General features: G+C 53.9%; 47 protein-coding genes and 1 pseudogene (2 of these 48 cut by a window edge). 43 read left to right on the top strand and 5 right to left on the bottom strand.

Annotation, left to right across the window (positions count from 1 at the left end; all coding sequences use genetic code 11):
• Positions 1-2,627: the 5' portion of an efflux RND transporter permease subunit gene (locus FHJ80_RS09850; protein ID WP_139526998.1), read on the bottom strand. 442 nt of this gene lie to the left of the window's left edge; the window shows 2,627 of its 3,069 coding nt (coding positions 1-2,627); its start codon is at positions 2,625-2,627; its stop codon lies beyond the left edge, outside the window.
• The gene (locus tag FHJ80_RS09855) at positions 2,611-3,702 is read right to left on the bottom strand and encodes an efflux RND transporter periplasmic adaptor subunit (RefSeq protein ID WP_139526999.1); all 1,092 of its coding nucleotides are present in this window, start codon (positions 3,700-3,702) and stop codon (positions 2,611-2,613) included. Before FHJ80_RS09855 ends, FHJ80_RS09850 begins: the two co-directional genes overlap by 17 nt.
• Positions 3,703-3,927: 225 nt before the next feature.
• On the opposite strand from FHJ80_RS09855, the gene FHJ80_RS09860 reads away from it, so the two are divergent.
• A complete protein-coding gene (locus FHJ80_RS09860; RefSeq protein ID WP_016913321.1) occupies positions 3,928-4,902 on the top strand; it encodes a malate dehydrogenase in 975 nt (324 codons plus the stop codon).
• A 404-nt stretch (positions 4,903-5,306) separates the two neighbouring features.
• Here FHJ80_RS09860 and FHJ80_RS09865 read toward each other — a convergent pair whose 3' ends face one another.
• Entirely contained in the window at positions 5,307-6,446 is a 1,140-nt protein-coding gene (locus FHJ80_RS09865; RefSeq protein ID WP_139527000.1) for a GGDEF domain-containing protein, read from the bottom strand.
• On the bottom strand, positions 6,446-7,102 hold the full coding sequence (locus tag FHJ80_RS09870; RefSeq protein ID WP_139527001.1) for an HAD family phosphatase: 657 nt from the start codon (positions 7,100-7,102) through the stop codon (positions 6,446-6,448). Before FHJ80_RS09870 ends, FHJ80_RS09865 begins: the two co-directional genes overlap by 1 nt.
• Positions 7,103-7,265: 163 nt before the next feature.
• On the opposite strand from FHJ80_RS09870, the gene FHJ80_RS09875 reads away from it, so the two are divergent.
• The gene (locus tag FHJ80_RS09875) at positions 7,266-7,760 is read left to right on the top strand and encodes an RNA pyrophosphohydrolase (protein ID WP_139527002.1); all 495 of its coding nucleotides are present in this window, start codon (positions 7,266-7,268) and stop codon (positions 7,758-7,760) included.
• An 86-nt stretch (positions 7,761-7,846) separates the two neighbouring features.
• On the top strand, positions 7,847-10,108 hold the full coding sequence (gene ptsP, locus FHJ80_RS09880; RefSeq protein WP_139527245.1) for a phosphoenolpyruvate--protein phosphotransferase: 2,262 nt from the start codon (positions 7,847-7,849) through the stop codon (positions 10,106-10,108).
• 6 nt (positions 10,109-10,114) lie between these two features.
• Here the strand turns inward: ptsP and FHJ80_RS09885 are convergent, their stop codons facing one another.
• A complete protein-coding gene (locus FHJ80_RS09885) occupies positions 10,115-10,885 on the bottom strand; it encodes an NRDE family protein (RefSeq protein WP_139527003.1) in 771 nt (256 codons plus the stop codon).
• A 177-nt stretch (positions 10,886-11,062) separates the two neighbouring features.
• Here FHJ80_RS09885 and FHJ80_RS09890 point away from each other — a divergent pair, with 177 nt between their 5' ends.
• The 40 genes and pseudogenes from FHJ80_RS09890 to pgm form a co-directional block, all read left to right on the top strand.
• Positions 11,063-12,226 carry a response regulator gene (locus tag FHJ80_RS09890; RefSeq protein WP_340162662.1) on the top strand — a complete coding sequence of 388 codons (1,164 nt, stop codon included), beginning with the start codon at positions 11,063-11,065 and terminating at the stop codon, positions 12,224-12,226.
• Positions 12,223-13,020, top strand: a complete 798-nt coding sequence (locus tag FHJ80_RS09895; RefSeq protein WP_139527004.1) for a sulfite exporter TauE/SafE family protein — start codon at positions 12,223-12,225, stop codon at positions 13,018-13,020. Before FHJ80_RS09890 ends, FHJ80_RS09895 begins: the two co-directional genes overlap by 4 nt.
• Positions 13,021-13,070: 50 nt before the next feature.
• Positions 13,071-13,859 (top strand): prolipoprotein diacylglyceryl transferase, encoded by a 789-nt coding sequence (gene lgt / locus FHJ80_RS09900; RefSeq protein WP_139527005.1) that lies wholly within the window; start codon positions 13,071-13,073, stop codon positions 13,857-13,859.
• A 184-nt stretch (positions 13,860-14,043) separates the two neighbouring features.
• Positions 14,044-14,862, top strand: a complete 819-nt coding sequence (locus tag FHJ80_RS09905) for a thymidylate synthase (protein WP_139527006.1) — start codon at positions 14,044-14,046, stop codon at positions 14,860-14,862.
• The gene (locus FHJ80_RS09910; protein ID WP_054641804.1) at positions 14,859-15,398 is read left to right on the top strand and encodes a dihydrofolate reductase; all 540 of its coding nucleotides are present in this window, start codon (positions 14,859-14,861) and stop codon (positions 15,396-15,398) included. The genes FHJ80_RS09905 and FHJ80_RS09910 overlap by 4 nt, the downstream gene beginning before the upstream one ends.
• A 21-nt stretch (positions 15,399-15,419) precedes the next feature.
• Positions 15,420-16,175, top strand: a complete 756-nt coding sequence (locus tag FHJ80_RS09915; protein WP_139527007.1) for a ProQ/FINO family protein — start codon at positions 15,420-15,422, stop codon at positions 16,173-16,175.
• A 263-nt stretch (positions 16,176-16,438) separates the two neighbouring features.
• The gene (locus FHJ80_RS09920; protein ID WP_139527008.1) at positions 16,439-17,515 is read left to right on the top strand and encodes a porin; all 1,077 of its coding nucleotides are present in this window, start codon (positions 16,439-16,441) and stop codon (positions 17,513-17,515) included.
• A gap of 277 nt (positions 17,516-17,792) precedes the next feature.
• Positions 17,793-19,112, top strand: a complete 1,320-nt coding sequence (locus FHJ80_RS09925) for a UDP-glucose/GDP-mannose dehydrogenase family protein (protein ID WP_139527009.1) — start codon at positions 17,793-17,795, stop codon at positions 19,110-19,112.
• Between the two features lie 116 nt (positions 19,113-19,228).
• Positions 19,229-20,005 carry a lipopolysaccharide biosynthesis protein gene (locus FHJ80_RS09930; protein ID WP_255303919.1) on the top strand — a complete coding sequence of 259 codons (777 nt, stop codon included), beginning with the start codon at positions 19,229-19,231 and terminating at the stop codon, positions 20,003-20,005.
• A gap of 41 nt (positions 20,006-20,046) precedes the next feature.
• Entirely contained in the window at positions 20,047-21,282 is a 1,236-nt protein-coding gene (locus FHJ80_RS09935) for an O-antigen ligase family protein (protein ID WP_139527010.1), read from the top strand.
• The gene (locus FHJ80_RS09940; protein ID WP_139527011.1) at positions 21,279-21,740 is read left to right on the top strand and encodes an oligosaccharide biosynthesis protein Alg14; all 462 of its coding nucleotides are present in this window, start codon (positions 21,279-21,281) and stop codon (positions 21,738-21,740) included. The genes FHJ80_RS09935 and FHJ80_RS09940 overlap by 4 nt, the downstream gene beginning before the upstream one ends.
• Positions 21,737-22,243 carry a glycosyltransferase gene (locus FHJ80_RS09945; protein ID WP_139527012.1) on the top strand — a complete coding sequence of 169 codons (507 nt, stop codon included), beginning with the start codon at positions 21,737-21,739 and terminating at the stop codon, positions 22,241-22,243. Before FHJ80_RS09940 ends, FHJ80_RS09945 begins: the two co-directional genes overlap by 4 nt.
• Positions 22,240-23,328 (top strand): glycosyltransferase family 4 protein, encoded by a 1,089-nt coding sequence (locus FHJ80_RS09950; protein ID WP_139527013.1) that lies wholly within the window; start codon positions 22,240-22,242, stop codon positions 23,326-23,328. Before FHJ80_RS09945 ends, FHJ80_RS09950 begins: the two co-directional genes overlap by 4 nt.
• Before the next feature lie 36 nt (positions 23,329-23,364).
• Complete coding sequence (locus FHJ80_RS09955; RefSeq protein WP_139527014.1) at positions 23,365-24,750, top strand: undecaprenyl-phosphate glucose phosphotransferase; 1,386 nt, start codon at positions 23,365-23,367, stop codon at positions 24,748-24,750.
• Positions 24,751-24,845: 95 nt separating this feature from the next.
• On the top strand, positions 24,846-26,099 hold the full coding sequence (locus tag FHJ80_RS09960; RefSeq protein ID WP_139527015.1) for an O-antigen ligase: 1,254 nt from the start codon (positions 24,846-24,848) through the stop codon (positions 26,097-26,099).
• A gap of 259 nt (positions 26,100-26,358) precedes the next feature.
• Positions 26,359-26,814, top strand: coding sequence for a DVU3141 family protein (locus tag FHJ80_RS09965; protein ID WP_139527016.1), 456 nt, complete (start codon positions 26,359-26,361; stop codon positions 26,812-26,814).
• Positions 26,814-28,547: a polysaccharide biosynthesis/export family protein gene (locus FHJ80_RS09970; RefSeq protein WP_139527017.1), complete on the top strand. Its 1,734-nt coding sequence runs from the start codon at positions 26,814-26,816 to the stop codon at positions 28,545-28,547. Before FHJ80_RS09965 ends, FHJ80_RS09970 begins: the two co-directional genes overlap by 1 nt.
• A 230-nt stretch (positions 28,548-28,777) precedes the next feature.
• Entirely contained in the window at positions 28,778-29,587 is an 810-nt protein-coding gene (locus FHJ80_RS09975) for an ABC transporter permease (RefSeq protein WP_139527018.1), read from the top strand.
• 3 nt (positions 29,588-29,590) lie between these two features.
• Entirely contained in the window at positions 29,591-30,688 is a 1,098-nt protein-coding gene (locus FHJ80_RS09980) for a chain-length determining protein (protein ID WP_139527019.1), read from the top strand.
• 217 nt (positions 30,689-30,905) lie between these two features.
• The gene (locus tag FHJ80_RS09985; RefSeq protein WP_139527020.1) at positions 30,906-32,330 is read left to right on the top strand and encodes an MBL fold metallo-hydrolase RNA specificity domain-containing protein; all 1,425 of its coding nucleotides are present in this window, start codon (positions 30,906-30,908) and stop codon (positions 32,328-32,330) included.
• A gap of 162 nt (positions 32,331-32,492) precedes the next feature.
• Positions 32,493-32,729 (top strand): annotated as a pseudogene (locus FHJ80_RS17510) (four helix bundle protein).
• Positions 32,730-32,790: 61 nt separating this feature from the next.
• Entirely contained in the window at positions 32,791-33,459 is a 669-nt protein-coding gene (locus FHJ80_RS09995) for an ABC transporter ATP-binding protein (protein ID WP_074210387.1), read from the top strand.
• Between the two features lie 54 nt (positions 33,460-33,513).
• Positions 33,514-34,923 (top strand): hypothetical protein, encoded by a 1,410-nt coding sequence (locus FHJ80_RS10000; protein WP_139527021.1) that lies wholly within the window; start codon positions 33,514-33,516, stop codon positions 34,921-34,923.
• Between the two features lie 48 nt (positions 34,924-34,971).
• Positions 34,972-36,042: a hypothetical protein gene (locus FHJ80_RS10005; RefSeq protein ID WP_139527022.1), complete on the top strand. Its 1,071-nt coding sequence runs from the start codon at positions 34,972-34,974 to the stop codon at positions 36,040-36,042.
• The gene (locus FHJ80_RS10010; RefSeq protein WP_139527023.1) at positions 36,039-36,338 is read left to right on the top strand and encodes a hypothetical protein; all 300 of its coding nucleotides are present in this window, start codon (positions 36,039-36,041) and stop codon (positions 36,336-36,338) included. The genes FHJ80_RS10005 and FHJ80_RS10010 overlap by 4 nt, the downstream gene beginning before the upstream one ends.
• Before the next feature lie 20 nt (positions 36,339-36,358).
• The gene (wecB, locus tag FHJ80_RS10015) at positions 36,359-37,486 is read left to right on the top strand and encodes a non-hydrolyzing UDP-N-acetylglucosamine 2-epimerase (RefSeq protein ID WP_139527024.1); all 1,128 of its coding nucleotides are present in this window, start codon (positions 36,359-36,361) and stop codon (positions 37,484-37,486) included.
• Between the two features lie 78 nt (positions 37,487-37,564).
• Positions 37,565-38,845, top strand: a complete 1,281-nt coding sequence (gene wecC / locus FHJ80_RS10020; RefSeq protein ID WP_139527025.1) for a UDP-N-acetyl-D-mannosamine dehydrogenase — start codon at positions 37,565-37,567, stop codon at positions 38,843-38,845.
• 111 nt (positions 38,846-38,956) lie between these two features.
• The gene (locus tag FHJ80_RS10025; protein WP_139527026.1) at positions 38,957-42,232 is read left to right on the top strand and encodes a glycosyltransferase; all 3,276 of its coding nucleotides are present in this window, start codon (positions 38,957-38,959) and stop codon (positions 42,230-42,232) included.
• 9 nt (positions 42,233-42,241) lie between these two features.
• Positions 42,242-44,383 carry a glycosyltransferase gene (locus tag FHJ80_RS10030; RefSeq protein ID WP_139527027.1) on the top strand — a complete coding sequence of 714 codons (2,142 nt, stop codon included), beginning with the start codon at positions 42,242-42,244 and terminating at the stop codon, positions 44,381-44,383.
• Between the two features lie 239 nt (positions 44,384-44,622).
• Entirely contained in the window at positions 44,623-46,122 is a 1,500-nt protein-coding gene (locus tag FHJ80_RS10035; RefSeq protein WP_139527028.1) for a heparinase II/III family protein, read from the top strand.
• Between the two features lie 10 nt (positions 46,123-46,132).
• Entirely contained in the window at positions 46,133-46,888 is a 756-nt protein-coding gene (locus tag FHJ80_RS10040; RefSeq protein ID WP_139527029.1) for a hypothetical protein, read from the top strand.
• A 478-nt stretch (positions 46,889-47,366) separates the two neighbouring features.
• On the top strand, positions 47,367-48,512 hold the full coding sequence (locus tag FHJ80_RS10045) for a glycosyltransferase family 4 protein (RefSeq protein ID WP_139527030.1): 1,146 nt from the start codon (positions 47,367-47,369) through the stop codon (positions 48,510-48,512).
• A gap of 15 nt (positions 48,513-48,527) precedes the next feature.
• Positions 48,528-49,265 carry a class I SAM-dependent methyltransferase gene (locus FHJ80_RS10050; protein WP_139527031.1) on the top strand — a complete coding sequence of 246 codons (738 nt, stop codon included), beginning with the start codon at positions 48,528-48,530 and terminating at the stop codon, positions 49,263-49,265.
• 87 nt (positions 49,266-49,352) lie between these two features.
• Positions 49,353-51,194 carry a glutamine--fructose-6-phosphate transaminase (isomerizing) gene (glmS, locus tag FHJ80_RS10055; protein ID WP_139527032.1) on the top strand — a complete coding sequence of 614 codons (1,842 nt, stop codon included), beginning with the start codon at positions 49,353-49,355 and terminating at the stop codon, positions 51,192-51,194.
• Positions 51,195-51,668: 474 nt separating this feature from the next.
• The gene (locus FHJ80_RS10060; protein ID WP_139527033.1) at positions 51,669-51,914 is read left to right on the top strand and encodes a DUF3450 domain-containing protein; all 246 of its coding nucleotides are present in this window, start codon (positions 51,669-51,671) and stop codon (positions 51,912-51,914) included.
• 28 nt (positions 51,915-51,942) lie between these two features.
• Complete coding sequence (locus FHJ80_RS10065) at positions 51,943-53,409, top strand: glycosyltransferase family A protein (RefSeq protein WP_139527034.1); 1,467 nt, start codon at positions 51,943-51,945, stop codon at positions 53,407-53,409.
• Positions 53,410-53,454: 45 nt separating this feature from the next.
• Positions 53,455-54,792, top strand: coding sequence for a phosphoglucosamine mutase (glmM, locus tag FHJ80_RS10070; protein WP_139527035.1), 1,338 nt, complete (start codon positions 53,455-53,457; stop codon positions 54,790-54,792).
• A gap of 80 nt (positions 54,793-54,872) precedes the next feature.
• On the top strand, positions 54,873-55,856 hold the full coding sequence (locus FHJ80_RS10075) for a hypothetical protein (RefSeq protein WP_139527036.1): 984 nt from the start codon (positions 54,873-54,875) through the stop codon (positions 55,854-55,856).
• Positions 55,856-56,371, top strand: coding sequence for an NUDIX hydrolase (locus FHJ80_RS10080; protein ID WP_218013979.1), 516 nt, complete (start codon positions 55,856-55,858; stop codon positions 56,369-56,371). Before FHJ80_RS10075 ends, FHJ80_RS10080 begins: the two co-directional genes overlap by 1 nt.
• A gap of 104 nt (positions 56,372-56,475) precedes the next feature.
• Positions 56,476-57,671 carry the 5' portion of a phosphoglucomutase (alpha-D-glucose-1,6-bisphosphate-dependent) gene (pgm, locus tag FHJ80_RS10085; RefSeq protein ID WP_139527037.1) on the top strand. It continues 397 nt past the right edge of the window, so the window shows 1,196 of its 1,593 coding nt (coding positions 1-1,196); the start codon lies at positions 56,476-56,478; the stop codon falls past the right edge of the window.

Below are 57,671 nucleotides of genomic sequence, written 5' to 3' on the forward strand. Positions count from 1 at the left end.
AGCACCAGCGCGGCTTGGTAGTAGCTATTGAACTGCGTCACCAGAATCAGTGCCATCAAGCCAATCGCAACCAAGAAAGCGCTGACCAGAAACTGCATCGACTCCTGCTGATCCTCTTGCTCACCGGCGACGTTGACCATCAAACCATCGGGCAGTTGGCCTTGGCCAGCGTCCAATAGCGCGCGCAGCCGCTCATCGGCCAAGAATCCTGGCGCTAAGTCGGCTTCGACCGTAATGGCGCGACGGCCATCGATGCGGTTGAGCGTGCCCACCTTGGGCGCAGGAGTGATCTCGACGAAGTGGGAAATCGGTACCTGGCCCCGTGGGGTGTTGATGGTCAAACGTTCGAGCTGGTTCAGCGTGCGCCAGTTCTCCGGTAGGCGCACGCGAATATCCACCTCGTCGTTGACCGTGGGCGGGCGGTAAGATGCCACTTGCAGGCCGGTCGTGAGTAGCTGCACGGCACTGCCAATCGTGGTGATGTCGGTTCCCATACGGGCGGCCGCTTCGCGGTCCACATTCACCTGCCACTCCACGCCCGGCAGGCTGCGGTTATCCTGAATATCGGTGAAACCGCCCAGTTGGCGCATCATGGCCGTCAATTGATCGACTCCCGCATCGGCCACCTCTGGGTCCGTCGCGCTGACTTCCAGGACGATGGGCTTACCGCCGCCGGGACCCATTTCCTGCTCTTGGAATTCCAGAGTAATGCCTGGGATGTCTTGGGTGCGCTCGGCCATGTCCGCCAAAATGGTGCGCGCCGGGCGACGCTGATACCAGTCGATGAACTGAAACTGCAGCATGCCAATCACATCGCTACCCATCTGCTGGTCAGGCACGGCGTAAGAGCGCGCATAGAGGGCTTCCACTTCGCCCATGCCTTCCAAACGCTGCTCTACGCGCTGCAGGATGGCATCCGTCTCTTCTGCCGAGAAATCACCGCGAGCGCGGACCAGCACTTGGGCGCTGTCGGGTTCGACGTTAGGAAAGAAATCCACGCCATGATTGAAACGTGCATAGCCGGTGTAGAGCAGGGCGATGAGCAGTACCGCAAACAGCAGTACCCAGGCCGGATGCTGCAGCAGGCGGCCTAATAGGCGACGATAACCACGCCCGAGCGCCGTGCTTTCGTCTATCGGCCCGGAGCCGCTAGCGTGCGAAGTGCGGGTGAACAATCGGCCGAGCGTAGGCAAAAACACCAGCGCCATGGCCAGCGAGGCCAGCAAGCATAGAATCACCGTAGCAGGCAGGTACTTCATGAATTGGCCCACTACACCCGGCCAAAACAGCAGCGGGATGAACACGGCGAGTGTCGTTGCCGTAGAGGCGATGACCGGCCAGCTCATGCGTGAGGCGGCATTGAGCCACGCTTGATGCGGCGCTTGGCCGTCGTGCAGATGCCGGTCGGCCAACTCGCTGACGACGATAGCCCCATCCACGAGCATGCCCGCGACCAAAATCAGGGCAAACAGCACCACGATATTGAGCGTGAAGCCAAACGCCCACACCAGCAGAATGCCGGTCAAAAACGCCCCTGGAATCGTCAGCCCTACCAGCAGCGCCATCCGCCAGCCCATCACGGCCACCACCACGATCAGCACCAGCACCACGGCGGTCAATACGTTATTGAGCAGCTCCGAGAGCATGTTTTGCACGGTCACCGATTCATCGAGAATGGTGGTGACACGCAGCTGCTCCGGCAGCAGCTCCTCTGCTTGGGCAAAAGTGGCCCGCACCGCCTCGATGGTGGCAATGATATTGGCCCCGGCGCGTTTGGAAATTTCCAATACCACGGCAGGCTGGCCATCGATCCGGGCGAACCCTTCCGCCTCTTTGTAGGTCGGGTGAATCCATGCCACATCGCCAAAGGTGACGACTTGGTCATCCTCGACCTTCACCGGCATGTTCATCACGTCGTTCAGCGACTCGATGATCCCAGGCACTTTTAGCGCTAGTCGCCCTGCACCGGTGTCCAGGCTGCCCGCGGCCACCAAGCGGTTATTGCGCGACACTTGATTGAACAGCGTATCGAAATCGACGCCGTAGCTCTCCAGCACCAATGGGTCGACGACGATTTCCAACAGGTCCTCCCGCTCCCCCGCGATGTCCACTTCGAGCACATCGGCAATGCCTTCGATCTCCTCTTTCAAGCGCCGGGCAATGGTCATGCGCTCGCGGGTATCCAACTCACCGGAGAGGCCAATGCTCAGCACAGGAAACTCGGAGACATTCACCTCCATCACCCGAGGCTCTTCGGCTTCGTCGGGTAGGCTGCTGCGGGCAATATCGACACGCTCACGGACGTCGGCCAGCGCGGTATCGGGATCAAATCCGGGGTCGAACTCCAGCGTCACCGAACCGTGCCCTTCGCTGGACTGTGCGGTGAACTTACGCAGCCCCTCGATGCCACGAAGCTCTTGCTCCATGGGGCGCACCAAGAGACGCTCGCCATCTTCAGGGCTCACGCCCTCTAGGGCGAGCGACACATAGATGATCGGGATCGTCACGTCCGGGTTCGCCTCTTTGGGAATCATCTGCCAAGCGGTCGTCCCCGCTAGCAATAGCCCGACGAGCAGTAGAAGCGTAGTGCGTGTATGGGTGAGGGCGGCATTAATCAGTCGACGCATGACCACCTTCCTGGGCAGACACGGGCGTCACTGCGTCGCCGGGGCTCACCAACCCCGCGCCCAGTGTGATCAGCGTGACGGGGTCGGGGAGGCCGGTCACGTAGGCGCGTTCGGTGTCGGCGCTCACTAGCTCGACCGCCGTTTGCACCACGCGGTTTTCGTCATCGACATGTTTGATGGCTAACTGACCACGATCATCCAGACTAAACAGCGCGGGAGAGAGCGTGTGCACCTGTCGAGGGGGCAGGGTGATGGTGAACTCCGCGCTTCCCCCGGCCAAGCGTAAGCGTTCGGGGTTATCCAGGGCGACTTCGATATAGAAGGTGCGCGTCGCCTCCTCGGCGCGGCTGCTGATGTAGCTGACCTCGCCGGTGAGCGAGCCACCGTTGAGCAGGCGCGCCGTCACCGGCAGGCCAACGGCCAATTCGCCTACCTGCTGTTGCGATACCCACGCGGTGCCGGTCAAACGGCGATCATCGATCAAGCGCGCCCACTCTTCGCCAGGCTGGAGCAGGTCGCCAAGCTCCACCTGAACACGATCCAGCACGCCTTCGAACGGGGCCGTGGGGCGGGTGTCTTCGAGCTGCTTCTCCAACTGAGCCACTTGAGCCGCGCTGGCGCTGAGTGCGCTTTGCAGGCGCAGCAGTTCCGGTTGCGAGATCAGCTCACGGCGGCGCAGGTTTTGGGCACCGGCGTACTCGGCCTCGGCCAGTGCCAGTTCGTCTCGGGCTTGCTGTAAGCGCTCGGGCAGGGCGTCGTTATCCAGCACGAGTAGCGTTTCCCCCTGATTCACGCTCTCCCCTTGCTCGATAGGTTTTTCGGCCACGTAACCTGCGACGTTGGCACGCAGTACCGTCTCACGCTCGGCGGTAAGTTGGCCCTGCAGCACCTGCTGGGGAATATAGGGTGTGCTCTGTTGCCTGTTGACCTCCACACGGGGCAGGGCGTTGGCCTCTTCCGCGTTGTTCTCTGGCGGAGACGATTGAAACTGCTGAAAATCGCCGACGGCCAACCAAACCACTAACGCCAGCACCAGCAGGCTTGCCAGCGCATAAGAAGGGGGAATTCGTCGCATGGGAAGTCACTGTTCCAAGGAAATGACAAAATAGATAGCGCGGTAAGGATGGTACCGCAGCCCGTCACACCATAGCGTAACTGGCCGTTTTCAGCGAGTATCAAGCCCGCGTGCAAATGGGTAGTCGTCTCATGTCTGATTGAGTTTTTGAGCATCTGGGCATAACATCGTGGCGCTATTCTTTACCAGGCGAACCTCCATTAGGCGAACCATCAAGGAGCAATGATGAAAGATCCAGTCCGTATTGCGATTACCGGCGGTGCCGGTCAAATCAGCTACTCTCTTATTTTCCGTATTGCCGCTGGCGACATGCTGGGGCCGGATCAGCCCGTCATTCTCCAGCTTCTCGAAATTCCCCAAGCGATGGACGCGCTGAACGGCGTCGTGATGGAAGTCAACGACTGTGCGTTCCCGCTGGTACAAGACATCGTCGCCACCGACGATCCGAACGTAGCGTTCAAAGATGCCGATTTCGCCCTGCTGGTAGGTGCACGTCCGCGTGGCCCGGGTATGGAGCGTAAAGATCTGCTGGAAGCCAACGCTGCGATCTTCTCCGTGCAGGGTAAAGCACTGAACGACCACGCCAGCCGTGACGTCAAAGTGCTGGTCGTCGGTAACCCGGCCAACACCAACGCGCTGATCGCTTCTTGCAACGCGCCGGATCTGGATGCAGGTCAGTTCACGGCCATGACGCGTCTGGACCACAACCGCGCGCTGACGCAGCTGGCTCAGAAAACCGGCAAGCACGTCACCGATGTCGAAAACATGATCATCTGGGGCAACCACAGCGCCACCCAGTATCCGGATCTGGCCCAGTGCAAAGTCGACGGCAAAGCCGCTTTCGATCTGGTCGAGCGCGACTGGTACGAAAACGACTTCATCCCGACCGTTCAGCAGCGCGGTGCTGCCATCATCAAAGCGCGCGGTGCGTCCTCTGCCGCGTCTGCCGCCTCTTCCGCCATCGACCACATGCGCGACTGGGCGCTGGGTTGCGACGGCATCGTCAGCATGGCGATTCCCTCCGACGGCAGCTACGGCATTGCCGAAGGCATCATCTACTCCTACCCGGTGCGCTGCCAGGGTGGCAAATATGAAATCGTCCAAGGCTTCGAACTGGACGCGTTCAGCAAAGAGAAGATGCAAGCCACCGAAAAAGAACTGCGTGAAGAGCGCGCCGCCGTCGAGCACCTGCTCGGCTAAACGCGCCGTTTGGCACCCGCCAACCGCATCCACCCCGCAAGCCATGCTTGCGGGGTTTTTTATGCCCAGCGCAATGGATTTGGATGGAACGTTATGTCGCTTGCGAGATAGCTTCAGTGGATAAACCCGTAGCGCGGCGTAAGCGTAGCGCACCCGCGAAGCAACGCGAGGAGCGTTGCCGATGGGGCGGGGTGGGTGGTGGTGGCACGTTTGGTTCGGTAACGCCATCGGGGCGGCTGGCGCCGCCCTCCGCGGGTGCCTCTTTCGCTCGTTGCTCTCGCTCTTTCGTTACGCCGCGCTACGGGGGTGCCTCGATTCACCGTGATGTGGTAGCCGGGTGCTCGATTTGTCGAGATGTCGAGATGTATAGTAGCTGGGCACCTCGATGTCTCGTGGTGGTGGCGTCAGCAAATTTCCATACGGTTTCGGCCGCTACGTTTAGCTTCGTATAGGGCTTGGTCGCTTCGTGCGAGGAGGCTGGACAGGTCTTGGCTGGGCTGGGTGAGGCGTGTGACGCCCAGGCTCAACGAGACAGGGTTAGGTGTGGGGTGCGTGTGCGAAGCCACGGTTTGGAATCGTTGGCGTAATTGTTGGCCCATGCGCAGTACAGCATCGTCATCGACGTCTTTCAGCAGGAATACGAACTCATCGCCGCCCAAGCGGGCCATCAGAGCGTCCGCTGGCAATGTTTGTTGAGCGATATCGCCCAGGGCGATCAGTAGGTGATCGCCCGCGGCGTGGCCATAGAGGTCATTGACCTGCTTGAAGTTGTCCAAATCGACCAGGAGTAGCGCCCCAGGGTGGCTTGGGGTGATGCGTTTTAGCACGCGAAGTGCCTGGGTTTCGAAGCCACGCCGGTTGAGCAGTGACGTCAAGGCATCGCGTTCGGCGAGATGCGTGATGTGACGCTCTCGCTGGTAGCGCACGGTGCCGGTCATCGAGAGCGCAATCAGCAAGATGGCCATGGCACCCTCCACCAATGAAACGCGAATGATGGCTCCACGAAAGGCCATGAGGTCGACCAGCGTGTTGGGGGCCAAAGGCAGCAGCCCCTTGGCGATGTAAAAAAGACCGTGAATCAACAAGACGTAGTGCAATTGGCGAGTGCCGAGAGTGGCGCTGCCGGACTCCAGTTTGAGCGCCCAACTAGCCCTCAAGGCGAGCAGCCCTACCAATAACGAATTGAGTGCTAGATAGAGTTTGGAGCTGGTCAAGGGGGCGGGGAGTAGCAGCAGTGCGCACCAGATGACGACCAGCAGCCACCAGGCCTGGCTGGGACGTTGGCCGACGAAGCGCAAGACGCCCAGCAAGAAGAGCCAGTGGGCCAGGATCAGCAGGCCATTGGCAAACCACACGCCGACCAAGAAGAAACCATTGGCGCGTAGCAGTGAAAGACTCGAGCCCACCGTGATCGTGGCAAACCCTGCCGCCCATAGCAGCAGCGCCCGTTCTCGAGCGCCACGCCACTCCATCAGCAAATAAAGCGCCGCTGCAGCGGCAATGGCGATGGTTAGCGTTAATAGGGTAGGTGGGTCGAATGCCATTAATCCCGCAAACTCATGATTCGCCAGTGTCGCTCTTCGGCCACTTGGCGAAGTGTATCGTCAGGATCTACGGCGACGGGGTTATCGACCACTTCCAGCAGCGGCAGGTCGTTATGGGAGTCGCTATAGAACCACGCATCATCGAGGGTGCACTCTTGCCCTTCCAGCCATGCTTCCAAGCGGGTGACTTTGCCTTCCCGGTAGCTGGGCACACCGGCCACGCGTCCTGTGTAACGGCCATCGACCATCTCGGGGTCGACGGCAATCAGGTCGTCCACGCCCAGCCGCTCGGCAATCGGACCAGTGATGAAACGGTTGGTGGCCGTAATGATCAGCAAGGTATCGCCCTTGGTGCGGTGTCGCGCCAGGAGCTCTTCCGCCTTGGGTAGAATGTTCGGCTCGATCTTGCTAATCATAAACTGTTGGTGCCAAGCAGCAAGTTGCTCTGGGCTATTGTCAGCCAGCGGTTTCAGCGCCAGCGCCAGAAACGCCATCATATCCAGCGTGCCGGCATTGTAATCGGCGAGAAAGCGCTCGTTGGCCTCGCGGTAGGCCACCGGGTCCACTGCGCCTTGCTCCACCAGAAACTCCCCCCAGGCATGATCGCTATCGATGGATAGCAGCGTATTATCCAGGTCGAAAATGGCCAGACTCACGGCGCTCCCCTTGACGGTCAATGTTCGTTAGTTATAAGCGACACAAAGCGCGGGATTATCGCAGAGTCACCTGGGTTTAACCACTTAGCGTTATATTGTATTGATACGGTTGTCTCCCTTATGGAAAAATGGGGACAACTGAAAATTTATGAAGGTGATGTCCGTGATCGACGCTGACGGCTTTCGCCCCAATGTTGGCATTATCATTGCCAATAGCCAGGGGCAGCTGCTTTGGGCGCGTCGTGTAGGGCAAAATGCGTGGCAGTTTCCCCAGGGAGGCATCAAAGCAAGCGAGACTCCACAACAAGCGCTTTTTCGTGAACTCCACGAAGAGATCGGCCTAACCGCCGACGATGTTGATATTGTCGCCTGCACCCGGGGCTGGCTGCGCTACCGTCTGCCACGACGCATGATTCGTACCCACTCACGGCCGGTGTGTATCGGCCAGAAGCAGAAGTGGTTTTTACTCAAAATTCGTTGCCAAGAAAACCGCATCTGTATGACGGCCACGCCCAAGCCGGAATTCGACGGTTGGCGATGGGTTAGCTACTGGTACCCACTTGGGCAGGTAGTACCGTTCAAACGCGAGGTCTATCGGCGCGCACTTCGGGAGCTTTCCCCGCGTGTGCAGCGCTTGGCACAAGATGATGAAGGATAACGCGCGCACCGTTGCGGGGTAAACGCAGCGGTCACCGGCGGGAGAATCCCTCAGCGAGGCAAATAATAGTGAATAGTAAAACGTCCATGCTTGAGGTGCTGCGACGCGTTATTCAAGAAGTGAATGGCGCAAGAAACCTCGACGCCGCGCTGTCGACCATGGTGCGCCGGATACGCAAAGCCATGCAGACCGACGTGTGCTCCTTTTATCTCTACGATAAAGAGCTGGAGTCGTTGGTGCTGATGGAAACCATCGGCCTACGTACCCAAGCCGTGGGTCGAGTCGTGTTGCCGCTGGGGGAAGGCCTAGTGGGGCTGGTGGCCAAACGCAGCGAGCCGCTCAACCTGGAAGATGCTCGGTCGCACTCCCATTTTCGCTACTTCGAAGCCACGGGCGAAGAGCGTTACTCCAGCTTTTTAGGGGTGCCCATCATCCACCAGCGGCACATGCTCGGGGTGTTGGTGGTGCAGCAAGCGGAAAAACGCCGCTACGACGACGAAGACGAAGCCTTTTTGGTCACCATGGCCGCCCAGCTAGCCGGTGTGCTGGCGCATGCATTGGCCACGGGCAACCTCTCGCGACCGGCACTGCCGGGCGGCCAAGCCATGTTCAAAGGCGTGGCGGCGTCGCCCGGCATGGCCATGGGCGAAGCCGTGGTGATTACCCCGCCCGCCGATCTCAACAGCGTTCCTGATCTGATTCCCAGCGACCAAGAGTACGAAATCGCTCGCTTGAAAGAGGCCATTGGCAAAACCCGCGATGAGATTCGTGCGGCGGCAGAGCGCTTGGTCAATCGTATCTCCTCTCAAGAGCTGGCGCTGTTCGACGTCTACCAACAGATGTTGGGCGAAGCGGCACTCTCCGAAGAAGTCGAAAAACGAATTCGGGAAGGGCAGTGGGCGCCGGGGGCGCTGGCCGATGTCGTTCGCCGCCACGTTCAGTACCTGGAGCGGGTAGATGACGACTACCTTCGTGAACGAGCGGCGGACATCCGTGATCTTGGCCGCCGTGTGCTGGCGCATCTTCAAGAAGATACGCCTTCCACCCCTGAAACCTATCCGGATAACGCCATTCTGGTAGGCGATGAAATCAGCGTGGCCATGCTGGGTGAAGTGCCCCGCGACAAGCTCAAAGGGTTGGTGTCGGTGCGGGGCTCCAGCACGTCTCACGTCGCCATCGTCGCGCGCGCGATGGGGATTCCCACCGTTTTGGGTATGGTCGATCTCCCGTTGCCGCGTCTCAATGGTGCGCCCGTGGTGCTGGATGGTCACCGGGGGCGCTTGTTCGTTCGCCCGGCGGCCGAGCTGCAAACTCGCTATGCCAGCCTGATTGCCGAAGAGAAAGTGCTGAGCGAAGTACTCGAGCACGAGCAGGACCTGCCCAGTGAAACCCCCGACGGCTATGAGATGCCGCTGATGGTGAATACCGGGTTGGCGGTGGATGCCTCTGCGCTACTGAAAAGCCGCATTGGCGGGGTGGGGCTCTACCGCACCGAAGTGCCGTTCATGATTACCGAGCGCTTCCCCGGTGAAAAAGAGCAGATGCGCATGTACCGCGAACAGTTGGAAGGGTTTGCGCCCCTGCCGGTCGTCATGCGCACGCTGGATATCGGCGGCGACAAAGACTTGCCTTACTTCCCCATCGAGGAGGCCAACCCGTTTCTAGGCTGGCGAGGCATGCGGGTGACCCTGGATCATCCCGAGGTGTTGATGGTTCAGCTACGCGCCATGCTCAAAGCGTCCCACGACCTGGGCAACCTCTACGTTCTGTTCCCCATGATCACCAACGTCGAAGAGGTGGATGAAGCCATTCGTCTGCTCGATCGCGCCATCTTGGAACTGGGCGAAGAGGGCATGAGCGTCGAGCGGCCCAAGGTGGGGGTAATGATCGAAGTGCCCGCCACGATCTATCAGATGGACGCGCTGGCTAAGCGGGTCGATTTCTTCTCGGTGGGCAGTAACGACCTCACTCAATACCTGTTGGCGGTAGATCGCAACAACCCCCGCGTCTCGAGCTTATACGATGCGCTGCACCCTGCCTTGCTCGGTGCGTTGCAAGAGCTTGCCCAAGACGCCAAGCGGCTCGACAAACCCATCTCGCTATGTGGTGAGTTGGCAGGGGATCCGGCGGGCGCGCTGCTGTTGATGGCGATGGGCTTTACCAGTCTCTCCATGAACGCCCCCAGCTTGCCAAAAGTGCGCGCAGCGATACGCCGCGTCACGCTGGCCGACGCCCAATCTCTGCTCGATGAGATCATGCAACTCGATACGCCCGCGCGGGTTCATGAGCATCTCAATAAGCGATTGGACGAGTGGCAGCTATCGCACTTACTACCCCCTCGCGATTAACAGCGGCTACCGCGTCTCGCAGAGAACGTTTAGCGTCGTGTCACCCAGATAGCGACCGAAGGGGCCAAAACGCTGTTCGGTCAGGGTGGCGTTGCCTCGGGCGTCGAGCGTCAACCATGTGGTCGCACGGGTGCCGTACTGCTCGCCAACGATGAAAGCCGCCGAAAGCTGGCGTTCGAGCTCGAGCCCAATGCCGGTATCCGGTAAAAGAGATACCTCCGCCAACGCGGGATCATGCAGCGCACCGCCGGTGTCACGCCGCCAGCGGTGCTCATGGCTGTCTGCCAGCGCCTGTCGCGCGGCCTGCAGTTTGGGCCATGGCGTATTCAAGTTGGCATTCGAGAGCCCATGACACCCAGGGGCGACCTCCCTCAGCGCTACGCCGTCGTATCCTCGGTGCAAGTGCCAACAGTGTTGGGGCGTCGCCACCAGTAAATTGAAGCCCGCGTAGCGCTCGGCATGTCGGCTTGCCAGGGCGTCGAGCCACTCGGCAGGGTCGCTGGCGGTCAGCGCACCCGAGACCAATTCGCCCCGGCTGGGGGCGTTTGCAGGGGTGACTAAGCGCGTGTCGCGCACGTTGGTGAGCGCGGCGACCACGCCATGCCGATTGGCCGCCAGCCACGTGCCCCCGGCTTCTAAATCGCGGCCTCCATATAAAGGAACATCTTGCCAAGTACCTAGTGGCGAAGTAGGGCGCGCATGGAACTCATCGCGATTGCCTGCCAAGCGAAACGGCGTAGCGCTATCGGGCGCCCAATGAAACGTGATTAAACACATACGAAGCCCTTGAACGGCAGCAGGCGTGCCGCTTTGTGTGAGTGGTGTACCGGCGTGGCATGACAGGTGTGCGGTGTCGACGTACACTTAGCACAGAAACGTGCGGCATAAAACGTAAGGATTCACGCCATCGCTCTTTACAAGGCATGCTGCCCTTTGCCAACCAGGAAGTCGAGAATGATGCAACGCTATCAGCGAGAGCACTTCTGGAATGCCGTTATCTGGCCGGTGTTATGGCCACTGCTCCTCGTACAGGCCGCCTTAGTGCTGCTCTGTGTGTTGGTAGGTGCCGTGATTTGGTTAATGTCACCTGGCCAGGCTTCGTGGTCCACCACGCTCTGGCTCACGCTGACCCTGCTGCTGGGAAGCTGCCTGAACGTTGGCGCGTTTTTGATGTTGATCAAAGCACGGGCCAAGTTCAAAGATGCCTTGTTCATCCAAGGCCTCAATGAGCTGGAACGGCGCATCGATACGCTGCAGCAAGGCATCATGCCCCATGCGGCGTTGCTGCTGGACGAAGAGAGTCAAGAGCGCCCGCTCAAGCGGCTCACCCGCGCCAACGATCAGTTGGCAAGCTTGGTGAGCGCGTTACAGAAAAGTGGCCATGTCGCTACCGCAGAGACCGAACAGTCCAAGTCCGACCAAGCGCTGCTGGATGACCTACACCACCAGCAAAAGCAGCTCAAGCACCTCATGGCAGGAAGAGAGCGTGCCAGAGAAGAGTCGCGTTTGAAATCGGGTTATCTAACGCTCATGCAGCGGGAAGCCGATAGCCTGTTCGATCATCTTGGCACCATGCTGACCGAAGAATCCTCAGAAGCCTGTCGGCAAAACGTCACCCACGTGCGCGAGCGCTTGGCCGATATTCGTTCGCTGTTGGCCAACTTCGTTCAGCAGAGTGTGAACGAAGCCGATACCTACGATCTTCCTCTATCCAGCGAGCAAAGCCCGCGTGTGCTGGTCGTCGATGATGGCCCTGTGAACCTCATGCTCGCGCGGCAAATGCTCGAGTTGCAAGGGCTACACGTTGAAGGCGTGAGTAGCGGCGAGCAGGCGCTCGAGCGTCAGCAGTCTGCGTTCTACGACCTGGTATTCATGGATATCTTCATGCCGACACTCGACGGGCTGGAAACCACCCGCCGCTGGCGCCGGTATGAGCATCAGCACGCGACCAAACGAAGTGTCATGATCGCCCTGACCGCCAATGCCGATAACGCCGGGCAAGACGCCTGCAGCGCCGCCGGGCTGGACGATATCCTCGCGAAACCCTACCAGCCCGATACCCTACACGGCATGATCAAAAAATGGTTGCCTAACGCCTTGGAGAAGCCCAACGAATGACCTTCGCAGCCATTTTGGCCAGTTATCTATTGCTCGGTGCCGCCGCAGGCACCATGGCCGGTTTGTTTGGTGTGGGCGGTGGCATCATCATCGTCCCCGTTCTGGTCTTTGCCTTCGGGCTGCAGGGCATTTCCCCCGAGATCACCATGCACCTTGCGGTGGGCACCTCGCTCGCCACGATCGTCGTGACGGGCGCCTCTTCAGCGTTGGGCCACTTTCGCAAGGGGAGTGTGCACCGTGCCTGGTTCATGGCGTTATTACCGGGCTTGATGCTGGGCGCCATTGGTGGGGTCTTCATTGCCGGTAATTTATCTGGCACCGTACTAGGCACCTTGTTTGGCGTCTTCGTGCTCTTGTTGGCCACTAAAATGATCATGGGGCTTACCCCCAAACCAGGCACGCTGGCCCCCAGCAAATTTGCCATGACCCTAGCTGGAGGCGTGGTCGGGGCCATTTCCGCGCTATTTGGTATCGGGGGCGGGGCGATGACCGTGCCTTGGTTATCGCGCTGCGGTGCCACCATGACGCAGGCGGTGGGAACCTCTGCCGCCTGCGGCTTACCAATAGCGGCAGTAGGAGCGATCACGTTCATCGTGGTCGGCTGGGGCAATTCGCTGCTACCCCCTTGGGCGACAGGCTTCGTCATGTGGCCTGCGTTCATAGGTATCGTTGCGACCAGCGTGCCGTTTGCCCGTCTTGGTGTGCGCTTGGCTCACGTGTTACCCGCCCATGTCCTACGATACTGTTTCGCTGCGCTGCTCGCCGTGGTGGGGATACGCTTCATACTGGCGTAACCCCGTCATGGCAGGCGATGGCATGTCTTTTTTTCAATTAGAGAAAGTGAATGATCAACTACCCAACGATAGATCCTGTCGCGATTTCCCTCGGCCCGTTGCAAGTGCATTGGTACGGCCTCATGTACGTGGTCGGCTTCGTGGCGGCGTGGTGGCTAGGCTGCAAACGTGCCCCGCGTCTAGGAATGAACAAAGACGACATCGGCGACCTGCTCTTCTACTGCGCCATTGGGGTGGTCGCCGGTGGCCGCTTAGGGTACGCGCTGTTCTACGGTCTAGAGCAGTGGCTGGCTGACCCGCTATGGATCTTCCGCGTTTGGGATGGCGGCATGAGCTTCCACGGCGGCTTGATAGGCGTACTGCTGGCCGCTTGGCTATTTGCCCGCCGCAAGCAGCTGGCTTTCTTTACATTGACCGACTTCATTGCACCGCTCGTGCCCATTGGCCTTGGCGCAGGGCGCATTGGTAACTTTATCAATCATGAGTTGCCCGGCCGCGTGACCTCGCTCCCCTGGGGCATGCCCTTTCCCGGAATGGGGCCTGAACCCCGGCACCCATCGGCGCTCTACGAGGCGCTATTAGAAGGCGTCGTGCTATTTGCGATCCTCTGGTGGGTGTCTGCCCAACCCCGCGCACGTGGGTTTGTTTCAGGTCTTTTCCTGTTGGGTTATGGCGTCTTCCGCTTCATGGTCGAGTTCGTACGCATGCCCGATGCCCACATCGGCTTCATCGCTTTCGGCTGGGTCACCATGGGCATGCTGTTAACCTTACCCATGATCGCACTGGGGCTGGTATTCATAGCGTGGTCGCGTCATCAGCCTGTGGATGCCAAGTGGTGAGTAGTGAGTAGTGAGTAGTGAGTAGTGAGTGGTGAATGGTGAATGGTGAATGGTGAGTGGTGAGTGGTGAATGGCGGAGGCACGCTCTCGTTGGTAGCCAATCAACACTGGGCGGCCTAGAATACAACCCCACATCCGCTGTTAATTTGGAACTTCTGTGACTGTCACAACGCCCACGCCTACCATGACATCAACGTTGCCCGCGTTGGAACAGCCTTACCTAGACCTGATGCGCACCGTGCTGGAGCAGGGCGTTGATCGCGGCGACCGCACCGGTACGGGGACGCGCTCGGTGTTTGGGCATCAAATGCGCTTTGATTTGTCCCGCGGCTTTCCACTGCTGACGACCAAAAAGCTACATTTGCGCTCCATCATCCACGAGCTTTTATGGTTTCTGAAAGGGGATACCAACATTGGGTATCTCAAAGAGAACGGCGTGCGTATTTGGGACGAATGGGCCGATGAACACGGCAACCTGGGGCCTGTGTATGGCTACCAGTGGCGTAGCTGGCCAAACCCCAAGGGCGGCAGTGTAGATCAAATCGCCAATGTCCTCGAACAGATCCGCACGAACCCCCAGTCGCGTCGTTTGATCGTATCGGCATGGAACCCTGGTCAAGTCGATGAGATGAAGCTGCCGCCTTGTCACTGTCTGTTTCAGTTCTACGTCGCCAACGGGCGACTCTCCTGCCAGCTTTACCAGCGCAGTGCCGATATTTTTCTGGGCGTGCCGTTCAATATCGCCAGTTACGCGTTGCTGCTTAGCATGGTGGCCCAGGTCACGGGCTTACAGCCGGGGGAATTCGTTCACACGCTAGGAGACGCGCACCTGTACAGCAACCATTTGGAACAGGCGAACGAGCAGCTTGAGCGCACACCCATGCCACCGCCCAGGCTCGTGCTCAATCCAGAGGTCACGAACCTATTCGACTTCACCTTCGATGATATTCAGATCGAAGATTACGCGTCCCATCCGCATATCAAAGCAAAGGTAGCCGTATGAGTCAGCAAGCCACCGCCTATGAACCGCTGGTGCCCGTTGCGATGATCGTCGCCATGGCCAAGAATCGCGTCATTGGCGTCGATGGCAAGCTACCCTGGTACTTGCCAGAAGATTTGAAGTTCTTCAAACGCATGACGCAGGCCAAGCCGCTGGTCATGGGGCGTAAAACCTTCGCCTCCATTGGCAAGCCGCTGCCCAATCGTCTCAATATCGTCGTGACTCGGGATGCCCAGTTTAGTGCAGAAGGCACGCGCGTGTGCCATGAGCTACCGGCTGCGTTAGCGCTTGCCGATCAGCAGGCGACGATCGAGGCAGCAGAAGAAATCATGGTCATGGGCGGCGGCGAGATTTACCGTCAAGCCTTACCGTTTGCCCAACGTCTCTACATCACGGAAGTCGATATAGAGGTGGAAGGCGATGCGCACTTCCCCGCGTTCTCGACGGAAGAGTGGCAAGAAGTTCAGCGAGTCGCCGGGCAGCCCGCAGAAGGGCAGCCAAATTATGACTTCGTCGTGTACGAGCGTGTCAGCGACTGATTTGGGTCAAAGGAGGGGGTTATGGCCGCCAGCGTACTGCATCTACTAGAAACGTTAGAAACACGGCTCGAACAAAACAAGGCCGAACTCATTGCGCTGCGCGAAGAGAATCAGCAGTTGAAACAGCAGCTAGCCGCGCTATCGACTCGCGCCTCAGGGGAGCCTACGGCATCGCCCGCTGAACACGGGACCGATGTCGCGGCGGGAGAAGAAGTGCCGAACGAAGTACCCGAGCACGTGCCAGCGGCGGTCAGCGAGCCAGCAACGCCAGATGTGCCAGAAGCCGTCACGCAACCCTCGCCGCAAGCGTTATTGAAGCAGTGGTATCAGCGTTACCCACATGCCTTCTTCAAAGGGCACACCAAACCCTTGAAAGTGGGGATTCACCAGGATTTGGCCGAGCGCGAGCCTTGGCCGAGTAAATTGATCCGTCGGGCGCTGGCCAACTACGTCAATTTGCCGCGTTATATCAAATCCATGCGTGAAGGAGCAGAGCGTGTCGATTTAGATGGCCAGCCTGCAGGCAAGGTAGATAAAGAAGCCGCGAAACATGCCAATGAGCGGCGACAAGAGGCGCCCACGAAAAACCGAGCGGAACGTCCGGCACCACCCACGAAAAGTCGCAAGAATAAAGCGCAGCCAGCCGCGAGTAACTCATCGCCAAACGATGAAAAGCTCCCAGCGAGAACGCCCGTTCCAGAAAAAAGTGAGCAGAAAAAACCGCTTACCATGGAAGAGAAGCTTAAAGGCCTGCAGCAAAAATTCGAAGGGCGCTGAGACCTGAATCCTTGGACGGGGTTCCATAAAAAAACACAAATCGTAAAAAAACACTGTTTTTTTCTATTGCGTTCCCTGGAATCCCGGTATAGAGTTTGACCTGCGAGCATTGGACTATAACAAGGCTTTGTTGAGGACATGTCGCATACCTCCGGGAAAAACCGGCGGATGAGAAAAAGAGCATGGCCCGCAAGCCACTTACTGGCTTCTTCGAAGGCCAGTAATAACGATCGAAACAGTAAGCTAGTTAAGGAACCTACATCATGAAAAAGACACTTTTAGCGACTGCTATTGTTGGTGCCCTGGGCGCCTCCGCTGCAGCACAAGCAGCTACCGTTTATGACCAAGACGGCACCAAACTGGACGTCTATGGCCGTATTGCCATGGGTATCGCCGGTGGCGGCGCAGAATACAACTCTGCTGGCCAGAAAATCGACAACAGCGAAGAGTTCGTAGACGTTTACTCTCGTCTGGGTCTGCGCATGAGCCAGGAAGTGACTTCCGACCTGACCGCTTTCGGTCGCGTTGAGTGGCGCTTCACCGGTGACGAGCGCACTGGTCCGAGCGGCAACGGCAACTCTGGCTTCAACGAAGTTCGTCAGAGCTACATCGGTCTGCAAAGCAACCAGTACGGTACTTTCCAAGCCGGTAACTTCGACAGCTTCTACAACCAGTTCGTATCTCTGCCGTTCGACGTATACATCGACCGTGGCCTAGAGTTCTCTGGTCACCCGAAACAGTCTCGCGGCGACTCTATCGGTTACTACACGCCTGACCTGCAAGGCTTCACTGCGTTCCTGCAGCTGAAACACTACAGCGAGCGTGGCGAGCTTGAGCCGGTTCGTGAAGAAGGCAACGTAATTGCACCGCAAGGTGGTGTTCGTTACCAGCAAGGTCCGTTCACTGTAGGTCTGGGCTTCGTTGAAGACGTCGTACGTGGCGGCGGTAACGGCGAAATGCTGGGCGGCCTGATCGGTTCTTACGACATCAACGACCAGTTCTCTGTTCGTCTGGGCTACGAAGGCCGTGAGAACAGCGATACTCTGGGCGGCGGTTACGACATCGTTGGTCTGGGTGGTACTTACGCCACTGGCCCGTGGGCATTCACTGCTGACGTATACGACGTAAGCGAAGACGGTGCTGATGCAGACGACCGTACTGCATGGGCCCTGGGTACTTACTACAAAGTTTCCAGCAACTTCGACGTGTTCCTGGAGCTGAACCAGCGTGACCAGCAGTCCATCGACGTCACCATCGGTGGCAGCGAAGGTCCTGTTAACGTTGAGCGCGCTGACGGCGACGACATTTACTACCTGACAGGCGCTCGTTACCACTTCTAAGCCTTGGTCTAACCAAGCTTAAAGTTGTAACCCCTGTAGTAGTTAATGAGCCGGCCCCTTTTGGGGCCGGTTTTTTATGCTTAAAAACTAGAAAATTCATCTCGCTGACGTGGGGTCTGTGTCTGACAATCAAGCAGTACAGTTGCAAAAGATGGCATAGCATTACAGCGCTGCCGATAAACGGTATGATAGCCAGCGTTTATCGCTGCCAGCCGATGTTGAAAAGACCGTGTCCGGCTGTGTTCATTAACGAACTAGGTGAGCTGATAGGGAAAGTATGAACGTAACCGTGTTTGGAACAGGCTATGTAGGGCTGGTGCAAGGAGCCGTTCTTGCGGACGTGGGTCATAACGTCGTTTGCGTGGATGTCGATGCCGAGAAAGTAGCGCGTCTTGAACAGGGCATCATTCCTATCTATGAGCCAGGGCTTGAAGCGCTCGTCAAAGAGAACTATGCAGCGGGCAGGCTGACCTTCACGACCCAGGCGGAGAAAGGCGTCAAGCACGGAGAGGTGCAGTTCATCGCCGTTGGCACCCCCCCAGACGAGGATGGCAGTGCCGATTTGCAATACGTGTTGAAGGTGGCCGAAACCATCGCAACGCATATCGAAACACCGGTGGTCATCGTCAATAAATCCACGGTACCCGTCGGCACAGCCGACAAAGTCACTGCCGTGGTGGAGCAGGTATTGGCCAACCGATCAGCGAACCTATCGTTCGATGTGGTCTCCAACCCCGAATTCCTGAAAGAGGGTAGTGCGGTAGCCGATTGCAAAAAGCCTGACCGCATCATTATCGGCACCACGAACGCTGCCAGCATCGATATCATGCGTGAGCTCTACGCGCCGTTTAACCGTAATCATGACAAAATCATCACCATGGACGTGCGCAGTGCCGAGCTGACGAAGTATGCAGCGAACTGCATGTTGGCGACGAAAATCAGCTTCATGAACGAAATGGCGAATCTCGCCGAGCGTTTGAATGCCGACATTGAAATGGTTCGTCAAGGTATCGGGAGCGATCCTCGCATTGGTTACCACTTTATTTATCCGGGCGCAGGCTATGGCGGCTCCTGCTTTCCAAAAGACGTGCAAGCGCTAATACGGACAGCCGAGAGCATTGATTTCGATGCCAAAGTGCTCAAGGCGGTCGAAGAGCGTAACCAGCTTCAAAAAAACACCCTATTCGAGAAAATATATCGTCACTTCGGCGGCGCATTAGAGGGAAAAGTCATCGCGCTATGGGGGCTTGCCTTCAAGCCAAATACCGATGACATGCGTGAAGCGCCCAGCCGTGTCGTGATGGAGTCTCTATGGCAAGCGGGTGCCAAAGTCCAAGCGTACGACCCGGAGGCAATGGAAGAAGCCCAGCGAATTTATGGCCACCATGATGACCTGACCTTATGTGGCACGAAAGAAGGTGCACTGAAAGGCGCCGACGCCTTAGTGATCGTCACAGACTGGCAATCTTTTAAAGCGCCAGATTTTAATTTAATCAAAGCAACGCTGTCTCAACCGGTGATTGTTGACGGTCGTAACTTGTTCGACCCGAAGCGCATGGTGAAAAAAGGAATTACGTACTACGGCGTTGGGCGTTAATACATAAATAATAAAGCCGGGTAGCGGAAGGAAGTGCTCGGCACGAAAGAATCAAAAAGACCGTGTGAGCATCACATCGATGCGATGAAAGCAGAGTGGGAATGAGAGGGGAAGGAATGGACTCACAAAAAGGTGTGGGCACGACACCCGAAGACATGACGCTGGTGGGATTCGTAGTGCTTCTACTAAAACAGTGGAAGGTCATGCTGGCCTGCGTCACGTGTGTCATGCTGCTGACGCTGGCGGCGCTTTGGCTGAAACCCGTCAAATATGGCTTTGCCACCATGTACGCGGTGGCCTCCTATGAAACCCTGGAGGGCGAAAGGGAAGGTCTCGAAACGCCAGAAGAGGTCATCGCAAAACTTGAAAACGTCTTCATCGAACAGCAGCGCAGGCAGCTATTGGAAGACGAAAGTGTGGAAGGAATACCGTTCGACATCGACGTGACGAATCCGAGAAATACGCTGCTGCTGCGTATCATGAGCGAATCCCAGGCGGTGCATCAGCCAATGATCGAGCGGTTCCACGAGGGGATAGTCACGTCTATCCAGCAAGACCAAGAGCAGCAGGTGGAGCGATTGACGGCAGGGCTGAATGCACAGCAGGAGGCTTACTCCCAGGCGCTTGAGGCAGCGCAAGCGTCCAACAGCGAAAACGCCCGCGAATTGGAAGCCTCGTTTTTCGAGAAAATGCTGCAGCTCGAACGTCGTATCGAGAGTATCAACCCTGGCGACGCCACCCAGCTTGCCGTACAAAGCCTCGAACCGGTGGGTATAGGTAGCTCCTTTATTTTAGCGTTCGGCGTATTGGTGGCACTGCTATTGGCGCCTTTAGCCGCCGTATTTAGCGTATTCGTCAAACAAGTGGCGGCTGCTTATCGGCGTGCCCAGTAATGAGAGGGCGTTAACGCACTCATTGCCCGCCGGAGCCAGTGATGGATATGAAACTAAAACGGTGTGTCGACTTGCTGCTGCTGAGTTTTCTCATGGCATGGCCCGTCGTCGATACGCTAAACGGCTATCTCTACTACCAGGACATGGCATGGCCGAGTATTTCTGCCCCCTATAAAACGCTAGGGTTCGTGGCGCTATTGGTCGTGCTAATGATCTACCACGTAAAGCAGTTTTTATACGCGCTGCTTTGTGCCGCGCTGATGGCCCTGTGTGTGTTCTATCAGTTGGTAAGCTACGGGCAGGCCGTCGAAAGCATTACCTGGGCCGTCAGGGGGCTACTGACGTTAGTGCTTCTGTTTTATTTGATGGGCGAGGCAAAACAAGCCACCAGTTTTTGGAGCCTGAAAAAACTGGCAGGCTTGATGTTCCTGTACTTCTTCGTCATGTCGGTGAACGTCACGCTGGGCGTACTGGGGGTCGGAGAGTCTCAATACGCTGGGGGTATTGGCGGTAAAGGCTTCATCATCGCAGGCAATGAAATGAGCTATTTGATGCTCGCATCGGCCAGTATCGTGCTCTTTCGCTTGGCCGAAACGCGGGGTGCTGCGTGTCTTGCGTTCGTGTTTAGCGTATTCCTGCTGTTTTTTCTAATGAAAGCCACCAAGGTCGCCATGCTGGGCATCTGTCTGGTGTTCGTATTTGCATTGATACACAACGGTTACTTTAAAGTAAGTCGTCTCCCCACGGTGTACCTAATCGCGTTAGTGGGCGGAGCAGCCGTCGTGGTGTTCGGGTACCCCTTCCTACAGTCGACAGGGCTTTGGGATCGAATGCTTTTCCTCTACACGCTTCACGGCGGCTTTTGGGGGGCGTTATTGAGCGGGCGGCTCTCGTTCTTGGGTGAGGCCATCGAATTGATCGTCGTGCCATTTGGATTCTGGGATGTGCTGTTCGGCGTGGGCGTCGACCATCTCTTGGCCGTTCGTGGCTCGCTCGTAGAGATAGATGTGGTCGATGTATTCATTACCTTTGGCGTGATGGGCGGGGTGCTGTTCTACTTGCCATGGCTGTTAGGAGCGGTATGGTCCGTACAGCTACTCAACCAGCAGCCAAGATATGGCATTAGCTTTGGGCTACTCATCATCACCCTCATCGGCGTCAGCCTCACAGCGGGCCATGTGGTGAACTCAGGTATTGCCTCTAGCGCGACAGCGCTATTGATCGGCTACCTCTATCGACTCAAAACAAGGTTGCCGACCTTCAAGGAGGAAGCGTGAACATTTTATTGGTAGGCTCGTTTGGTGGCCATTTCATACAACTCAAGCGCCTATACGGACAGCTTGTCCAAGAGATCGAACCCAATAGCGTCGAGTTCAGCTTTGCCAGTACGGAACCAGGCCTAACGGTCGATGGCAGACGCGCCCATTGTTGCCCGAACATTCACAGAGGGAGCGGTATCAAAGCGCTACTCTCGGCGCTGCGCCAGTCCTATGGCGTGTTGAAAGCGGCCAAGCCCGATGTCGTGGTATCCACCGGCGCACTGCCAGGCTTACTGCTCTGTTTTCTCGCCAAAATGAGTGGCAAGAAAGCCATCTGGGTGGATAGCATGGCCAATTACCAGCAGCTCTCATTTTCCGGCAAGCTGGCGCGCTACTTCTGTGACGTATGCTTGACCCAGTGGGAACATCTGGCAGCCAGCGACAAGCGGGTGAGCTACTGGGGGAAAGTTTTATGATCTTCATCACCGTTGGCACTCAGCTCCCTTTCGATCGCTTGCTGAACAACGTGGCCGATTGGCGTGAACGAAGCGGCTACTCAGGCGACATCGTTGCGCAAGTTGGCGAAGAGAGCCACTTTGCTCACCCCGATATGCAGATCGTCAAAACGCTATCGAGTGACGAGTATTACCACTGGTTTTGCCAAGCGCAGGGTATTGTCTCTCATGCCGGGATGGGCAGCATTTTGTCCTGTCTGGAACACGGTAAGCGCGGTGTGTTCATGCCCCGTCAATACGCGCTGGGCGAACACCGCAACGACCACCAGCGGGATACCGCGCGAGCGTTTACGGGCCAATACCCATCGCTGGCCTTCTGCGACGACGCCCCAGCGCTCTTCAACGCCCTCGATGCGTTGCTCAGCGCACCAACGGATGCCGAGCCGATCGAACAAACTCCACAAAACAACACGCTAGGACGGCGTATCGCCGAACACCTTGGTGTGAAAGGGCGCGCCTCATGACCCGCCTGTTGCTATGGACGAATCTCTACCCCACCAAAGCGGCCCCGCACTATGGCACCTTCGTCAAAGCGACCGAGCAGGCTTGGCGGCAAACATTGGGCAGCGATAACGTAGCGTTGGTGGCCATTCGAGAAAAGCCCACCAGCAAGCTCAGTAAAATCACACTATACGCCGATTTGCTAATGCGCTGCGCGCTGTCGCTACGCAACAAGCCAATCGGTACGCTGCTCGAGGTGCATTATCCCGTCTACTTTCTACCGCTGCTTTACTTGGTGGCGTTGATTAAACCCAAGCACTTTTATCTCGTATTGCGTTTTCACGGAACGGATCTTACGCAAATTGCCAGCTCTAGGCTGTTTCGCCGCCTGTTTGATCGTTTGAAAGATAGCGTAGACCTCTGCGTCGCACCCTCTGAGCACTTTCGCCACGAAATCAACACCCGTTTGAACGTGCCACTGTCGCGTATCATCAAAGTCTACCCCGATAGTGTGGGAGAACACTTTGCAGCGCCAGCGCGAGCCCACGGTACAGCGCCTAATGATGCCTTCATCGTGGGTTGTGTATCTCGCCTGGAGCCGGGGAAGAACTGTCGAACGTTACTAGAAGCGTTTGCCAAGCTATCGATGCCTAACAAGCGCTTGGTACTGGTGGGCGATGGCACCCAGCGATCCGCCCTGGAAAAAATGGCGCAGCAGCTCGGCGTGGCGGACATCACCACTTTCAAAGGTGCCATGCCCAGGGAGCAGTTGCCAAAGGTGTTGGCCGACTTTTCCGTTTTCGTATTTCCCTCGACGAGAGAGAGCTTTGGTTTGGTGGCTGTCGAGGCGCTCGCCTGTGGTGTTCCCGTCATTGCCAACGCCCAGCTACACGCCGCCAAGGAGTACCTGCAAGAGGGCAAGAACGGCTATTTTTATGAAGGAGGCGTGGACGAGCTGGTCGCGGCCATCGAGACCTTTCATGCCCAGCCCGAAGCGGTGCGGGCAGCATTGAGTGAGCAAGCCCAAAGCGTGCGTCATCGGTTTAGCGACCAGCGGGTCTTCACCCAAGGGGTGAACGATATTTTGAATCAGCAGAAAAGCGAATGAACATGTCGATGAATGGATTCGAAACGGGTGGCTGCAATGGGTAAGCCAAAAACCATGACCTTTTCAGAGCGTTTTCCGCCCCAGGTGGTTTTTCCCTTTTTTGACGTACTCGCCATTTTTGCAGGCGGATGGTTAGCGCACTGGCTGCGATTTGGGTCGCTCCACCTGCACGAACGGTACGTGCTGGCCTTGATCTGTATTGGCCTGCTAGTGTTGGTCATCAACAGTATGTCCGGCAGCTACCGTCGCTGGCGGATAACGCCCGTCGGGCAGATGCTAGGCAAATTGCTGCTGGTGTGGATAGCGGTAGGCATTACCGCCACGTCGCTCATTTACTTTTCTCACTCCGCCAGCCGCTACTCTCGGCTCTGGATTGGTCTCACGCTAGTCATCTCGTTTTCGGTGGCAGGCGGTGCGCGTTTGCTAGTTCAGCTTGCCTTGCAGCACGTTCGGCTAAGGGGAGGCGCGCGGCGTCCGGTGTTTTTGATCGGTCCGGCCAGTAACGTATTGAGTGTGGCGGAAGGCATTCGTAGTGCCGCTTGGGAAGGGCACACCATTGCCGGGGTGGAGCGAATCAAAGGGCAGGTCAACGACGAGTGTATCAAGCGCATCGTACGGCGTATTAGCCGCTCGAATGCCCGCGAGGTATGGATTTGCGTACCGTTCGAGATGGGGCAAATCGTGCGGTCGCTGTTTTTTGCGCTGCGCAACCATACGGCAGAAGTGCGCTTCATTCCGGCGTTCGAAGATATGCACCTGCTCAATCACCGCATGAGTGAAGTGGCCGGGCATTACGCGATCGATTTGAGCGTATCGCCCATGAGCGGCATGTCGCGCTTCGTGAAACGCAGTGAAGACATCATTATCGGTTCGCTCATCTCGATCATGATCCTGCCGGTATGCTTGGGCATAGCGCTGGCCATCAAGCTCACCTCACCAGGGCCGGTTCTGTTCAAGCAGCACCGGGAGGGCTCAAACGGGCGTCGCTTCAAAGTCTATAAGTTTCGCTCGATGCACGTTCACCAAGAAGAGGCCGGTAAAGTGACCCAAGCCAAAAAGAACGATAGCCGCATCACGCCCATTGGTGCCTTTTTAAGGCGCACGTCGCTGGATGAACTGCCGCAATTTTACAACGTGCTACAAGGAAGAATGTCCATCGTGGGGCCACGCCCGCACGCACTGGCCCATAACGAGCAGTACAAAGAGCTGGTGGAGTCTTACATGCGCCGCCACAAAGTGAAGCCGGGCATTACCGGCTGGGCGCAGGTCAATGGTTTGCGAGGCGAAACCGACACCGTGCAAAAAATGCAGCGGCGGGTCGAGTTCGACCTGTGGTACATCGACAACTGGTCACTTTGGCTGGATTTGAAGATCATCGTGCTCACCGTTTTCAAAGGGTTCATCAACAAAAACGCCTATTAGTCGCCCAACAGAGCGTTAGTGGGGTGTGGTAACATGGCACTTTTCAGGCACTTGCCTGACTAACGTGCTTCTTCGTTGCCAGGACCGGTATTTCAATGACGTTCCCTCCCCACGCTACTACCCGTAGCACCAGCGAGCTTCCTCATCAGTTGACGGGTGTGGCGGTTTTCTTGCTCACGGCGGTGAGCCTGGCCATCCCCAGTGGTTACTCCATCGGTGCCGTCATACTACTCCTCGCAGGCGTGGGGCTGATCCTCACTCGTCGCGTTCCCGTATTGAGCAAGCAAGACGGCTGGGTCATTGCGGCGCTGGTGGCGTACGCGTTGGTGAGCATGCTGGAAGCCTGGTGGGATGGCCAAGGCAGCCGAGGGTTCGATAAGCCGAGCCGCTTCATTTTGGCCATTCCTGCCTTGTTGTGGGTACTGCGCTATCCGCCCAAGCTCGCTTATGTATGGGGCGGCATAGCGCTGGGCGCCATCAGCGCAGGCACTTGGGGCGGCTGGCAAAAAATAGTCGAAGGTGTGGGGCGTGCCCAGGGCCACACACACGTGATTCAGTTTGGCAATCTCAGCATGTTGCTAGGCGTTTTATGCATGGCCGGGCTTGGGTGGGCCGTGGTGCAGCGCCATCGTGGCGTGTGGGTGGCCCTGCTGCTAGCGGGCGCGGTAGGCGGTGTATTGGGTTCACTGTTCTCGGGCAGCCGTGGCGGGTGGGTAGGCTTTCCTATCGTACTGTTAGTGCTCTATCGGGCCTACGGAACACAGCTCTCTACGTCATGGAAGGTAGCGGCCATGTCTGCCGTCTTGGTAGGCGGGTTAACGGTGTATGCCGTACCGCAAATGGGCGTGCAAGCGCGTGTACACCAAGCCTTTAACGATGTGGCGCTGTACGTTTCCGGTGAAAACCGCTCCACCTCGGTAGGCTCGCGGTTCGAAATGTGGCGCGGTGCTGCCCAGCTCATTCAAGAAAAACCGCTCATTGGTTGGGGCAGCAACGGCTATGCCGATGCGATGGCCGACTTGGGTGAGGCAGGCGTGATCAGTGCCGAAGCCGCTCGATACGGGCACGCCCATAACGAGTTTATCGACGCGTTTGCCAAGCGAGGATTACTGGGGTTAGCCGCGCTGCTGGCGCTCTATCTTGTGCCCATGCGCCTGTTTGCACGGCACTTACAAGCCAGCCACCTAACCACGCGGGCCGTGGCTACCGCCGGGGTGCTGCTCCCCGTCACGTTCATGGATTTTGGACTAACGCAGGTCTTCATGGAGCACAACAGTGGCGTCATGATGTACGCCTTCATGCTTGCGGTGCTATGGGGTATCTACTCTCAGCGTATTAAAGAAGGCTAACGAATTGTTTTAACGATATAAAAAAATCGGCTCTCGAGCCGATTTTTTTATTGTACGCCGCCTAATGCACATCATGCTAAATAGAGTTAATTTTCTGTACAAGCCTTGTCAACGTAGAGCCCCAGCGGTTAATCCCTTACAATGCTGGGTGCTTTTTTGATAGCGCCGGTTCACCACATTTCATCCGCACAGCGTAGGGCAAGGGAATGCGCCCGTTATAATCCCTGGGCGGTAGCGTGCCTTTTTATTGGAAATCATCATGTCAAACTCCTTCATTTTCATAGCGCGGCCAGCTCGCATGCTGTTGGCCGCCTTGAGCGTTGCCGTCGTTAGCGGCTGCGCTACCTACCCGAGCGGCAACCAGCAGCAGGTGCAGTACGTGCTTGGTAACGACACCGCCAAGCCGCTGCAAAATGAAAACCTCAACGGCTTTCTCGCACAAGCGCCTGCCGGTGCCGTGCTCAACCTAGTACAAAGCCCCTGGGGCGATAACGTCGAGATCGTGGCCGATGCGCCCTATTTGGCCGCCAGTGGTCGCGAATGCCGCAAACTGCGGGTCATCGAGCAGGGTAGCGGTGCTGCCCGTACCGCGCTGACCTGCGCGACCCCCAACGGTTGGGTAAATCAGCGCATGCTGCTGCCAGAAAGCCAGCAGGGCGCGATGTCGCTCTCGCCAACGACGCATTCCCCAGGAACTACACAAGGGCGCTATTAATGAGCTTGCAACGCGTAATGAAACGGCTTTCCCTCACGCGCCCCGTAGCGGTGTTATCACTGGCCCTATTGGGCACTGCCGCCAGCAGCGTTAGCTGGGCGCAGAGCATAAGCCTACCCAATACCATCCTGCCGGAAGACCAGGCCAGCCAGCAGCAAGTAGAGCCTCCGGTGAACGACACTCCCCGCGCCGACTGGCGTAGCGGTACCTATGGCCCGGTGGCGAACCAGCCCCAGCAAAACCCCGATGCGCTGCCCCCCTTTGGGGCCAACCTCTTTACCGGTGGCTTTCGTGGGGCGATGGGGGACGGCCTAAATGCCGATTACCAAGTCAAACCCGGCGACCAGATCACCGTGCGTGCCTGGGGGGCGTTCGAGTTCGACCGTGTACTGCCGGTGGATGCCCAGGGCAACATCTTCATCCCAGGCTCCGGCCCGCTGAATGTAGAAGGCCAAAACAGCCAGCAGGTGGATAGCCGCGTGCGCGGTGCCATTACATCGGTCTACCCCGATAACGTGCAGGTGTATACCAACGTGCAGGGCGTGCAGCCGGTGGCGGTGTTCGTCACAGGCTACGTGGAAAACCCAGGCCGCTACGCGGGCACGCCCAACGACTCCGTGCTCTACTTCCTCGATCAAGCGGGCGGTATCGACCAAGACCTCGGCAGCTACCGCCAAATCCGCGTGATGCGTAATAACCAAACCGTGGCCACGGTGGATCTCTACGACTTCCTGATCAACGGAAGCATCGCGCGCCCGCAGTTTCAGGATGGCGACACCATCGTAGTGGAAGAGCGCGGCCCGGCCATTGCCGTAGTGGGCGATGTGCACCGGGAACACCGCTACGAGCTAGTGGGTAACCAGCTAAGCGGTGCCGAGCTGGTAGAGCTTGCCCGTTTAAGAAGCGGCGTGTCTCACGTGTTACTGCGCGGCGACCGTGCCGACGGCCCCATGGCGCAATACTTCCCGCTGAACGAGTTTTATAGCCAGACCATTCGCAGCGGCGATGAAGTGGCGTTCAGCGCCGACCAGCGCAGCGAAACCATCGTGGTTGAAATCGAAGGCAGCTACTACGGCCCATCCCGCTTTGCGCTCCCTCGCGATGCCCGCTTGAGCGAACTGCTGGACGCCATCCCCGTGCCGGAAAACATGACTGCCGTGGAAAGCATTTCACTGCAGCGTGAAAGCGTGAAACAGCAGCAACAGCAATCCATGGAAGACAGCCTGCGCCGCCTGGAAACCACCTATCTCAGCGCCCAATCCAGCACCAACGAAGAAGCGCAGATTCGTGCCCAAGAAGCCGAGCTGATTCAAAACTTCGTGCAGCGCGCCCGCGAGCTAGAGCCCAGCGGCCGCTTGGTAGTGGCCTACAACGACCACATTGCGGATATTCGCCTGCAGGATGGCGATGTGATCACCATTCCGGAAATCAGCGACTCTATCCTCATAAGTGGTGAAGTACTGGTGCCGCAAGCGGCGGTATACCGCCCCGGCATGAGCGTGATCGACTACATTGAAAGCGCTGGCGGCTTTACCCAACGCGCCGACGACGACCACATCCTGCTGGTTCGCCAAAACGGCGCGGTGGAAAACGCCCGCAACACGCCGCTGCGCCCGGGGGATGAAATCCTCGTGATGCCCGAAGCCCCCACCCACAACCTGCAGCTAGCCGCCACGCTCACGCAAATCCTCTACCAAGTGGCCGTCGCCACCCGCGTGGCAGTGGATCTGTGATGGGTGGTTGGTAAATAGTGAATAGTAAGTGGTGAGTAGTGAAGGCAGTACCTCGTAGCGCGGCGTAACGACTGAGCGAGAGCAACGAGCGAAAGAGGCACCGCAGCGGCGGCCCGGCCCGAAGGGCGGCGCCAGCCGCCCTAACGCCGCCGCTAAATGCGATATTACTGACCAGTGCGATAACGCCATCCAACAGATTTCATCACGCTCTTTTCAAAAGAAACGGCATCATGAATAACACACACAGCGCCCCGAAAGGGGCGCGCTCCTCTTGGCAAGTCACCCGCAGCGTGTGGTACGCCATGTTCATGCGGGAAGCGCTTTCCCGCACGATGGGTGACCGCATGGGTTGGTTCTGGATGATTTTCGAACCCTTTGCGCTTGTGGCCATCATGGTGGGGATTCGCAGTTTTGTAAGTGGCGATAATCTAATTGCAAACGCGCCGTTCATCCCATGGATGATCGTAGGAATGATGGGCTTTTTTTTAATGCGAGAAGGAATGATCCGCGGTATGGGGGCCATTGAGGCCAACAGTGCATTGTTTGCTTATCGCCAAGTACAGCCTATAGACCCAGTATTAGTGCGCAATTTTCTAGAAGGCGCATTACGCAGTTTTATTTTCCTCATATTTATTGGTGGGGGGCTGCTACTGGGTTTGGATATGTATCCTGATAATGCTATTAGAGCAATGGCTGCCTGGCTGTCGCTCGGGTTTTTTGGCCTGGGTCTAGGGCTGGTTACGTCAGTATCTGCAACGATGGTGCCTGAGGTCGGTAAGGTCATTCGTATGCTATCCCTGCCTTTAATGCTTGTTTCAGGAGCTATATTTCCATTGAACCAGTTACCACATTGGCTGCTTGAGTATTTAATGTTAAACCCTATGCCGCATGGCTTAGAAACTTTGAGGTTAGGTTTTTTCGAAAATTATCAAGTTATCCATGGTACAAGCATGACTTACTTTTGGATGATAACTCTTATTTTAAACGCTTTGGGACTGCTGATGCATCTCCGTTTCGTTGATCGGTTAAAGGCTAAATAACCCATGCACGTATCATTTACTCGTTTTATCAAGCAGTCGCCACAGTGGGCATTTGCCTTTATCGCTATCTTGCTCGTTAGTTTTTACTGGTTTGTGTGGGCTGAAGATCGCTACGTCTCCCGCGCCACCGTAGTGCTCGAAAGTCCTCAGGTCGCCACGCCAGAATTTAGCCTGTCATCCTTGATGGGGGGCGGGGCAGGTAACACCGCTGACCTATTGCTATTGCGTGAGCATTTACTTTCGGTAGATATGCTGCGCCTACTAGACGAGCAGCTCGGCATTCGCGAACACTACAGCGAACACGGCGATTTCTTCGCGAAGCTGCGCGACCCCAACGTACCCATCGAAGACTTGCACGAGTACTACCTGCGCCGGGTAGAGGTCGAGCTAGACGAGTACGCAGGGGTGCTGAACATTCGTGTGCAGGGCTACACCCCCGAGTTTGCTCACGACATGGCATCGCTGCTGCTAGAAGCCGGCGAAAATCACATGAACGAAATGGGCCATCGTCTAGCCGATGAACAAGTGCATTTCTTGGAACGGCAAATGGTGCGGCTAGAAGAGCGCTTTGAAGAAACCCGCGCCCAACTGCTCGAATTCCAGAACGAATACGGCCTGGTATCGCCCACCGCCACGGTAGAGAGCATCAACCAAGTCGTGGCCACGCTAGAAGGCGATTTAGCCCGTTTGCAGGCCCAGCGCAACGCCCTGGCCAGCTTCCAAAGCTCCCAGTCTGCCGAATTGCGCCAAGTAGAGCGTAGCATTGCAGCACTACGCGACCAAATCACCGAGCAGCGCGACCGCCTAGCGCAGGCCACCGGTAACTCGCTCAACCGGGTGTCGGCAGAATATGAAACCCTAGAGCTGCAAGCGCAGTTCGCCCAAGAGACCTACTCCAGCGCCCTGGCCGCTCTGGAAAACACCCGCTTAGAGGCTGCCCGCCAGCTCAAACAGGTCAGCGTGCTACAAAGCCCGCTGATGCCGGAATACCCCACAGAGCCCAACCGCCTCTACAACAGCAGCGTCTTCGCCATTATCACCATCTTCCTAGCGTTCATCCTCAGCATGCTCATCATGATCGTTAAAGACCACCGCGATTAGGATGGTGGGTGAGTGGTGAGTTGTTAATGGTGAGTAGTGAGTGGTGAGTGGTGAAGGGAGCCGCCACCCCTTAGCGCGGCGTAACGAAAGAGCGAGAGCAACGAGCGAAAGAGGCACCCGCGGAGGGCGGCGTTAGCCGCCCCGATAACGCCACCACACGCCAAAACGCCTCATCGCCTAAAGAAAGCACGCTGAAAAAAGCACGAAAAGGAATTCAATGCTCAACATCACCCACCACGGCGGAGCCAAGGGCGTAACGGGAAGCTGCCACCAGCTCACCCTCGATAGCGAACACTCACTGCTCATCGACTGCGGGCTATTCCAAGGCGAAGACGCAACAGAAGACGCATTCGATCAGCTACAAATCGATTTCGATATCAGCACCGTCAAAGCGCTGATCATCACCCATGTACACATTGATCACGTAGGCCGCTTGCCTTACCTACTGGCGGCCGGGTTCAAAGGGCCGATCATCTGCTCCATTCCCTCGGCCAAACTGCTGCCCCTGGTGATTGAAGACGCCCTAAAAATCGGCTTCACCCGCAACGCCCAACTCATAGAGCGTTTCCAGCAACAGCTAGAAAGTCAAATCGTCAGCGTGCCCTACGGCAAATGGCACACCGTGGTCGGAAAATCCGAAGAAGGCAGCATCACCACACGGGTAAAGCTCAAGCGGGCAGGGCACATTCTGGGTTCCAGCTACGTAGAAGTCGCCTACCAACACTCCAATTCTGAAAAGGAACGGGTCATCTTCAGCGGAGATTTGGGCGCGCCCTACGCACCGCTACTCCCCGCACCTAAATCCCCCTACGGCTGCGAACAGCTAGTGCTAGAAAGCACCTACGGCGACCGAAACCACCCCGACCGCCGCCAGCGCCGCGCCACTTTAAAACATGCCATCGAGCAAGCACTCACTAACGGCGGCACAGTCATGGTGCCCGCCTTCAGCATAGGCCGCACCCAAGAGCTACTCTACGAGCTGGAAGGCATCATTTATGAAGCCGAGCGCAACGCCAAACGCGGCTTACCCAAAAGCCAGCGGCAAGCGCTAGAAATCATTGTCGATTCACCGCTCGCCGCCCGCTTTACCCAGGTGTACCGCCAGCTAAAACCCTACTGGGACAAAGAAGCCCAGCGCCGCCTACGCAGCGGCCGTCACCCGCTCAACTTCGATAACCTCTACACAGTAGAAAACCACGACGCCCACGAGCAAACGGTAACGTATTTAGCCAACACAGGCCGCCCTGCCGTGGTGATCGCCGCCAGCGGCATGTGTGCAGGTGGGCGCATCATGAACTACCTAAAAGCCATGCTAGGCGATGAGCGTCACCAAGTACTATTCGTAGGCTACCAAGGCGCAGGCACCCCAGGCCGCGCCATTCAGCAGTACGGCCCCCAAGGCGGTTGGGTAAAAATAGACGGCCAGCGAATTGATATCAAAGCAGGCGTCACCTCCATCAGCGGCTACTCCGCCCACGCCGACCAAAAAGGCCTGCTCAACTTCGTCAAACGCATGCGCCGCTGGCCCCATACCATTCATCTAGTTCACGGCGAACAAACCGCTCGCAGCGCACTCAAACGTGAGCTGGAAGCGATGTATGCGCGTAAAGGAAGGGGAGTGAGAGTGGTGAATGGTGAGTAGTTTTTGGTGAACAGTGAGTGGCGAGTAGTGAGTGATCTGGGGAGGTGGGATGAGGAAGCATCAAGAGTTGAGGGTTTGGCAGCAAACGATGGACCTTGTCGAACATGGATACACACTCACCAAAACCTTCCCCGATGATGAAAATACGGCCTCACCAGCCAAATGCGAAGATGTGCTGTCTCAGTTCCGAGCAATATTGCAGAAGGGGCGGCAAGAGGAAGCACCCAAGAATTCATCCGCTTTTTGTATATATCTTAAGGTTCTTTAAGCGAACTGGAGACCCAAGTGCTTATTGCCCAACGTCTCAAATATTTACAAGATATATCAGCCACCATGGCATCCATTACCCAAGCATCTGCCCAGCTAGGTGGACTCATCAAACATTTAAAGAATCGGTGAAATCGATGCCGCCCACGAACGTCCCATTCACCATTCACTTCTCACATTTCTCCAACCCAAAATGATCGAAATCAAGAACCTCTACAAGCGCTACCACAACCACCACGGTAGTGACTGGGTGCTCAAAGACATCAACCTCACTATACCCACCGGGGTGAGCGTAGGCCTGATTGGCCGCAACGGTGCCGGTAAATCAACACTGCTGCGCCTTATTGCAGGAATGGATACACCAGAGCGTGGCGAGGTGATACGCCACAGCCGGGTCTCTTGGCCAGTAGGGCTAGCAGGCGGCATGCAAAACAACATGACAGGCCGCCAAAACGTCAAATTTGTAGCGCGAACACAAGGCTGTGGCCCCGAAGAAGTAAAACGGGTAATAGCGTTTGTGCAAGATTTTGCAGAGATCGGTGAAGCGTTCAATGAACCAGTACGTACGTATTCATCAGGTATGCGTTCAAGGCTTTCGTTTGGCCTCTCACTAGCGTTTGATTTCGATGTTTATATCTCAGATGAAGCTACGGCGGTAGGGGATCGAGCATTTAAAGCAAAAGCGCAAAACCTATTTAAATCAAAAGTCGGGCAATCGTCGCTGATTATTGTTTCTCACTCTGAGGGGATTCTCAAAGAGCTATGTCAAGTAGGCGTTTATATCAAGGACGGGCAAGCGCTTTGGTTTGATAACATTAATGAAGCGATAGAGTCTTACCACAATGATGTGGATAAAAAATAAATTCATCGTTGCTATCTAAATTGCATAAATGCCAAGGTATAGAGGAATGTGTCAGTGAATAGAATTGCCATTGTCGGCCATCCGTCTTCGGATTACATGGACGTAGAAGCACTGCTAAAAAAATATGGTATGGCAGAGGCAGTCCCTTCCAGAAGGGAGGGCATGACTGTTCACGATATTGAAGTCTCACTTTTTAAAGCCCATAACGCCATTAATGTTGAGCAGGCTCAAGCCGAGGCAGAATTATGCCAGTTAACGCCCAGTGCTGTATGGCAAGAGCTGGCTCTGGATTTTTTGTTAGGCAATATAGAGCAGAAGGGCGTATGGGGCTGGGCCTCACATAACACACTACCCCTGCTGAATATGTGGCATAAGGTAGATGAACAAACAGCTTTTCTGTTGGTTTACCAGCACCCTGCCACTGCTTTACAAAATGCATTAGATCGCAATGAGGATATCTCACCAACCGAGGTGCTCAATAACTGGGCGGCCTACCATGGTGCATTGTTAGCCTTTTACCTGCGCCACCCTGAGCGAAGCTTTCTGGTTCACACTCAGCAATTCCTTAGCAAGCCTCAAGAGGTACTCAAAGCGCTACCAGGGCTTTCAGCTAACCCAACAGAAGATGCCGTCGCAGCCGCTAAGGCCAGCCCATTAACGGCTGTACTGCACTCTCTGGAAGGCTGTGAGCAGGCTGAGGCCGCATACTTAGATGCAGAGCCATTAGCACGCCTTCTAAGCGAGCAGATGGTGGAAAAGCATCCAGCACTTTCCCTCTTTGAAGAGTTACAGGCGAGTGCCACTCAGCCAGGTGAAATTAACGGTGGAATTGCAAGTGAGGATGCTTGGCAACACTTTATGAAACAGCGAGCTGCATTGCTGAATACGCTAACGAAATTGCAGCAGACACTGGAAAAAGAAAGCGCTAAGAATGCTACTTTAAAGCGCGAAAACGAGGAGTTGAAAAAAGCACCGCCTACTCCAGCTGTTGCGGCTGTCGATACTACTGAGCTACAGCAAGAAAACAGCATGCTGCTAGAGCAGTTGCATGTAGTTCAGGAAGAGTTAGAAAAGCTGTACAGCCAAGGTGGAACAAAAGCCGCAGCAATTTCAGAAAGTGGACCTTATTACGGTGCCGACCAGCGTATCAAGCGCCAACTCACTTACCGGTTAGGCGCAGTGGTGGTGAATAGCCACAGTTTAAAAGACTTTATCTGTCTACCCCTGGCGCTAAAGCGCGAATATGCTGCTTATCAGAAAGATATAAAAGCCCGCAAAAAAGAAAAATTGCCACCTATTTCTCAGTATGCAGATGCTCACAAAGCAGAACAGGTGAAGCGGCACCTTTCTTATCGCTTGGGACAAGTGATTATGGATAATGCAGGTTCCCCTATGGGGTGGTTGAAGCTGCCGATGGCATTAAGCCAAGAAACTAAGGCCTTTCGTAAAGAACGTCAGCGTTAATCATCTATACCATTTTGCCAATAACACCAATACCTTAGCGAGCACTCTATGACGGATGCGCCTAATTCCATTCAAACCAACTCTTCACAGCCTGCGCTTGGCCAACATACGCTGATGCTGGTGCAATGGTTAAGTGCCCTCCACAGCATAAAGCCATTGCCACAATTAACGCTATTAGGGGCAGGCAATGGCTATAGCGAGGTACTCAACTGGGCAGCTGAGCATGCTATAGAGAACGTAAGCTTGGTAGAGGCTAGCCAGCAGCTATTTAACCAATTAAGCGCTAAATGGCAGGCAGCGCAGCCGCAATGGAAGTTGCACAATTTGGTGATGGATGCCGGGGTGGATAAAGCTGATACGTTTTATTTAGCCAGCAACTCCACCGAAAGCGGTTTGCTGGCACCTATAACATTTACTCCTCTATGGCCGAACATCACAGAAAAAGAGAGCCAACCATGTGAACCTGTCAGCTTGACTGAGTGGGCAAGTACACACTGGCGAAGCTCAGGGCAGTGGCTCTTTATTAACTATTTTTGTGAAGTCAGCTTATTAGCTACTCAGGCCGCTGTATTTGAGAAAGTCGACGTACTAAGGTTGCGTGTAAGTACTGAAAAATCAGTACCCCAAGCTATAACTGCATCTGAATGGGAACCTGCTTTGAAGCAAGCAGGTTTTCGCATCATCAGCCGTGAGAGTGAGCGTCATCCAGGCATTGAGCGCTGGCTGTGTGTTAAGGATCTTAACAACGGGTCTTCTGCCGTTAAAGCAGAGCTTGCTCAAACAAAAGCTGAGTTTGAGCAGGTAAAAGAGAAACTTGAAAATACTCATAATTGGTTCATGAACCGTAAGAAGCAAGCGCTGGAGTATGAAAAGCAACTGGCTGTTAAAGAAGACGAATTAAAAGCAACGAAAATTGAACTGGCGCAAGCGCGGCAGCAAATGGCGCAAATGAAGTTGTTAAGAGAGTCAGTTGATCAATTAATACAGAAAATGACGCAAGGGTTTACAATTCAAAGCGAGCAGCGTCAACAGTCAACAAACGCATTAGGAAAACACATTACCCAAATGCTTCAACCTTTCCAAGCGCAATCCGAAAATGAGGAAAAGGATAACCTATGAGCGCACAGCCTCTTGTGGTCAAGCAGGCCATGCAAGCATTTCGGCAAGGGAATTATGCCGCTGCCAAAGTGCTTTACCAAAAAGCCGCTAAACAGTACGGCGCGCACTTATTTAAAGCCAATCTCTCCCTGTGTGATAAATACGCTGGCAACGGTTCAAAACAGCTAGCCGTGATGCCTGAAAGCATGACAGGGCAAGCGGATCAGGCACAGCGCCAACTACAGGAAACTCAGCAACTTCTTGAGCACTATTACCAGCGTTGCCAGGAACTTGAGTACCAACGATTAGAGCGTTGATTAACAGCTAAGGTAACAGAATGAAAGTATTGACCGTATTTGGCACTCGCCCCGAAGCGATTAAAATGGCACCGCTGGCGCTCCAATTAGCCGCCGATGAGCGTTTTGACGCTAAAGTATGCGTAACGGCACAGCACCGAGAAATGCTGGATCAGGTGTTGTCTTTATTCGAGCTAGCACCCGATTTTGACCTGAACATCATGAAACCGGGTCAAGACCTAAACGATGTTACATGCGGCATTCTGCAAGGTCTCAAGGGTGTTTTTGAAGAATTCAAACCCGATATCGTGCTGGTTCATGGCGATACTGCGACCACCTTTGCCACCACCCTGGCGGCGTACTATCAGCAAATCCCTGTTGGTCACGTAGAAGCAGGCCTGCGTACCGGTAACCTATACTCGCCTTGGCCGGAAGAGGGCAACCGTAAACTCACTGGGGCATTGGCAAAACTGCACTTTGCCCCCACCGAAACCTCTCAACAAAACCTGTTGAACGAAGGCATCGCACCAGCGGACATTCATGTAACAGGCAATACCGTCATCGATGCACTGTTGGATGTTGCTCATAAGCTGGATACGAATCAGGCACTGGCTCAAGAGCAGACTGCACACTTTCCCATGTTGCAGGCAGGCAAGCGCTTGATACTAGTTACAGGCCACCGCCGCGAAAGCTTTGGCGGCGGTTTCGAACGTATTTGCCAAGCACTGGCAGATACCGCAAAAGCGCACCCCGATACGCAGATTCTCTACCCGGTTCACTTGAACCCGAATGTACGCGAGCCAGTGAATCGCTTGTTGGCAGGCATTGATAACGTCCACCTTATCGAACCTCAAGACTACCTGCCGTTCGTCTACTTGATGAATCGCGCCCACATCATTCTGACGGATTCCGGTGGTATTCAAGAAGAGGCTCCATCTTTAGGTAAGCCCGTGTTGGTAATGCGCGATACCACCGAACGCCCAGAAGCGGTTTCTGCTGGTACCGTAAAGCTGGTGGGCACCAATGCTTCTACCATCACTGAGGAACTGACCCGCCTGCTAACAGATGAAGCAGCTTACAACGCCATGAGTTATGCCCATAACCCCTACGGCGATGGCACTGCCTGCGAACGTATTCGCAACGTGTTAAGTGAGTGGAAACAGTCATAGGCGAGTATCCAATACTCGTCACTAACTATTCGCGGCTCACCATTTACTATTCATCATCGACTACTCACGGATAAACACATGAAATTTGAAACCATCTCCATGATTGGCCTGGGCTACATTGGTCTGCCGACTGCTGCGGTATTTGCTTCACGGAAGAAGAAAGTGATTGGTGTCGATGTCAACCAGCACGCCGTAGATACCATTAACAAGGGCGACATTCACATCGTAGAGCCTGAGCTGGATATCGTAGTGAACGCTGCAGTGAAGCAGGGCTACCTGCGTGCAACCACTACCCCTGAACCCGCTGATGCCTTTTTGGTAGCCGTACCTACACCGTTCCATACGGATGAAAACGGCCAGAATCACAAAGCAGATTTAAGCTATATCGAAGCAGCAGCTAAATCCGTAGCGGCAGTGTTACAGCCGGGCAACTTGGTGGTTCTAGAATCCACCAGCCCCGTAGGTGCCACCGAGCAGATGGCAGAGTGGCTGGCAGAAGCACGGCCAGACCTAACCTTCCCGCAAACCCACGGCGAAGCATCCGATATTCGTATTGCCCACTGCCCCGAGCGTGTTTTACCGGGCCATGTGATTCGCGAGCTGGTTGAGAACGACCGCGTGATTGGTGGTATGACCCCGAAATGTGCTGAAGCTGCCTGCGCGCTCTATCAAATCGTGGTGGAAGGTGAGTGTGTTGCTACCACTGCTCGCACTGCCGAGATGGCCAAGCTAACCGAAAATAGCTTCCGCGATGTCAATATTGCTTTCGCAAATGAGCTTTCCACCATCTGCCACGAGCTAGATATCAATGTGTGGGAACTGATTGCTTTAGCAAACCGTCACCCACGAGTGAATATCCTGACCCCCGGTGCGGGCGTAGGTGGTCACTGTATTGCTGTAGACCCTTGGTTCATCGTAGATGCCTGCCCAGAACAGGCCAAAATCATTCGCGCAGCGCGCGAAGTGAACGATGCCAAACCGCAGTGGGTGCTAGGCCGTGTTAAAGAAGCGCTGGAGTACTACCACCAGCAGCACCCGGATGCCAAGCGTAGCGATTTGACCGTGGCTTGCTTGGGGGTTGCCTTTAAACCGGATATTGATGACCTGCGTGAAAGCCCCGCCCTGGGGATTGCCAAAGAAATTGGCAAGCTGGGCTGCAAACTACAAGTGGTCGAACCCAATATTGAAACACTGCCTAAAGGCCTAGAAGGCGATAAAGTAACACTGGCGACCTTCGATGAAGCCATGGCACAAGCCGATGTGGTCTGTGTGTTAGTGAAGCACAAGCCGTTTATTGTTCATAAGAAGGCCGTGAGCGGTAAGGAAACCGTCATCGACGCTGTGGGTCTGCTAGGTTAAATATTCACCCATAACTGTCGCTAAACCAGGTGAGTGGTAACAGCAAGGCGTTTCGCAGCCCAAACCACCACTCACCACTCACCATTCACCATTTATCTCTCACGGAAACCCATGGACGAGCTTCTTCAACACGCCACACATCTAGCGAATCAAACCAGCCACGCACTTTCGATGCCTATTAAAGGGCGTGTGGCTTATGTGGTCAGTCATGGTCAAAGTTATGCGAGCAACGGCTATGCGATTCGCACACAAGGTGTGGCTAAAGCCCTTAACCAACATGGCTTTGAAACTCTATGTTTTGTTCGGCCGGGTAGACCGTGGGAGTTAAAGCAAAATAGCCAACCTACTCCTCCTGAAGTGACCCTGCAGGGGGTGCGTTATATTCATAGCCGCTGGCCTAATGATGTTGCGCCGACCAACGAGCGCGAGCACTTAGAAGCGAGCGTTCAGCAATTCATGACGCTTTTCAGCGTTTACCGCCCAGAGGTGGTGCTAGCTGCCTCTAATTGGATAGTAGGCTTACCCGCCTGGGTGGCGGCTAAGCGCCTAGGTTTGCCGTTTTATAATGAAGTACGTGGTTTCTGGGAGCTATCACGCGCTGCACAAGATCCCGCTTTTGAAAGTAGCAAAACCTGCCAAATTGAAGCAGAGCGCGATACCTTTGTGGCAAAGCAGGGGTTAACCACTTTCACGTTAAATACCCCTATGCAGGAAGAGCTGGTGAAGCGTGGCGTCAAGCGAGAAAGCATTCAGCTAGTACCCAATGGCGTTAGCGAGCTAACGAATATTGCCCCTGCCGACCCTGCGCTTAAGAAGCGCTTAGGAATTCAGGAAGGTGACAAGGTAGTGGGCTACATTGGTAGCCACAGTGTTTATGAAGGCTTGGATACCTTGATAGCAGCCTGTGAGGCATTGGTGCAGCAGGGGCAAAGTCTCAAGTTGTTACTAGTTGGAGATAGTCTCAATTTATCTCACACGGCTGAATATAAAAGTGCTGTGTCAGATAAGCCCTGGTTGGTTCATGTAGGGCGCATTCCTCATGAAGAAGTCGCGCTTTATTACACGCTTATAGATACAGTCGTTATTCCCCGCAAATCTTTGAAGGTTTGTAATATTGTACCGCCAATGAAAGCCGCTGAAGCTCTGTCTTACGGCAAGTGTTTAGTAGTATCTAACGTAGCACCTTTATTAGAGTACGCTTGTAAATATGATAGCGTTGTGAGCTTCGAGGCCGGGAATATTAAAAGCCTAGCTACGGCTCTTGAGCGCTCGTTGAAGTTGCCAGCGCCTAAGCCCAGTACGGATCTACTATTCTCGTCACATACTGAGCCGATGACACGTTCACTAAATGGTGAGGAAAATGCTCTAAGGCAAAAGATTGCAGCTAAGGCGCAGGCAAAATTGTTACCAACCACATCAAGTTTTGGTACGTTTAGCCACCCGGAAATCATCGAGCTACCTCGAAAAGATCCACTATGGTATTCCGTGTCGGTCAAAGCGGGCCAGTCGCTTATCATCGAAGCCGCTTCAGAGTATCGCAATATCAAAGGCTCCCAGAATCGCAAGGCGGTTTTGCTGGTCAATGCCTTCGATGCTCAGGGCGATCCGGTGGACAAGCCTTGCGGGAAGATGGCTAAGTCTGGTCATCTCAAGGCCTACTTTAAGTACTTGCCCTGCACTCAAAACCAGATCCAGGAGTTGCATAGTTTCACCGTACCGGAGGGCGTGAATGAGATCCGCGTGGGCGTATGTGGTTTCAATAAGAAAGACGGCGAGCAGGTGCTGCTGCGCGAGCTTCGCGTGAAGCCCAAGCCGGACAAGTCTCAGCCTACACAATTCGTACCGCCCAGTGCCCAAGCCGCCGAGATCAGTATCCTCGGCTGGCCAGAGCAGCCTTCCAATGGAAAGCCCTATGTAATTGGCGTTATGGACGAGTTTACTACCGGTTGCTTTGAGCAGGACGTTAACTTGATCCAGCCGCGCCCGGATAACTGGTACGCCTTAGCAGAGAAGTACAAACCCGAGTTCTTCTTTATTGAGAGCGCTTGGAAGGGAAATTACGGCAGTTGGCAGTATCGAGTGGCGGACTACGCCAACAAACCCGGTCAAGAGATTGCTCATATTTGCCAATATGCTCGGGAGAAGGGGATTCCAACTCTATTTTGGAATAAAGAAGATCCTGTTCATCACCAAAAATTCATGTGCAGCGCCAAACTGGTGGATCATATCTTCACCACTGATGCAAACATGAAAGATTCTTACCAAGCGAAGACCGGCAATCCCAATGTGCATGCGCTGCCCTTCGCCGCACAGCCCGCGCTTCACAAGCCCGCGCCGCTTTCGGGCCGTAAGCCACGTGCGTGTTTTGCGGGCAGTTGGTACGGAAACCGACACGCCGAGCGCGGAGAAGCCATGCGCTGGTTGCTCCAGGCCGCTAACCAGCATGGCCTAGATATCTACGACCGTAACCATGGCACCGGCATCTTCCCTTTCCCGGAGGAGTATCAATCAGGCATCAAAGGAAGCCTGCCTTATAAGGACCTCTGTAAAGAGTATAGCCGCTACCGTGTGTTCCTAAACGTCAACTCGGTCACAAATTCGCCCACTATGTTCTCGCGACGGGTCTTTGAGCTAATGGCATGCGGTACTCCTGTGGTCAGCACATATGCCAAAGGAATTGAGAACCTGTTTGAAAGCGATGCAGTGTGGCTTGTTGATAGTCAGGAGGAAGCTGACAAGGCCTTGTATACCTTGATGACCGACGACGTCGAATGGCGCCGCCGCAGCCTAGCTGGCATACGAGAGGTGTTCGCGAGGCATACCTATGCTCATAGGCTGAACGATATTTTCGACCGCCTTGGTATTGAAACTAAAATGTCTACTAACCCCTTCATTGCCTTGGTTTCTGAAGCGCACTCTCTATCCGAGTTAGAAGCCTTGCATGTTTTTGCAAATAAGCAAAGCTATCGGCATTTCAAACTTGGTGTAGTCTGTGAACCTGGGCTGGTTCAACTAGCGGGTTCTATCTCGAAGAACATAACGCTGCTGCAGCGCGGCCAAAAGACATCTTGGTTGAAGGAATCTCATGCCAGCACCTCTTGTGCAGGCTGGATAAGTCCACAGAACCAATATGGTGAGCACTACCTGCGTGATTTGGCCAACGCTAGTCTCTACCAACCTGATGCCGCTGGCTGGGCGAAGTCAGTTGAGAATGATTGCTTTACCTATGGCCGGCAAACCATTCTGAGTAGTGCTATTTGGAAAATGGCAGAATTTTCTAATCAGCTAATTAATATGCATTTTGATGCAGCTATTTTACGTGACGATCTCTATGTTGCTGACCACGATCAGTTCCAGCTTGCCAGTTCAGCGCGGCAAATGGTATAGGGCTAAATTATGACAAAACGTGTACTGATTTGTGGCAATCCTGATCTTAACTATATCGATGGTTCATCTATTTGGGCTCAGACGATTACTCTAGCAACCGCTGCTAGTGGCGAAGCCAAAGTAGAGTTTTTAGCCAAAAGTACTCCTGCACGAGATGAACTTTATGCGCCGCTGAAGAGTAATACTGACATTAGCATTATAGATGGTAGTGATCGGCAGCACTGGCAAGGTAAAGGGTTTGCTCGCATTACTCCGGCGATGATGGGCGAATTGGCAATTCGACTTGATCGCGCCCAGCCCTATGATGTCATCATCATCCGTGGACTGGAGATCGCAAGCCAGCTTTTGGATGCGCCGGATGTATTGGCCAAAAGCTGGATGTACCTGACTGACATTCCTCAGGCCCTCAGTGAATACACTCCAGAAGAGCGGTTGATGATGCAGCGACTAGGCAAGGGCTGCCAGCAACTGCTCTGCCAAACTGAGGGTTTTAAGGCTCTTTGGCAGGCTTTAGTGCCAGACCTAGATTCCAGTAAGATCCGACTTTATACTCCGGTAATTCCAGACTTTTCAGAGCGTTTGATACCAATCAGCGAACGCCCTCTAAAGGCTATCTATGCTGGCAAGTTCAAAGGCGACTGGATGACGTTGGAAATGGCCAAGGCTTGGCCCGCCATTCATAGTGAGCTGCCCGGCAGCGAGCTGGTGATGATTGGCGATAAAATCCATAACGAGCCTGAACAGCCTAATTACGCCGAGCGTATGCAGCAGGCCCTGCAAAACACTAAGGGCCTGTTTTGGCGGGGTGCGCAATCTCGTGAGGCTGTACAAGAGCAGCTTCTTCATGCACGGGTAGGGTTATCCTGGCGGCATGAAAGCATGAACGATACCGTGGAGTACTCTACCAAGATCCTGGAGTACGGCGGGGCCGGTTGCGCCGCGATTCTTAATCGGAACTCTCTCCATGAGAAGTTGCTGGGCCAAGACTACCCGCTGTTTGCTAACAGCGAAGCCGAGTTCAGGAGCCAGCTGGCGAGGGCTCTTAGCGAGCCTCAAGTGGCTCAGCGGGCTGCTGATGCTCTCAAACGCCTTGCCGAACGTCATACTTTCTCGACCCGGGTGGGTGAGATTCGTAAGTGGTTGCAGGATGCTCCCAAAGCATTCGAGCCTACGGCCAAAACCCGGGTTCTGGTGGCTGGTCACGACCTCAAATTCTTTACTTTGTTGCAGAAGAAGCTAGAAGCCACGGGGCAGTTCGAGTTTCTCATCGACCAATGGCAAGGTCATAACAAACACGACGAGAAGAAAAGCCGTGCACTGCTTGAACAGGCCGACGTGATCTTTTGCGAATGGTGTTTAGGTAATCTCAAGTGGTACTCGCACCATAAGCAACCCAATCAGCGTCTAGTGGCACGTTTTCACGCACAGGAAACCCGTACTCCTTACATGGGCGAGGCCGATTGGAAAAATATTGATCATGTTAGTTTCGTTAGTGAGCATACCCGGCGACAAGCGCTAGAAGTATTTGATGGTTTCCCCATTGATAAGACCACGGTAATTCCCAACTACTTAGACGACACTAAGTTCACGCCCAAGAAGAAGGTCGGTGAAGCCCGCTTTACCCTTGGTATAGTGGGGGTGGCACCTAAAAGCAAGCGCTTGGACCGTGCTGTGGATCTATTGGAATCCCTCCTTGAAGAAGATGACCGATATTGTCTGCGGGTCAAGGGTAAACATCCGCTGGACTACGGGTGGTTGCTTAAGAGAGAAGACGAGCTGGCTTACTACCGCAGTGTCTTCAGACGTATTAACCAGAATCCTAGGCTGAGGCATAAAGTGATTTTTGACCCACCCGGTGACGATGTTAACGATTGGTTCACTATGGTCGGCTTTATTCTCTCACCATCAGACTTTGAATCGTTTCATATGGCCATTGGTGAAGGCATGCTGACGGGAGCTGTGCCAATCATCTGGAACTGGGATGGGGCCGAGGTGGTCTGGGGAGAAAAGTGGGTCTCAAGAACTCTTCATGATGCTAAGCAGGCAGTCTTAGACGGTGGCCCTGATCAGGATCTGGCTACCAAGATTAAGGTTGGCATGCCCTCGCAAGATATCAGCCAACAGTGGCAGAAAGTTATCAATGGTATTTAAAAATTATTGTGGCGTGAGGAGGAATCTCTTCTAGCATACTTTTTGCTAAGCATATTAAAAAAGCTTAAGCATGATGATGTGGTCTATCAATTGCTTTTAATGTAAAGCCTGGCTTATGTTAATAAAAGTTTAGAGCCTTTATATTTTAGTCAACCATTAATTTAATTAGTGCTCAGTAGTAATATGCAATATGTGTATTGCTGTTTTAAAAATTAATTTGGTCATTTTAGTGGGTTTTTATGAGTTATATAAATAAATATGATGCTTTTAGAATTGGTAAGCAAGGGAGTGTTTTTGATGAGTGTTTTAAATTCAAGGCGAGGGCGGACTGTCAAGAGTTAATCATAAATAAAGATTACCGATGTGATGATATAGGCGACCAAAATCAATTGGCACAAATATTAATGTTTCGCTTTTTGGACAGTTATTTGCGAAATTTTAAGTATGAAAAAAATGTTTCTGCAACTTCGTGTTTAGAGATTATGTTATCGATAGATCATGCCCATGAAAATCACAAAATCTCATGGGATCCCATGGTTTCAGGAACAAGGTTGTTGAAATATTTGTATTTTAAATACGTAGTGTCAGATTTTGTTGGAGAAGACCTTTTAGAAAAGCTTAATGCGAGAATAAATTATACTATTGATAGGTTGGTAAAAATAAAATATCACAACTCAAATCACTATCTTCAAGGCTTGCATGCACTAGTCGCTGCTAGTGTTTTAGAGGGTAGAAGCGACCTTGAATATTTTAGAGATCTCGCGGTTTCTATGTTTTGCGATCTTTTTAATGAAGAAGGGTTTTATAAAGAAAACTCTGCGGAATATCACTTTTATGCTATCAGTATGATAAAAGACTTTGATTCCTGTGGTTGGTATGCTTCTGATCAGTTAAGTGATCTGTTGGTTAAGGCAGAGCGTTTTAATCATATTCTTTTCGCACGTGTTGGAGAAGTTTTTGCTTTTGGTGACACGGATAGAGACTTAGTAAAACGACAAGTCAGCAAAGGGGTAATAAAGATAGGAGACTATGATTCTGGGAAGTTGAATGTTAAGCCGATTACTGGAATTGTTAGATCTCGAACAGCTGATGACCGTTATTCAAGCGAGTTGATGCTAGTGAATTTTTATCACGGACAATCGCATAATCATCATGATTACTGTGCTTTTGAGTGGTTTGTAAATGATGGATGGGTTTTGTTAGATCCTGGAAAATTTTCTTACAGTAAAAGTGAAAAATCAGAATATTTTTATAAAGATAAGTCACATAATACTGTGAACTTTTCATCTTTTGGTCATGATTATAAAAATTCATTAAAATATGTAGGTGGTGAAGATAATGTAGCATTTAATAAAGTTATAGGGGGGATTGCGGATGAGAAGTTTGTCTTTCGTAGAGAGTTAAAGCATGGCCCTAATTATATAGATCTAAAAGATACGTTAATATTTCAAAAAGCTTCTCGAAAATCGAAGATTATTAGCTCGTTCAATGTTTCTCCTCATTATTCTGAAGTGGAAAGAGTTTCAAATAATGAGTTGCTTTTTTCTTCTGAAAAAACAAAATTTAGAATAAGCTCTAACAAGAGACTAAGCGTGCTTTTTGGGAATGAGAACCCATGCTTTGGTTGGGTGTCTGAAAAATATAATACCTCAGTGCCTTGCTGGTATGTGTATGTAGATATTGCTGAAGAGTTTAATATGATAGATTTGAAAATTAAATTCGAAATTTTAAATTTTTGAGATGAATATTGTGAATAGTTATACTGAATGCGTCGAATGGAATGGTGGTAAGTTTTACTTCAAGGTTGATCGATTAGACTTAGCACCTAATGGTGTCGTTATATTTATGCCATCAGCAAAGTCAGAGGCTTACAAGAATTTAAGGCCATATTTTCCAAGGGGTAAGTGGTCTAATAGTTTGGAAAATTTATGTGTCATTTATATTGCAGATCCATATGATGAGCCTCCATACTCAGAAAACTTTAATGGGAGTTGGTTTATTTCACCCGACTTGGGAATTAGTGCTTTACCTTTTGTTTCGATGCATATTAAAAAGATTTTAAAAAATCATCATGGTAAAGTTTTAGTTTATGGCTCTTCTATGGGGGGCTTTTCAGCATTATATTTAGGCGCGATGTTAAGTTCTGATGGCATATATGCAGAGTGCCCCCAGATTGATTTACGCGACTATCCTGGTAGTCGAGAAATTGCTAAAAGGCTTGTTGAAATGAATAATGCTGGCGAAGAGTGGCTTAATGTATTTTCTTTTTTCAGAAAAAACAGGTTTCCTTGCGGTGAAGTTAAAATATCTTTAAATATTGGAGACCGTCCGCATATGAGGTATTTATATAAAGAACTCAATAATGAAGAAAATAAAGAATTACTAATGGGTATTGCTGAAGGAAAATTTTCTATCAGTTTAAGTTGCCATTCAAGCGGATTTGGGCATGTCAATTTCACTCATGATGAAGTAATTGAAGATATACTTAGTTTCTATGAGTCATAAGTTTTCTTTTTAGTGTTGCAATATTCTTTTAATCAGTGCTTTGGTTGTATTTGTTATTAGATTTTTTATATGTGTGGTATTTTTTGGTTTTTAAGTGGTTAACAATGAATTGTTATTATCATAAAGTTTTGTAGGTTTTTTAGCGACTGCGTTTTTATAGATCAGTATGAAGATTGGTTGTGATTGCTTAACGTATTTTCCTATTGTGATTTTTTCATTAAGAAATGTAAGTTGAGGTTGTAAAAGAATAAAAAAAAGCGATGAGTTTGCTATGCTTGCCCTTTGCTGATCAATTAAATGATTAATGTATATTTTACCTGGATTGGGTAATTGAAGTGTGTATTGTAAAGTATCGCGTTTTCAATAATGTGTTTGGTTTTTTTATTTTTGCGAAAAGTAAGTAATTTGGTTAAGCCGCTATGAAAATAATAATTTTCTGTGGCTATTAGGCATATAACTAAAGTAAAGGAGCAGATTTATGCACGTCATAATGCCAGTCTTTTTTAAAGCCGCTCATGGTGGGCTGCATGAGAACGTACTCGCAGCAGCTCGTTTTTTAATCGATAATAATCATAAAGCTACTATAGTATGTCCACGTGGCCCATTTGCTGATTCATTATCTGGCTTTGGTGTGGGCGTTATACAAACTAATTATTTAGATCTTGAAGCGACACTTAATGAGATCATGAATCTTCATGACGTTGACCCAATTGATCTTGTACATGCCCATCCATTTGCTTCTCGAAAGCTTGGCTTAATGTTGTCAGAAAAGCTAAATATACCTATTGTTCTTACATTTCATGGGAAATATACAGATGATATTTCTCAGTACGTTGATAAGGTATCAGCTGTTTTAGCGGTATCATTTGGTATTCGTGATTATTTACTAGCAGAGCAATCGATAAAACCGCAGAAATTTCATGTGGTGCCTAATGTCCCTGATACAGGTTTTTTCCAACCGGTCTCGGAAAATTCGCAAAGTACTGATGGCAAGATTAGTGTTGCCTTAGTGTCACGTCTTGATAAAGATAAAGCATTCATTCTCGATGTCTTTGCAGATGCTGTTGAGTACGCCGCTGAAAATTATTCAGGACAGCTCTCTTGGATTGTTGTTGGCAATGGTACGCAATTAGAAGAGTTTCGTACTCGCCTTGATGCAGTACGGGGGGGGAATAGTATCGAGTTTCGAGGGTGGCTTGAAGGTGAGCCTCTTCGCAGCGCATATCAATCAAGTGACTTCGTATTCGCGCCTGGTCGATGTGCTTTAGAGGCCATGAGTTGTGGAGTTCCAACCATTGCTGTAGGTAGTAAAAGTTACTGCGGCTTGGTAAACGCAGAGACTTGGCAGCAAGGAGTGTATTCTAATTTTGGCGGCGTTGGTAATCAGCATACAGACTACAAGCCAGAGATGGTGCATCAAGATATGGATAATCTTCTTGCCTCGAAAAGCTATCGCATCGGCCTAGGTAATTTTGGCATCAGTATAATTCAACAGTTTTTCGATTTTCAAAAAATACATACGCAGCTATTAGGTATATATCGTCTCGCTATTACTTCATACGCCCTGGATAAAGGTGAAGGCGGCAAGGTATGTGAAGAGAAAAAACTCAATACAATCCGATAATAAGAAGGCTAGACGATGCTTGAAAATAAGCTTGAAAAGATGGAAAAAACACTTCTGCAGGCAACAAAGGATAGTTCAGTAAAAAACGCCAAAGATTTATTAATTGTGCAGAACCGTCTCTATGCTCAATTAGAAAGTCTCTCCTGGTTACAGCGGCGGTTGTCAATTCAAGGCCAACTGCCACCGCTACGCGGCTGGGCTACCTCTCCCGATTTCCTTCTAAAGCTTCACACTCATGTTATGGCTAGCCTGCCCAAAGTGGTCGTTGAGTTTGGTAGTGGTTCCTCCACTTTAGTGACGGCTGATGCTCTTCGTCAGAATGGTTTTGGTCAACTGATTTCCATTGAGCATAGCAGTCATTACGGCAAGCAGACGCTTGACACGTTAATTGCAGAAAATTTGCAACCTTGGGTAGATTTACGTGTTGGAGAACTAGAAGCTTGGAATAAGCATCACCTTTGCCCATCTGATGCGGAAAAGCCGCCTTTCTGGTATCCCGAGCGCTTATTGAAAGGTATAGAGGGTATCGACTTATTGCTTGTCGATGGCCCTCCAGGCGGCACTTGTGAGTTCGCTCGCTATCCAGCATTGCCAGCTCTGTTTGAAAGGTTAAATCCTGAAGCGCAGGTGTGGATGGATGACACCGTTCGCCAAGAAGAAAAAGATATCTGCCAGCGTTGGGCTGATGATTATGGGTTTAATTTGGAATACTACCCTCTTGAAAAGGGCCTCGGTATTCTGTCACGAGCTTAATTAGCACTTGGTGCATCTATGCAAATGCATATAGTTGTTAACTAAGGGCTGTTCTTTAAAAAATCATTCTGAATTAACGGAAATACTATGTGCGGCATTGTTGGCGCGATTAGCGCAAAGGAAAGCACCGATTTTTTACTCGCAGGGTTATCCACCCTGGAGTATCGCGGCTACGATTCGGCAGGCTTGGCGGTACTCAATAATGGGTTGCAGCGCGCCCGTGCCAAAGGGCGTGTTGCGGAGCTAGCCAGCAAAGTGGCGGAAGCGGGTATTAACGGGCATGTGGGTATCGCTCACACACGCTGGGCGACTCATGGCGTTCCCGCCGAGCGCAATGCTCACCCGCACATCTCCTCTGGCTTGGCGGTGGTGCATAACGGCATCATCGAAAACTACGAGTCTCTCCGTGAGCAGCTTCAAGGCCTGGGGTATGTGTTCACCTCGGATACCGACACAGAAACCATTGCTCACCTGATTCAAGCCTGTTTTAAGGGCCAAATTGGCGAACCCGCCGAAAACCTATTTTCTGCCGTGCAGTGTGCCGTTGCCCACCTGAAGGGGGCGTTTGCGTTAGCCGTCATTAGTGAGGAAGAGCCGGACTGCCTGGTGGTTGCCCGTGAAGGCTCCCCGCTGATGCTGGGCGTTGCAGAAGATGGCTACTATGCGGCATCTGATGCCTCTGCGCTGCTCTCTGTTACCAAGCGTATGATGTACCTGGAAAACGGCGATGTAGCTCGTTTGAGCCCCGATGCGGTGGTAGTGGTCGATGGTGTTGGCCAGATGGTTGAACGCGCCATTGTCACGTCTAGCTTGAATGCCAACGCGGTCGAGCTGGGCGATTACAACCACTACATGCAGAAGGAAATCTTCGAGCAGCCCCAGGCGCTGAGTAACACGCTGGAGATGATTAGCGGGGCAGGGCAGTTGCAGCCCGGCATTTTTGGTGCGGAAGCCGCAGAGATTTTCCAGCAGGTGGAGTCTGTTCTGATTCTGGCGTGTGGTACCTCTAGCTACGCAGGCATGACGGCGAAGTACTGGATCGAGCAGGTGGCGGGCATTCCTTGCAACGTAGAAATTGCCAGCGAGTACCGCTATCGCCATAGCGTGCCTAACCCCAAGCAGTTGGTCGTGGTGATTTCTCAGTCCGGTGAAACCGCGGATACCCTGGCGGCGCTGCACCATGCAAAGGCGCAGGGGCATACCTTCACCCTGGCGATTTGTAACGTTCCGGAATCTGCCATTGTGCGTGAAACCGCGCTGCGCTTTATCACCCGCGCAGGCCCGGAAATTGGTGTGGCCTCTACCAAGGCGTTTACCACTCAGCTTAGTGCGCTGTTCTTACTCATGCTGCTGCTTGCCAAGGCGAACCAGCGCTTGAGCGATGACGACGAAAAAGCGTATTTAGACGAGCTTCGTCACTTGCCCATTGCCGTGGATAAAGTGCTGGCGTTAGAGCCCAGCATTGAGGCGTGGTCTCAGCATTTTGCCAATAAGCACCATGCGCTGTTTTTAGGCCGTGGTCGGCATTACCCCATTGCTTTAGAAGGCGCGCTGAAGCTCAAAGAGATCTCCTACATTCATGCGGAAGCCTACCCAGCGGGTGAGCTGAAGCATGGCCCGTTGGCACTGGTGGATTCCGACATGCCGGTAGTAGTGGTAGCGCCCAACGATGAAATGTTGGAAAAGCTGAAAGCCAACATGCAAGAAGTGAGCGCCCGTGGCGGCCAGCTTTATGTGTTTGCCGATGGTGGCAGTTCAGTGACGTCGTCTGACGGTGTGAACGTGCTGTTGATGCCTGAGCACTACGGATTGCTTTCACCGGTGTTGCACGTGGTGGCGCTTCAGTTGCTTTCTTACCATGTGGCGTTGGTGAAAGGCACCGATGTCGATAAGCCGCGTAATTTGGCGAAGAGTGTGACGGTGGAGTGAGGGGGGATGGGTGGCTTCACTAGGGCGGCTAAGCGCTGCCCTTCGCGCCGGGCCGCCGCTGCGGGTTCAGTGGATGCACCTGTAGCGCGTGGTAAGCGGGGCGCACCCGCGAAGCACTCTGATAGGAGTGCCGATGATGGCACCGAGGTTTGATGATTCACGGTGGTTTCATCCAGGCGGCTATCCGCCGCCCCCGCGGGTGCCTCTTTCGCTCGTTGCTCTCGCTCTTTCGTTACGCCGCGCTACGGGGTCAGTGAATGCACCTGTAGCGCGCGGTAAGAGGGGCGCACCCGCAAAGCAATGCGTTGGCGGCGCCATTGGGGCGCGGAAGCTGACTTCTGATAAGATGATCAAGAAGGGGCCTTCAGGCCCTTTTTTGTAGGTGGGTGTTCAGGAGTGAACCGCCTGTGGCATTGAGGTTGCCGCATAGACGTGCAGGAAGCGATAAAAAAATAATGCCTGAGTGGGGATGCCATGTCAGATGCACAGGAAACAATCGCAAGCCTGGAGGCGCGTTTACAAGCGCTGGTGGAACACTATGCGGTAGAGCGTGGTGAAATGGCTGAGCAGCTGAGCCAGTTGCTGGAAGAAAATGACCGCTTAAAGCGTCAGGTGAAGCAGTTGGAGCACTCTGCGGGTGTACCGTTGGGGCAGTCGCAGGAATCTAACGGCCATGCGCTCACCTTTGATTTTTCATTACCTGATCAGCCCGTAAGCTAGTCAGGTAGGTGGTAATGCAGGAGTAAGGATGCAGGTGTTTAAGGCAGGAAAAGCACGGCTGCGCCAGTGGGTGGGGCAGCACGCGCTGGCCTTGGCGACGGGTGGTTCATCGTTCGCGCAATCCCCGGCGGGGGTGTGGTCTTACTATCGCTTGGGAATGTACCAAACAGTGGTGAACCAACCTGCCTTCCCAGATAACGTGAATGCTCAGTTCGCTAGAGCGGCATCGTTAACGGCACTGGGAGAAGCACAGCAAGCCGAAGCAGTGGCGCGTTCACTGTTGAAAAGCGGCCAACTAGGTGCCCGTGTGCCTGCGTTCATTCAAGCCATCGCTGCCTTTTCGCCCCCCTTGGCGGAACGGCTCTGCCACGAAGCGGTGCTACCTGCTTCGTCTTTTCTACCCGTAGGCTTAGCCATGCGGTTGGGGAATTATCCCTTAGCCAAGCAGAGACTACAGGCTTACCAGCAGGCGGTTAAAATCCCCAATCCTGAAGCGCTGCTGGTGGAAAGTAACCTCACTGCAACCACGGCGCTTCAGCAGTGCGACTTCATCAATCAATTTTTGGCCCGCCATGGGCTTGCCGCTGTTAAGCCCGTTGATGAGCACGCCCCGTTGGGCGTCATGAATCTTGCAGCGTTGGATAAGCCCGCCCACGCGGATGATGAAAGCGCGCCTGCAAGCCAAGGGCCGTTGGTCAGTGTACTGATGACGACGTACTGCTCGGGAGAGCGTGCCGTTCGTGCAATTGATTCGTTATTGGCTCAGCAGTACCGTCACCTCGACATCATCGTGGTGGATGACGCTAGCCCTGATAACACCTTTGAGCAGCTCTTGGCGTGCGCTAAAAAAGATGCGCGGGTTCGGTGTTATCAGTTGCCGAAAAACGCGGGCACGTACGTGGCTAAAACCTACGGTTACCAGCAGGCGCATGGTGAGTTCATTACCTGCCATGATTCCGATGACTGGTCGCACCCTGAAAAAATTAGCCGCCAACTGGCTCCCATGCTGAAACACCCGGCCATCATGGCGACCACGTCTCAGTGGGTTCGCTTAAGTGATGAGGGGACGTTTTTTGTGCGCCAGGCAGCACCGTTTACCCGTTTGAACCCGTCTTCGCCACTGTTTCGTCGTGCGGTGATTGAGCGCATGGGCAGTTGGGACTTGGTGCGTACCGGAGCAGACAGTGAATTCTTGGCACGCATGAAGCTGTATTTTGGTAAGAGTGCCGTAAAACGCTTGATTGAGCCGCTTGCGTTTGGCGCGCACCGAGATGATTCATTGATGACTGCTAAAGATACCGGGCATCAAGAAAATGCGGTCTCCCCAGCACGGCTGGACTACTGGGAAAGCTGGAGCAAGTGGCACCTTCAACAGTTACGCAACGGTGAGCCACTCTGCTTGGCACCGATAAGCGGTCAGCGGGCGTTTCCGGCACCCGATGCCATTGCGGTGCCTGAGGCGGATATCAACACATTGCTAGGTGAAGCGCGTTAAGGCGCTCGCCAGCCATTAACATAATACGTTTGGTGGGTTTGGAGAATGCGAAAGTATTTTGGTACCGATGGGGTTCGCGGGTTAGTAGGGGAGTTCCCCATGACCCCCGATTTTGCCATGAAGCTGGGCTGGGCCGCTGGGCAGGTGCTGGGCGCAGAAGGCATTAAAGAGGTCATCATCGGTAAAGATACCCGTGCCAGTGGCTATATGCTGGAGTCGGCGTTAGAAGCGGGGTTTTCCGCAGCAGGCGTGAACGTGGCGTTGGTTGGGCCGCTTCCTACTCCGGCGGTGGCGTATTTAACCTCCACCTTCCGTGCGGATGCCGGGGTGGTGATCAGTGCCTCGCATAACCCGTTTCACGATAACGGCATTAAGATTTTTGGTCAGGGTGGTTTCAAACTCTCAGACGCACAAGAGCAAGAGATAGAGCGCTTGCTGCATACCGCCATTGAAGGCGGCATGACGTGTGTGAGTTCGGAGCTGTTGGGTAAAGCCCGCCGAGTGGACGATGCCGCTGGGCGTTATATCGAATACTGCAAAGCGAACCTGCCCGGCCACTTGAGCTTGAGCGGCCTGAAAGTGGTGGTGGATAGCGCCAACGGCGCTGCCTATAAAGTGGCCCCGGCCGTGTACCGCGAGCTGGGGGCCACCGTGGTGAGTATTCACGACCAGCCCAACGGCGTGAACATCAACGCGGGCTGCGGTGCCACGGCGATGGAAAGCCTACGGGCGGCCGTGCTGCAGCATGAAGCCGACCTGGGGATTGCGCTGGATGGCGATGCCGACCGCCTGATGATGGTGGACCACACAGGTACAGTGGTCGATGGCGATGAGCTGCTGTTCCTGCTGGCGAAAGATGCCAAGGCATCGGGTTATACCGGCGGTGTCGTCGGTACTCAAATGAGCAATCTGGGCCTGGAGCAAGCACTGGCAGCCATGGATGTGCCCTTTAAGCGCGCCAAAGTAGGCGACCGCTACGTGATGGAGCAACTCAAGGCCACCGGCTGGCGCTTGGGCGGCGAGGGGTCTGGCCACTTACTGAGCCTAGACCACGCCTCCACAGGCGATGCCATCATTGCCTCACTGCGCGTACTCACCTGCTTATTGCAGCAAGAGGCAACGCTGTTTGTGGCAAAGCAGGGCATGCACAAGCTGCCGCAAACGTTGATTAACGTTCGCTACACCGCCGTAGAAGGCATCGACCCGCTAGAAAGCGAGCAGGTGAAAGCGGCAGTCGCCAACGTAGAAACGGAGCTTGGCGATAGTGGCCGTGTGCTGTTGCGTAAATCAGGCACCGAGCCGCTGATTCGTGTGATGGTTGAAGCAGTGGATGCCGAGCAGGCGACCTCTTGCGCGGAGAAAATCGCCGCAGCGCTGGCGTAATCCGGCCGTGAGTAGTTCAAGCCAGCCAGCCTTTCGGCTGGCTTTTTTGTGGCACTTTGTTGTGGCTAGGTAACAGGTCGATGATTCTAAAAGAGAAGCTGTTTCTGGCTAATTGCGACTCCGTGCGCCAGTTAAGCCCAGATGACGTACGCGCTCGTTTTATGGCAGGCGTGCTATTTGCGGATGGCGTGGTGCTTTCGCCAAATTTACTGATCGATAACCCGGCGATTATTTCGTTACTGGCATCCAAGCATGTTCAGCGTTGGTTCAAGCGCGATGAGCACAACGAGAGCAAGCTGATGATTCGCGGCTTCGGCCTGGAGAATGGCTTTTCCCTGGTCGACTATTTTGAGCACTTAGATGCCAACTATGTGGTGTCTCAGTTGGGCGGCGTGCGTAAGGGCGAGCTGACGGCTGTGCAGGCTAGCCAGCTCAAAAAGCAGTTAGAAACAGCCAGCGATGTTTTAACTTGCTATCAGCCCTCTATCGTGTCGCTCGAGAAGAAACCCGGGGCATTGAGCGAGCAGATACGCTTGCGGTTAGCTGGGGCTGCTACTTCCACCACGGAGGTTGCTGTAGAGGCGGAACAGCAGCGCAGCGTTCACCAACGAACGCTGGCGCTGGTCGAACAAAGCGGCAAGCCGCTAGGGTCGCGTTCTGATTGGTATTCGGCGCTTGGCGCGTTGGAGATACCCGCTCTTCAGCGTGATCAGTTCCGCTTGGAAGTCGTAGATGCGAGCTACAACGGCCTGTTCGTGGGGGAAGGGGAGGCGTTCGTGATGGATCGCATCCAGGTGCTTTCTCGTTTGCCGCTGTGGCTATTGGATACGGGTATTTCGATAGGTAGCCGACGAGAAGAGTTGGCCACGCTGAAAGCAGGCTATGATCTGTTTAACTTTATCTCTACCTTAGGCAGCGAAGAGCTGGCGAGCATTTTGGCCGATAAAGCCTTGGAGTACGCAGAAGAGAAAGCCAAGGCACATGGGGTTTCCTGGTGTGAGCGGCGCAACTGGTTTGGCCTTTACCCTAAACTAACGCGCTTTATGGGCGTGGAGTTGAAATAGTGCCTACACACTCCTCAGATGAGCATATCGAGTATCAGAATCCTTGGTTTCGCGTGGTGCGAGAGGGCGCCTATCACTATGTCGATGAGCCGGGGGCGCAGGCCGGGGCGGCGGTGCTGCCGCTGGTGGGTGACACGGTGTGGTTGCTTGAGATGCGCAGACCCGCCCAACAGGGGGCAGTCACGTGGGAAATTCCGCGTGGCTACGGGGAAGCTCACGAAACATCGCAGCAGTGCGCGCTGCGAGAACTGCGTGAGGAAACGGGGCTACTCGCAGAGCCAGCGCAGCTTACCTGGCTGGGAAAAGTACGCCCTAATACGGCCATACTGACTTCCTGTATCGATATTTATTTGGTGAAATTGCCTTCTAATCACCCACCACAAAGGCGGGATCGAGAAGCAGAGCGCATTGTTGAAATACCCATAAAGGCTTTGCCAAGTGAGTTAGCGCAGGGCAAGTTAGAAGATGGTTTTACACTGGCAGCGTTGAGTTTTTATTGGGCAACTTTACGCTAAGGGTATGCTAGCCTTGGCGTTTTGCTTATTACTATCATCGTCATATTTATAGTGTGCGCGGCGGGAGTCGCAGTGCGTGTGGCGAATTTAGCAAGGAGATGCACATGGAAGCCATCGTAGCGGCATTTTTTGATCAGACACCGGATGCCAGCATTGCGAGCGAGCGGGTGGCCTTCGGCACGTCAGGCCACCGAGGCCGAGCTACCGAGCGCACGTTTAACGAAGCGCACATTATCGCCATTACCCAAGCAGTGGTGGATTACCGCCAAGCGGAAGATTACCAAGGGCCGCTGTTTTTAGGTGTGGACACCCATGCGCTTTCACGCCCCGCCTGGGAGTGTGCACTGCGGGTGCTGGCAGCCAATAACGTGCCGGTGATGGTGGAAAAAGGCCACGGTTACACGGCAACCCCGTTGGTCAGCCATGCGATTTTGCAGCACAACGCGCAGCAGCGCCACGCCATGCCTGCGGCGAAAGCCGATGGTTTGATCATCACCCCTAGCCATAACCCGCCGGAAGATGGCGGTATCAAGTACAACCCTTATCACGGTGGCCCTGCCGATACCGAAGCGACGCAGTGGATCGAGCTGCGTGCCAATGCGTACCTGCTGCGTCAGTTAAGTGACATTACGTTGGTATCGTTGGAAGAGGCGCTAGCCCACGCCCAGGAGTATGACTACACCGCACATTACGTGGCCCATTTAGGCAGCGTGGTGGACATGGCCGCCATCCAGAACGCCAACCTAAGGCTGGGCGCAGACCCAATGGGCGGCACGGCGCTGCCCGTGTGGCAGGCGGTTGGTGAGCATTTCGGCCTGCACCTGGACGTCGTGAACACTACCATTGATGCCAGCTTCGGGTTCATGCCCCCCGATCACGACGGCAAGATCCGCATGGATTGCTCTAGTGCGGATGCCATGGCGAATCTGCTCAAGATCAAAGACCGCTTCGATATCGCCTTTGGCAACGACCCGGACGCCGACCGTCACGGCATTGTGGATGCCAACGGGTTGATGAACCCGAACCACTTCTTGGCGGTGTGTGTGGATTACCTGATCAGCCATCGCCCCCAATGGCGCGATTCGCTGAAAATCGGTAAAACGCTGGTCTCTTCTTCGATGATTGATCGTGTCGTGGCTTCTCACAACCGTGAGCTGTTTGAAGTGCCGGTCGGTTTCAAGTGGTTCGTGGATGGCTTGCACGAAGGCTGGTTAGCCTTTGGGGGTGAAGAGAGCGCTGGGGCAAGCCTACTCACCCAAGCAGGCGAGGCGTGGTCCACCGATAAAGACGGCATCGTGCT

The sequence above is a fragment of the Halomonas sp. BL6 genome (genome assembly GCF_006228115.1).
GTDB lineage: Bacteria > Pseudomonadota > Gammaproteobacteria > Pseudomonadales > Halomonadaceae > Vreelandella > Vreelandella piezotolerans.

What these genes read in the sequence shown, in the direction of transcription:
- FHJ80_RS09890 (WP_340162662.1), top strand. Translation starts at nt 11,063, where the DNA reads ATGATGCAACGCTATCAGCGAGAGCACTTCTGGAATGCCGTTATCTGG.
- FHJ80_RS09925 (WP_139527009.1), top strand. Translation starts at nt 17,793, where the DNA reads ATGAACGTAACCGTGTTTGGAACAGGCTATGTAGGGCTGGTGCAAGGA.
- FHJ80_RS10025 (WP_139527026.1), top strand. Translation starts at nt 38,957, where the DNA reads ATGGACGAGCTTCTTCAACACGCCACACATCTAGCGAATCAAACCAGC.
- FHJ80_RS09985 (WP_139527020.1), top strand. Translation starts at nt 30,906, where the DNA reads ATGCTCAACATCACCCACCACGGCGGAGCCAAGGGCGTAACGGGAAGC.
- lgt (WP_139527005.1), top strand. Translation starts at nt 13,071, where the DNA reads ATGATCAACTACCCAACGATAGATCCTGTCGCGATTTCCCTCGGCCCG.
- FHJ80_RS10060 (WP_139527033.1), top strand. Translation starts at nt 51,669, where the DNA reads ATGTCAGATGCACAGGAAACAATCGCAAGCCTGGAGGCGCGTTTACAA.
- FHJ80_RS09910 (WP_054641804.1), top strand. Translation starts at nt 14,859, where the DNA reads ATGAGTCAGCAAGCCACCGCCTATGAACCGCTGGTGCCCGTTGCGATG.
- wecB (WP_139527024.1), top strand. Translation starts at nt 36,359, where the DNA reads ATGAAAGTATTGACCGTATTTGGCACTCGCCCCGAAGCGATTAAAATG.
- FHJ80_RS09930 (WP_255303919.1), top strand. Translation starts at nt 19,229, where the DNA reads ATGGACTCACAAAAAGGTGTGGGCACGACACCCGAAGACATGACGCTG.
- FHJ80_RS09975 (WP_139527018.1), top strand. Translation starts at nt 28,778, where the DNA reads ATGAATAACACACACAGCGCCCCGAAAGGGGCGCGCTCCTCTTGGCAA.
- FHJ80_RS10010 (WP_139527023.1), top strand. Translation starts at nt 36,039, where the DNA reads ATGAGCGCACAGCCTCTTGTGGTCAAGCAGGCCATGCAAGCATTTCGG.
- FHJ80_RS09970 (WP_139527017.1), top strand. Translation starts at nt 26,814, where the DNA reads ATGAGCTTGCAACGCGTAATGAAACGGCTTTCCCTCACGCGCCCCGTA.
- glmS (WP_139527032.1), top strand. Translation starts at nt 49,353, where the DNA reads ATGTGCGGCATTGTTGGCGCGATTAGCGCAAAGGAAAGCACCGATTTT.
- FHJ80_RS09960 (WP_139527015.1), top strand. Translation starts at nt 24,846, where the DNA reads ATGACGTTCCCTCCCCACGCTACTACCCGTAGCACCAGCGAGCTTCCT.
- ptsP (WP_139527245.1), top strand. Translation starts at nt 7,847, where the DNA reads ATGCTTGAGGTGCTGCGACGCGTTATTCAAGAAGTGAATGGCGCAAGA.
- FHJ80_RS09995 (WP_074210387.1), top strand. Translation starts at nt 32,791, where the DNA reads ATGATCGAAATCAAGAACCTCTACAAGCGCTACCACAACCACCACGGT.
- FHJ80_RS10045 (WP_139527030.1), top strand. Translation starts at nt 47,367, where the DNA reads ATGCACGTCATAATGCCAGTCTTTTTTAAAGCCGCTCATGGTGGGCTG.
- FHJ80_RS09855 (WP_139526999.1), bottom strand. Translation starts at nt 3,702, where the DNA reads ATGCGACGAATTCCCCCTTCTTATGCGCTGGCAAGCCTGCTGGTGCTG.
- FHJ80_RS10065 (WP_139527034.1), top strand. Translation starts at nt 51,943, where the DNA reads ATGCAGGTGTTTAAGGCAGGAAAAGCACGGCTGCGCCAGTGGGTGGGG.
- FHJ80_RS10050 (WP_139527031.1), top strand. Translation starts at nt 48,528, where the DNA reads ATGCTTGAAAATAAGCTTGAAAAGATGGAAAAAACACTTCTGCAGGCA.
- FHJ80_RS09895 (WP_139527004.1), top strand. Translation starts at nt 12,223, where the DNA reads ATGACCTTCGCAGCCATTTTGGCCAGTTATCTATTGCTCGGTGCCGCC.
- FHJ80_RS09955 (WP_139527014.1), top strand. Translation starts at nt 23,365, where the DNA reads ATGGGTAAGCCAAAAACCATGACCTTTTCAGAGCGTTTTCCGCCCCAG.
- FHJ80_RS09950 (WP_139527013.1), top strand. Translation starts at nt 22,240, where the DNA reads ATGACCCGCCTGTTGCTATGGACGAATCTCTACCCCACCAAAGCGGCC.
- FHJ80_RS10030 (WP_139527027.1), top strand. Translation starts at nt 42,242, where the DNA reads ATGACAAAACGTGTACTGATTTGTGGCAATCCTGATCTTAACTATATC.
- FHJ80_RS10005 (WP_139527022.1), top strand. Translation starts at nt 34,972, where the DNA reads ATGACGGATGCGCCTAATTCCATTCAAACCAACTCTTCACAGCCTGCG.
- FHJ80_RS09965 (WP_139527016.1), top strand. Translation starts at nt 26,359, where the DNA reads ATGTCAAACTCCTTCATTTTCATAGCGCGGCCAGCTCGCATGCTGTTG.
- FHJ80_RS09885 (WP_139527003.1), bottom strand. Translation starts at nt 10,885, where the DNA reads ATGTGTTTAATCACGTTTCATTGGGCGCCCGATAGCGCTACGCCGTTT.
- FHJ80_RS09915 (WP_139527007.1), top strand. Translation starts at nt 15,420, where the DNA reads ATGGCCGCCAGCGTACTGCATCTACTAGAAACGTTAGAAACACGGCTC.
- FHJ80_RS09920 (WP_139527008.1), top strand. Translation starts at nt 16,439, where the DNA reads ATGAAAAAGACACTTTTAGCGACTGCTATTGTTGGTGCCCTGGGCGCC.
- FHJ80_RS10075 (WP_139527036.1), top strand. Translation starts at nt 54,873, where the DNA reads ATGATTCTAAAAGAGAAGCTGTTTCTGGCTAATTGCGACTCCGTGCGC.
- FHJ80_RS10035 (WP_139527028.1), top strand. Translation starts at nt 44,623, where the DNA reads ATGAGTTATATAAATAAATATGATGCTTTTAGAATTGGTAAGCAAGGG.
- FHJ80_RS09905 (WP_139527006.1), top strand. Translation starts at nt 14,044, where the DNA reads ATGACATCAACGTTGCCCGCGTTGGAACAGCCTTACCTAGACCTGATG.
- glmM (WP_139527035.1), top strand. Translation starts at nt 53,455, where the DNA reads ATGCGAAAGTATTTTGGTACCGATGGGGTTCGCGGGTTAGTAGGGGAG.
- FHJ80_RS09945 (WP_139527012.1), top strand. Translation starts at nt 21,737, where the DNA reads ATGATCTTCATCACCGTTGGCACTCAGCTCCCTTTCGATCGCTTGCTG.
- FHJ80_RS09980 (WP_139527019.1), top strand. Translation starts at nt 29,591, where the DNA reads ATGCACGTATCATTTACTCGTTTTATCAAGCAGTCGCCACAGTGGGCA.
- FHJ80_RS09860 (WP_016913321.1), top strand. Translation starts at nt 3,928, where the DNA reads ATGAAAGATCCAGTCCGTATTGCGATTACCGGCGGTGCCGGTCAAATC.
- FHJ80_RS09865 (WP_139527000.1), bottom strand. Translation starts at nt 6,446, where the DNA reads ATGGCATTCGACCCACCTACCCTATTAACGCTAACCATCGCCATTGCC.
- FHJ80_RS09935 (WP_139527010.1), top strand. Translation starts at nt 20,047, where the DNA reads ATGGATATGAAACTAAAACGGTGTGTCGACTTGCTGCTGCTGAGTTTT.
- wecC (WP_139527025.1), top strand. Translation starts at nt 37,565, where the DNA reads ATGAAATTTGAAACCATCTCCATGATTGGCCTGGGCTACATTGGTCTG.